Annotated in this window: 37 protein-coding genes, 3 tRNA genes, 2 pseudogenes and 1 riboswitch; of the genes and pseudogenes, 23 read left to right on the top strand and 19 right to left on the bottom strand. The window is 72.3% G+C overall.

Features of this window, described 5'->3' with window-relative positions:
* Positions 1 to 548: pseudogene (locus ACFXPL_RS30995) on the top strand (RNA helicase); the annotation flags it as partial.
* A 250-nt stretch (positions 549 to 798) separates the two neighbouring features.
* Positions 799 to 874: transfer RNA gene (locus tag ACFXPL_RS31000), tRNA-Lys, on the top strand.
* 738 nt (positions 875 to 1,612) lie between these two features.
* On the opposite strand, the gene ACFXPL_RS31005 is transcribed toward ACFXPL_RS31000, so the two are convergent.
* Positions 1,613 to 1,687, bottom strand: a tRNA-Ala gene (locus ACFXPL_RS31005).
* Positions 1,688 to 2,067: 380 nt separating this feature from the next.
* On the opposite strand from ACFXPL_RS31005, the gene ACFXPL_RS31010 reads away from it, so the two are divergent.
* Both ACFXPL_RS31010 and ACFXPL_RS31015 read left to right on the top strand, forming a co-directional pair.
* On the top strand, positions 2,068 to 2,940 hold the full coding sequence (locus ACFXPL_RS31010) for a 4-hydroxybenzoate octaprenyltransferase (protein ID WP_384925843.1): 873 nt from the start codon (positions 2,068 to 2,070) through the stop codon (positions 2,938 to 2,940).
* 24 nt (positions 2,941 to 2,964) lie between these two features.
* Complete coding sequence (locus ACFXPL_RS31015) at positions 2,965 to 3,858, top strand: oxygenase MpaB family protein (protein ID WP_384925845.1); 894 nt, start codon at positions 2,965 to 2,967, stop codon at positions 3,856 to 3,858.
* Between the two features lie 85 nt (positions 3,859 to 3,943).
* Here the strand turns inward: ACFXPL_RS31015 and ACFXPL_RS31020 are convergent, their stop codons facing one another.
* The 4 genes from ACFXPL_RS31020 to ACFXPL_RS31035 are packed head-to-tail and all read right to left on the bottom strand — an operon-like array spanning position 3,944 to position 7,537.
* Positions 3,944 to 4,549: a DNA-binding response regulator gene (locus ACFXPL_RS31020; RefSeq protein WP_384925847.1), complete on the bottom strand. Its 606-nt coding sequence runs from the start codon at positions 4,547 to 4,549 to the stop codon at positions 3,944 to 3,946.
* Positions 4,546 to 5,757 carry a sensor histidine kinase gene (locus ACFXPL_RS31025; RefSeq protein ID WP_384925849.1) on the bottom strand — a complete coding sequence of 404 codons (1,212 nt, stop codon included), beginning with the start codon at positions 5,755 to 5,757 and terminating at the stop codon, positions 4,546 to 4,548. Before ACFXPL_RS31025 ends, ACFXPL_RS31020 begins: the two co-directional genes overlap by 4 nt.
* A 44-nt stretch (positions 5,758 to 5,801) precedes the next feature.
* On the bottom strand, positions 5,802 to 6,614 hold the full coding sequence (locus ACFXPL_RS31030; protein WP_384925851.1) for an ABC transporter permease: 813 nt from the start codon (positions 6,612 to 6,614) through the stop codon (positions 5,802 to 5,804).
* Positions 6,611 to 7,537, bottom strand: coding sequence for an ABC transporter ATP-binding protein (locus ACFXPL_RS31035; RefSeq protein ID WP_384925853.1), 927 nt, complete (start codon positions 7,535 to 7,537; stop codon positions 6,611 to 6,613). Before ACFXPL_RS31035 ends, ACFXPL_RS31030 begins: the two co-directional genes overlap by 4 nt.
* A 156-nt stretch (positions 7,538 to 7,693) precedes the next feature.
* Here ACFXPL_RS31035 and ACFXPL_RS31040 point away from each other — a divergent pair, with 156 nt between their 5' ends.
* A complete protein-coding gene (locus ACFXPL_RS31040) occupies positions 7,694 to 8,002 on the top strand; it encodes a hypothetical protein (RefSeq protein ID WP_384925855.1) in 309 nt (102 codons plus the stop codon).
* A 65-nt stretch (positions 8,003 to 8,067) separates the two neighbouring features.
* On the opposite strand, the gene ACFXPL_RS31045 is transcribed toward ACFXPL_RS31040, so the two are convergent.
* Both ACFXPL_RS31045 and ACFXPL_RS31050 read right to left on the bottom strand, forming a co-directional pair.
* On the bottom strand, positions 8,068 to 8,979 hold the full coding sequence (locus ACFXPL_RS31045; RefSeq protein ID WP_384925857.1) for a serine hydrolase: 912 nt from the start codon (positions 8,977 to 8,979) through the stop codon (positions 8,068 to 8,070).
* Positions 8,969 to 9,958, bottom strand: a complete 990-nt coding sequence (locus ACFXPL_RS31050) for a LysR family transcriptional regulator (RefSeq protein ID WP_384925859.1) — start codon at positions 9,956 to 9,958, stop codon at positions 8,969 to 8,971. The genes ACFXPL_RS31045 and ACFXPL_RS31050 overlap by 11 nt, the downstream gene beginning before the upstream one ends.
* A 144-nt stretch (positions 9,959 to 10,102) precedes the next feature.
* Here ACFXPL_RS31050 and bla point away from each other — a divergent pair, with 144 nt between their 5' ends.
* The 3 genes from bla to ACFXPL_RS31065 all read left to right on the top strand — a co-directional run bounded on the left by bla (position 10,103) and on the right by ACFXPL_RS31065 (position 12,905).
* A complete protein-coding gene (bla, locus tag ACFXPL_RS31055) occupies positions 10,103 to 11,080 on the top strand; it encodes a class A beta-lactamase (protein WP_384925861.1) in 978 nt (325 codons plus the stop codon).
* A gap of 273 nt (positions 11,081 to 11,353) precedes the next feature.
* Entirely contained in the window at positions 11,354 to 12,229 is an 876-nt protein-coding gene (locus ACFXPL_RS31060; protein ID WP_384925863.1) for a phytanoyl-CoA dioxygenase family protein, read from the top strand.
* A gap of 19 nt (positions 12,230 to 12,248) precedes the next feature.
* Complete coding sequence (locus ACFXPL_RS31065) at positions 12,249 to 12,905, top strand: DUF6309 family protein (RefSeq protein ID WP_384925865.1); 657 nt, start codon at positions 12,249 to 12,251, stop codon at positions 12,903 to 12,905.
* Here the strand turns inward: ACFXPL_RS31065 and ACFXPL_RS31070 are convergent.
* Positions 12,834 to 13,604 (bottom strand): SDR family oxidoreductase, encoded by a 771-nt coding sequence (locus ACFXPL_RS31070; RefSeq protein ID WP_384925867.1) that lies wholly within the window; start codon positions 13,602 to 13,604, stop codon positions 12,834 to 12,836. The genes ACFXPL_RS31065 and ACFXPL_RS31070 overlap by 72 nt on opposite strands.
* A gap of 176 nt (positions 13,605 to 13,780) precedes the next feature.
* Between ACFXPL_RS31070 and ACFXPL_RS31075 the strand changes: the two genes are divergently transcribed.
* Together ACFXPL_RS31075 and ACFXPL_RS31080 are read left to right on the top strand one after the other, a co-directional pair.
* Complete coding sequence (locus tag ACFXPL_RS31075; protein WP_384925869.1) at positions 13,781 to 15,229, top strand: aspartate aminotransferase family protein; 1,449 nt, start codon at positions 13,781 to 13,783, stop codon at positions 15,227 to 15,229.
* 105 nt (positions 15,230 to 15,334) lie between these two features.
* Positions 15,335 to 15,550, top strand: a complete 216-nt coding sequence (locus ACFXPL_RS31080) for a hypothetical protein (protein WP_384925871.1) — start codon at positions 15,335 to 15,337, stop codon at positions 15,548 to 15,550.
* Between the two features lie 41 nt (positions 15,551 to 15,591).
* On the opposite strand, the gene ACFXPL_RS31085 is transcribed toward ACFXPL_RS31080, so the two are convergent.
* A complete protein-coding gene (locus tag ACFXPL_RS31085; protein WP_384925873.1) occupies positions 15,592 to 16,233 on the bottom strand; it encodes an HAD family hydrolase in 642 nt (213 codons plus the stop codon).
* Positions 16,234 to 16,295: 62 nt separating this feature from the next.
* Here ACFXPL_RS31085 and ACFXPL_RS31090 point away from each other — a divergent pair, with 62 nt between their 5' ends.
* The 5 genes from ACFXPL_RS31090 (at position 16,296) to ACFXPL_RS31110 (ending at position 20,600) form a co-directional block, all read left to right on the top strand.
* Positions 16,296 to 16,490, top strand: a complete 195-nt coding sequence (locus ACFXPL_RS31090) for a hypothetical protein (protein ID WP_384925875.1) — start codon at positions 16,296 to 16,298, stop codon at positions 16,488 to 16,490.
* A 120-nt stretch (positions 16,491 to 16,610) separates the two neighbouring features.
* Positions 16,611 to 16,684, top strand: a tRNA-Met gene (locus ACFXPL_RS31095).
* 169 nt (positions 16,685 to 16,853) lie between these two features.
* Positions 16,854 to 17,600 (top strand): MerR family transcriptional regulator, encoded by a 747-nt coding sequence (locus ACFXPL_RS31100; protein ID WP_384925877.1) that lies wholly within the window; start codon positions 16,854 to 16,856, stop codon positions 17,598 to 17,600.
* Between the two features lie 301 nt (positions 17,601 to 17,901).
* Positions 17,902 to 19,065: a PP2C family protein-serine/threonine phosphatase gene (locus ACFXPL_RS31105; protein WP_384925913.1), complete on the top strand. Its 1,164-nt coding sequence runs from the start codon at positions 17,902 to 17,904 to the stop codon at positions 19,063 to 19,065.
* Between the two features lie 319 nt (positions 19,066 to 19,384).
* Positions 19,385 to 19,539: riboswitch (cyclic di-AMP (ydaO/yuaA leader) on the top strand.
* An 11-nt stretch (positions 19,540 to 19,550) separates the two neighbouring features.
* On the top strand, positions 19,551 to 20,600 hold the full coding sequence (locus ACFXPL_RS31110; protein ID WP_384925879.1) for a M23 family metallopeptidase: 1,050 nt from the start codon (positions 19,551 to 19,553) through the stop codon (positions 20,598 to 20,600).
* 79 nt (positions 20,601 to 20,679) lie between these two features.
* On the opposite strand, the gene ACFXPL_RS31115 is transcribed toward ACFXPL_RS31110, so the two are convergent.
* The 4 genes from ACFXPL_RS31115 to ACFXPL_RS31130 all read right to left on the bottom strand — a co-directional run bounded on the left by ACFXPL_RS31115 (position 20,680) and on the right by ACFXPL_RS31130 (position 25,884).
* Complete coding sequence (locus ACFXPL_RS31115) at positions 20,680 to 22,023, bottom strand: PrsW family intramembrane metalloprotease (RefSeq protein WP_384925881.1); 1,344 nt, start codon at positions 22,021 to 22,023, stop codon at positions 20,680 to 20,682.
* A gap of 125 nt (positions 22,024 to 22,148) precedes the next feature.
* Entirely contained in the window at positions 22,149 to 22,919 is a 771-nt protein-coding gene (trmB, locus tag ACFXPL_RS31120) for a tRNA (guanosine(46)-N7)-methyltransferase TrmB (protein WP_384925883.1), read from the bottom strand.
* Between the two features lie 117 nt (positions 22,920 to 23,036).
* Positions 23,037 to 24,254: an L-2-hydroxyglutarate oxidase gene (gene lhgO, locus ACFXPL_RS31125; RefSeq protein ID WP_384925885.1), complete on the bottom strand. Its 1,218-nt coding sequence runs from the start codon at positions 24,252 to 24,254 to the stop codon at positions 23,037 to 23,039.
* 130 nt (positions 24,255 to 24,384) lie between these two features.
* Positions 24,385 to 25,884, bottom strand: a complete 1,500-nt coding sequence (locus tag ACFXPL_RS31130) for a sporulation protein (protein WP_384925887.1) — start codon at positions 25,882 to 25,884, stop codon at positions 24,385 to 24,387.
* Positions 25,885 to 26,592: 708 nt separating this feature from the next.
* Here ACFXPL_RS31130 and ACFXPL_RS31135 point away from each other — a divergent pair.
* Positions 26,593 to 28,704, top strand: coding sequence for an asparagine synthase-related protein (locus ACFXPL_RS31135; protein ID WP_384925889.1), 2,112 nt, complete (start codon positions 26,593 to 26,595; stop codon positions 28,702 to 28,704).
* Between the two features lie 45 nt (positions 28,705 to 28,749).
* Positions 28,750 to 28,917 (top strand): annotated as a pseudogene (locus tag ACFXPL_RS31140) (VOC family protein); the annotation flags it as partial.
* A 100-nt stretch (positions 28,918 to 29,017) separates the two neighbouring features.
* On the opposite strand, the gene ACFXPL_RS31145 reads toward ACFXPL_RS31140, so the two are convergent.
* Positions 29,018 to 29,437, bottom strand: coding sequence for an ATP-binding protein (locus tag ACFXPL_RS31145; protein ID WP_384925891.1), 420 nt, complete (start codon positions 29,435 to 29,437; stop codon positions 29,018 to 29,020).
* A gap of 370 nt (positions 29,438 to 29,807) precedes the next feature.
* Between ACFXPL_RS31145 and ACFXPL_RS31150 the strand changes: the two genes are divergently transcribed.
* A complete protein-coding gene (locus tag ACFXPL_RS31150) occupies positions 29,808 to 30,671 on the top strand; it encodes a helix-turn-helix domain-containing protein (protein WP_384925893.1) in 864 nt (287 codons plus the stop codon).
* 22 nt (positions 30,672 to 30,693) lie between these two features.
* Complete coding sequence (locus ACFXPL_RS31155; RefSeq protein ID WP_384925895.1) at positions 30,694 to 30,900, top strand: DUF397 domain-containing protein; 207 nt, start codon at positions 30,694 to 30,696, stop codon at positions 30,898 to 30,900.
* Between the two features lie 251 nt (positions 30,901 to 31,151).
* Here the strand turns inward: ACFXPL_RS31155 and ACFXPL_RS31160 are convergent, their stop codons facing one another.
* Positions 31,152 to 31,955, bottom strand: coding sequence for a hypothetical protein (locus ACFXPL_RS31160; RefSeq protein WP_384925897.1), 804 nt, complete (start codon positions 31,953 to 31,955; stop codon positions 31,152 to 31,154).
* An 11-nt stretch (positions 31,956 to 31,966) separates the two neighbouring features.
* A complete protein-coding gene (locus tag ACFXPL_RS31165; RefSeq protein ID WP_384925899.1) occupies positions 31,967 to 32,500 on the bottom strand; it encodes an RNA polymerase sigma factor in 534 nt (177 codons plus the stop codon).
* Between the two features lie 162 nt (positions 32,501 to 32,662).
* Between ACFXPL_RS31165 and ACFXPL_RS31170 the strand changes: the two genes are divergently transcribed.
* Complete coding sequence (locus ACFXPL_RS31170) at positions 32,663 to 33,460, top strand: DUF5984 family protein (RefSeq protein WP_384925901.1); 798 nt, start codon at positions 32,663 to 32,665, stop codon at positions 33,458 to 33,460.
* Here the strand turns inward: ACFXPL_RS31170 and ACFXPL_RS31175 are convergent.
* Together ACFXPL_RS31175 and ACFXPL_RS31180 are read right to left on the bottom strand one after the other, a co-directional pair.
* Positions 33,447 to 35,621, bottom strand: a complete 2,175-nt coding sequence (locus tag ACFXPL_RS31175) for a sigma-70 family RNA polymerase sigma factor (protein ID WP_384925903.1) — start codon at positions 35,619 to 35,621, stop codon at positions 33,447 to 33,449. The two genes, ACFXPL_RS31170 and ACFXPL_RS31175, sit on opposite strands and share 14 nt — an antisense overlap.
* 258 nt (positions 35,622 to 35,879) lie before the next feature.
* Positions 35,880 to 36,698, bottom strand: a complete 819-nt coding sequence (locus ACFXPL_RS31180) for a TetR/AcrR family transcriptional regulator (RefSeq protein ID WP_384925905.1) — start codon at positions 36,696 to 36,698, stop codon at positions 35,880 to 35,882.
* 460 nt (positions 36,699 to 37,158) lie between these two features.
* Between ACFXPL_RS31180 and ACFXPL_RS31185 the strand changes: the two genes are divergently transcribed.
* Together ACFXPL_RS31185 and ACFXPL_RS31190 are read left to right on the top strand one after the other, a co-directional pair.
* The gene (locus ACFXPL_RS31185) at positions 37,159 to 38,562 is read left to right on the top strand and encodes an NAD(P)/FAD-dependent oxidoreductase (RefSeq protein WP_384925914.1); all 1,404 of its coding nucleotides are present in this window, start codon (positions 37,159 to 37,161) and stop codon (positions 38,560 to 38,562) included.
* A 192-nt stretch (positions 38,563 to 38,754) separates the two neighbouring features.
* Positions 38,755 to 40,431 (top strand): SpoIIE family protein phosphatase, encoded by a 1,677-nt coding sequence (locus ACFXPL_RS31190; protein WP_384925907.1) that lies wholly within the window; start codon positions 38,755 to 38,757, stop codon positions 40,429 to 40,431.
* An 18-nt stretch (positions 40,432 to 40,449) separates the two neighbouring features.
* Here ACFXPL_RS31190 and ACFXPL_RS31195 read toward each other — a convergent pair whose 3' ends face one another.
* Complete coding sequence (locus tag ACFXPL_RS31195; protein WP_384925909.1) at positions 40,450 to 41,742, bottom strand: MFS transporter; 1,293 nt, start codon at positions 41,740 to 41,742, stop codon at positions 40,450 to 40,452.
* A 155-nt stretch (positions 41,743 to 41,897) separates the two neighbouring features.
* Here ACFXPL_RS31195 and ACFXPL_RS31200 point away from each other — a divergent pair, with 155 nt between their 5' ends.
* Positions 41,898 to 42,464, top strand: coding sequence for a MarR family winged helix-turn-helix transcriptional regulator (locus ACFXPL_RS31200; RefSeq protein WP_384925911.1), 567 nt, complete (start codon positions 41,898 to 41,900; stop codon positions 42,462 to 42,464).
* The last annotated feature ends 331 nt before the right edge of the window (positions 42,465 to 42,795 follow it).

Genomic DNA, 42,795 nt, shown 5'->3' on the forward strand with positions numbered 1-42,795 from the left:
GCCGGGACGACCGGGGCGTGCGCAGCGGCCGGGTCGGCGCGCGGGGCTACACGCCGCGCGACGACCGCGGTGGCGACCGTGGCGGCGACCGCGGTGGTTTCCAGCGCCGTGACGACCGTCCCGCGAGCGGCTTCCGCCGCGACGACCGCCGGGACGACCGCGGTGGCGACCGTGGCGGCGACCGCGGTGGTTTCCAGCGCCGTGACGACCGTCGTGACGACCGTGGCGGCTTCAACCGCGAGCGCGGCGGCGAGCAGCGGGGCGGCTTCAACCGCGACCGTGGCGCGGACCGTCGTGACGACCGTGGCGGCGACCGCCGTGACGACCGCGGCGCCCGTCCCGTCGAGCGCCGGGACCACCGGGGCGGCAGCGACCGCCCGTTCAACCGCGACCGCCGCGACGACCGCCCCTCCGGCGGCTTCCGCTCCGGCGGCGGCCACGACCGTCCGGCCACCCGCCGCGACGACCACCGCGGCGGCACGACGGGCACCGGCACCGGCTCCTTCGGGCGCCGCGACGACAAGCCCCGCTGGAAGCGCAACGGCTGACCGCCACCGCTCCTGACCGCCCGCCAGGGCCCGCGCCCCACCCTCACGGTGGCCGGCACGGGCCCTGGCGCGTACCCGGGCCCGTGCCCCGGTCCGCACCCGCGACCGGCGCGCGCCCTGTCGCGTACCGGCGCGGGGGCTCGGGTACCCACCCCGTACCGGCCCGCCCCGCGCCGTGCGACATCCCCACAGGGGGACACCCGATCGGCGCGCGCCCCCGGGCGGGCTATGCTCGTGTGTGTTGTGTCGAGGGCCGTTAGCTCAATTGGCAGAGCAGCGGACTTTTAATCCGTTGGTTGTGGGTTCGAGTCCCACACGGCCTACCACCTCAGCCCCAGGTCAGGATCCTTATCTGCCCTGGGGCTGTCTCGTGTTCGAGTTCATTTCGGACGCATGCTCCACCGATGCTCAATCGAAGTGCAAACGATCACGACGCGGAAGACCCCGGCCGCGCACGGCCGGGGGCCCGCGCTTACGTCTGTGTGGTGCCGCCGGGGCACGTCTCGCGGGACGGGTGTGGCTTCCGGTGTCCGGTGGTCGGCTGTCCGGGCGGGGAGCCGACCGTGTGCCCGCAGGACGGACAGGTGCCTTATCAGTCCTCCTTGGTGAGGCGGTGCTGACAGGTGGTGCGTTCCCGGTCTGTACCGGGAAGTCAGAGCTTCCGGCAAGCTGGCCGATGATCTGCCATCGCGTCTCACCGGACGAGGCCGTGACCGCAAGTCCGTAAGGGTGCTCGGTGTCGCCGGCCTCGGCGAGCGCCTGAACGCGGGTTACGTCACCGCTGTTCTTGATCAGGTCCAGGGCGAAGTCCTGGAATCACGCGGGTCGCATTTGTGATCATTTCCTTACCTCGGCGGGGCAGCCAGCAGTCCAGGGCGAGGCATCGTGATGCGGCTGGGGCTGACGGGTACTGCCTGGCCGTGGTCTCCCGTGCGCCGTGACACGCGCGGATCGGGGTCTGCCCTTCGGGGCCGGCGATCGTCGGCCCCGCCCTGGCGGGAAGCGAGGACCGACATGATGAAAGTGCCCCTCCGCCCGGGCCCGAAGGCTGGGGCGAAGGGGCGGGCGGGGCGGCCGGATTCGAACCGGCGTCCTCCTCCATGCTGTGTAGGCGCACTACCTCTGTGCTACGACCCCGCCGTGACGTGATCATAGCCACGGCTGGGTCGTCAGTCGATCGAGTAAGGGGGCAACTCCGGTCGGGGCGCTCCGTTGTTCGGGAGCGCTCGTGTGGGCGGTGCGAGGGTGACGGCTGCCTGGGCGGCCGGCACCTCACCGCCGCGGAACTGACCGCGGCCACCGCCCGGCCTGCACTTGTGGACCCTCTCTCCTGCCCATGAGGACGTCGTTTCCAGGGATTTCCCTGCGGAATCGGGTAACTCGCCCCAGCCGGGGCTAAGTTGGGCCGATCGACAGGCAAAATCCCCTTGGAAGGGACGTCATCGGTATGACCGTCTCCTCACAGGTCCCGGCCCAAGCCCCGGCTCACGTCCCGGCTCGCGGCCGTGCCGCTCGGTTGGTGGCGCGGGCCCCCGCCGGGGTGCGGCCGTATCTGGAGTTGCTGCGGCTGGACCGGCCGGTGGGGTCCTGGCTGCTGGTGGTGCCCGGATGGATCGCCCTGGGGGCGGTCGCCGGGCCCCGGGACGGGGGCCTGCTCGGGCTGCTGCTCCTGGTGTACGGGGTGCTGTCGAGAGGGGCAGCCAGCGGGCTCAACGATGTGCTGGACGCGCGGTTCGACGCACAGGTGCCGCGTACGGCGGGGCGGCCCGTCGCCTCCGGGCGGCTGGCGGCCGGGCGTGCCCTGGTGCTGTGTGTCGTGGTGGGGGCCGTCGCTCCGCTGGTGATGGGGTTCTGGAGTGTGGAGGCCGTGGTGTGGGCGGCGGCCGGGGCGCCCCTCGCGGCGGTGTATCCGTACATGAAGCGGATCACCCACTGGCCGCATGTGTGGCTGGGGATCACCATCAACTGGACGGTGCCGCTGGTGTACGGCCTGCTCTCCGGAGGGCTCGGGCTCGGGGGCTGGGTGCTGTACGGGGCGCTGATCTGCTGGGCCGTGGGGACGGACGTGATCTACGCCTGCCAGGACCGGGAGGCCGATGTGTGGGCCGGGGTGCGGTCGGCCGCCGTGCTGCTGGGGCGCCGTAGCCGGGTGCTGGTGGGCGGCGTGTACGCGGGGTGTGTGGTGCTGCTCGCCTGGTTCGGGGCCGTGGCCGGGCTCGGGCCGCTGTACTGGCCCGGACTGTGCGTGGTGGCGGGGCAGTTGGGATGGCAGGTGTGGCGGGCCGACCCCGCGGACGTCGGAGCCTGCGGGCGGGCGTTCGCCACCAACCCCCTGTGCGGACTGCTCATCCTCGTGGCCGTGCTCGCCGGGCGGCTCGGTACCCTCGGCTGAGGGACACGGATCCTGGAGGTGCTGGTGGGACTGCGGGAACGGATCGCGGCGGAGCTCACGGCGGTCACGCACGGCGGGGACCTCAAGCTGGAGCGGTACGCGGGGCCGCCCGGTGATCCCGGGCTGTTCGGGATCGCACCGGGTGACCCGGTCTGGCGGGTGCACGGGCAGGCCACCGGGATGCTCACCGGCGGGTTCGCCGCGCTCATGCTCCAGTCGCTGCATCCGCTGGCCATGGCGGGGGTCGACCAGCACTCCGACTTCCGTGCCGATCCGGTCGGGCGGCTGAACGGAATCGTACGGTTCATCACCACGACCACCTTCGGCTCCTCGGCCGCCTCCCACGAGGTGATCGGCCTCGTCCGGCGGATCCACACCCGGGTGCACGGCACCGCCCCCGACGGCCGGCCGTACCGCGCGGACGACCCCGACCTGCTCACCTGGGTACACACCGCCGAGGTACACAGCTTCCTCGCCGGACACCAGGCCTACGCGCCCCGGCGGCTCCGGCTGACCCCCGCCGAGTGCGACGCCTACTACCGCCAAGCCGCCCCCGTGGCCGAGGCGTTGGGCGCACGGAACGTACCGCGCACGTCCCTCGAAGTCGAGGGCTACCTGGCACGCCTCCGCCCCGAACTCCACCCCACCGCAGCCGCGTTGGACTCCGTACTGTTCCTCCGCCGCTTCGGACGCACCCGACGGGAGCGGCTGGTCGTGGGCCTGCTCACGAACGCCTCGGTCGGACTCCTCCCCGACTGGGCCCGCACCGAACTCGGCATCCACCGCCCGGCCCCCGTCCGCGCCGGCTGGGACAGGACCCTGGCGACGGCCGTCGGGCGCACCCTCCGGTGGGGGCTCGGGCCCTCCCGGATCCAGGCCGCCGCACGGGGGCGGCTGGCGGGGGCGCGGCAGGGGTGACACCGGGATCCTCGAACCGTCCGGCAGCGGCACGCTCCGCCGGAGGGCGGTAGGCGGCTGCCGTGGACGGGTCCCGCCGGACCGGTCAGAGCCATCCCTGTTCGCGGGCGATGCGGGCCGCGACGTGGCGGTTCTCCGCGCCGAGTTTCATCGCCGCGGAGGAGAGGTGGTTGCGGACGGTTCCGGTGGAGAGTGAGGCGCGCGTGGCGATGTCCGCGACCGGGGCTCCGGCCTCCGCGTACGACAGGAGTTCCGCCTCGCGGGGGGTCAGGGGGGATTCGCCCGCCGCGATGGCGTCGGCCGCGAGCTCCTGGTCGATGTAGCGGCTGCCCGTGTGGACGGTGCGGATGATCTGGGCCAGGTGGTGTGCGGACACCGTTTTGGTGACGAAGCCGCGTACGCCGACGCTCAGCGCGCGTTTCAGGGATCCGGCGCGGGCGTGGCTGGTGACGATCATCGAGGCGCAGTCGGGGACCGCGTCGCGCAGTCGTTCCGCGACCGTGACGCCGTCGAGGCCGGGCATCTGGAGGTCGAGGACGGCGACGTCGGGCCGGTGCCTCCTGGCCAGGGTCACGGCCTCGTCGCCCGTTCCGGCCTGGGCGACGACGGTGATGTCGTCCTCCAGGGTGAGGAGGGAGGCGAGGGCGCCCCGGATGAGGTGTTCGTCGTCCGCCAGCAGGACCGTGATCATGCGCCTTCCTCCCAGGGGACGCGTGCGGTGAGGCGGAAGATCCCGCCGGAGTGCTGTTCGGTGGTCAGCGTGCCGCTCAGCGCGGTCAGGCGCTCCCTCAGCCCGTTCAGGCCGGTGCCCGTGCCGGACGGGGGGTCGGGGGCACTGTCGTTCTCCATCACCAGCAGGGCCTCGGTCGGGCCGGCGGTGCGCAGGGACATGCTGCAGCGGGAGGCGCCCTGTGCGTGGCGGAGCACGTTCGTCGTTCCCTCGCGGACCACCCAGCCGAGGGCCGCCTGCACCTGGCCGGGCAGCCGGGCCGCCGGTCCGTACTCGATGCGGCAGGCTATGCCCGCCGCCTCCAGGACGGAGCGTGCTCCGGCGAGTTCGGTGTGCAGGTCGGCGGTGCGGTAGCCGCGTACCACCGACCGGATCTCCCGCTGGGAGTCCTGCGCGATGCGCTGCACCTCCAGCATCTGCTCCCTCGCCTCGGGGCGGTCGCGCAGCGCCAACTGCGCCGCGAGTTCGCTCTTGAGCGCCACGACGGCGAGGTTGCGGCCCAGGACGTCGTGCAGGTCGCGGCCGAAACGCAGGCGTTCCTCGGCGACGGCGAGCCGGGCCTGCGTCTGCCGTGCGGCGGCCAGTTCCTCGACCAGCCGGACGCCCCAGCCACTGATCCGGAACGCCAACGCCATGATCGGCGCCATGATGACGGTGCCCCCGATCACGAGCGCCAGCTCCGTCCCGGAGAGCCCTGCCGCCACGCTGCCCGCCCCGACGCAGACCGAGACCACCGCGACCAGCGTCGCCGCCGCGCGGCGCGACAGCGCCAGCGTGGGGGGACCGGCGAAGAGCATCAACAGCCAGAAGAGGTACGGAGACAGGCTCCGGGCGTCGATGCGGCCGGTGGCCAGCAGCGCGAACCCCAGGGCGGCCATGGCCACCGTCACGGCCGTGTACAGCGCGACCAGCGGGTAGGGCCGGCGGTGGGCGTCGACGTAGTGGGAGAGGGCGGCGCGGGAGAGCAGCACCTGGACGGTGGCGTGCGCCACGCCCAGTACGACGACGGAGACCAGCGTGGGCGCGCCGGCGTCCGACTGCACCACCCACAGCATCCACAGCCCGACTTCGAAGAGGGCGAAGTAGGCGAGGCTCACGAGGGTGTACCGGCGGTACCGGTCGAGGCCGTGCGGCGTACCGAGCCGTTCCACCCAGTCGTTCACGCTCATGGTGCCCCACTCCCTCGTCCTGCCGCTGGTGCCGCCGTACGCCCTCAACGGCGCGGGCTCCAGCGGAACCACTGCCGCACGCCGAACGCCACGACGCCTGTCCAGACCAGCGCGGCGAGCACCGCGCGGCCCTGGTCCAGGGCGCCGAGGTCGCCGGTCCAGCCGCCCTGGATGAGATCCATGACGGGCGAGAACGGCAGCCAGGCGCCGATGTCGGCGGCCACGCCGGGCAGCACCTGGCGCGGCATGAAGACCCCGGAGCCGGCCATGCTCACCAGCATGAACGGCAGGAACGTCAACTGCGCGCTCTCCGCCGTCCGGGTGAAGGCGGCCGTCAGCGCGGCTCCGGCCACGAGCAGCACGATACCGAGCAGCAGACCGAGGACCACCAGGTGCGGGGCCTCGGGCAGGGGCGCGTCCAGGACCACCGTCAGGCCGATCGCCAGCAGTACGGACTGCACCAGCGCCAGCACCACCGCGGGCAGCGCGCCCCCGGCCAGGATCTCCCCGTCGCGCACCTCACCCGTGCGCAGCCGCTTGAGCACCAGGCTCTCGCGGCGCGTGACGTACACGCCGACCAGGTTGGTGTAGATGGTGAAGAACAGGCCCATGGCCAGGGTGCCGGGCACGAGGACGGTCGCGATCGACAGCCCGGTGCCGGCCAGGTCGATGCCCTTGACCAGGCTGCGCGCCGACAGCGGCATGATGAGGGGCAGGACGAGCGCGGTGAACAGGGCCGCCCTGCTGCGCAGCAGCAGGGACATCTCGGCGCGGCCGAGGGCGGTCATACGGGCCAGGGAGCCGGGCCGTACGGGCGCCGCGGTGGCCACCGGTCGGGCAGGGGCGGTCGTGGTCATCGTGTCTCCTTCTTGTCCAGGTCCTTCGCGATCTCCATGAACGCCTCTTCCAGCGACGCGGACCGGGCGTCCAGGGCGCGCAGCGTGACCCCGGTCCGCTGGGCCCAGACGAGCAGTTCGGTGGCGGTGCGCTGCAGGTCCCGGGTCTCCAGGTGGACGGTCCTGCCCACGGTCTCGTGCCGGGTCACCCCCATCGGCGCGAGCGGCGGCAGTTCACCGAGGAAGCGGTCCTGGGGCAGCTCGAAGCTGATCCGGGAGGGCCGTTCGGCCACCACGTCGGCCACCCGCCCGGTGGTGGCGATCAGCCCCTGGTGCATGATCGCCAGCCGGTCGGCCAGTTGCTCCGCCTCCTCCAGGTAGTGGGTCGTGAGCACCACGGTCGTGCCCTGGGTCTTCAGCTCGCGGATCAGTTCCCAGGTGTCGTGGCGGGACTGCGCGTCGAGGCCGGTCGTCGGTTCGTCGAGGAAGAGCACCTCGGGGCGTCCGAGCAGGGCGAGCGCGAGGTCGAGGCGGCGGCGTTCACCGCCGGAGAGCTGCTTGACCCGTACCGCGCGGCGGTGGTTCAGGCGGGTCAGTTCCAGGGCCTCCTCCGCGGGGCGGGCGTCGGTGGTGCAGCCCGCCCACATCCGTACGGTCTCCAGGGCGGTCAGCTCCGAGGGGAAGCCGCCTTCCTGGAGCATCACCCCGATGCGGGGCCGTACCGCGGCCCGGTCGCGGTACGGGTCCCGGCCGAGCACCCGGACGGTTCCGCCGGTGGGGGTGGCCTGGCCCTCCAGGATTTCGAGTGTCGAGGTCTTGCCGGCTCCGTTGGTCCCCAGCAGGGCGAAGAGTTCTCCGCGGGCGACCGTGAAGTCGATGCCGCGTACGGCGTCGAACCCCTGGTAGCTCCGCCTCAGTCCGACGGTTTCGATGACTGCGTTCATGGACTCCACACTCCCGGCGGTACGGGGGCGGCGGCAGTGCGGTCTGTCACCGGTTCACCTGACAGACGTCACCTGAACCCATGACAGACCACACGGGGGACGTCTCCCGCCGGGGCATGTGTCCCTCCGGCCGCCGCGTCGTGGAACACTCCAGGCGTGCCCACCTGGATAACTCCGCGCCGATTAGGCGCCACCGCCGCCCTGTACGCCGTCTTCGTCAGCGGCTGGTACGTCGGCCAGCCTCTTCCCGGCGTCGGCTGCCGGTCCCTCGAACCGGCGATCGCGGTCGAGCCTCCTGACAGGTTCAGAGAGCCCGGCGACGTCTCCGCGGACCTCATCCGGACGTACCGGTCCGTGGGGAAGCTCGTCACCACCCAGGTCGTCGACACCGCCTCGGTCCTGCCGTGCGACCCGGTGACGCCCCGCCCCCGCCTGGTGGCCTGGGTGACCGGCGACTGGCGCTGAGGGACGGCCGGGGGCGTCCGGCGTCCTGCGGACGGTGGTTGCCGGCCGGGCCCCGGCCGTACGGGTCAGTACGCCTGGAGCTGGCGGAGGTGGTCGCGGAGCCTGCGGGCGACCTGTGCCATGAGGGCGTCCGCGCCGGGCTGGGTGCTCGCGGGTACGCGGGACTCGGTGAGTACGGCGACGGCGAAGCACTGGCCGTCCGCGTGCTCCACGACGCCGATCTCGTGGCGGAGGTTCATGAAGGTGCCCGTCTTGGACGACCAGGCCGAGGCGTCCGAGCTGAAGTCCGGGGCGAGCCGCTGCCGCATCAGGTTCTCCCCCATCAGGGTGCGCAGGCGCGCGGCCACTTCAGGATGGACGGCCGACGGTGTCCACAGGAGCTGGAGCAGTTCGACGAAGGCCCGGGCCGTGCCCGAGTTCGCGCGGGTGACGTCGAGCTGTGGCACGCGGTGCCCGCGACCGCCCGTACCCGACTCGATCGCCAGGGCGTGGGCCAGGTGCACATCGGCGGCGGTGAAGCGCTTGACGGGGGTGTCGGCGAGCGTGTTCATCGTGTGCCGGACGAAGATGCCGCGCAGCCCGAGGCCGCCGAGCATCTCCGCCACGTCGGGCGGCGGGGTGAGCGCGAACAGGGCGTCGGCCGCCACGTTGTCGCTCACCGCCATGCTGAGGTAGAGGAGGTCGTCGAGGGCGATACGGGCGGGGTGCCGGAACCGGCTCAGCCCCGTGGGCCCGAGGTCGGTCGTCCGCTCCGGGATCACGTCGACCGTGTACGCCCCGTCCAGCTCGCCGCGGCGGATGCGGTCGAGGGTGGCGAGCGCGAGCGGCACCTTGATCAGGGAGGCGGCGGGGAGCTCCAGGTCCGGGTCGATGCCCAGCTCCTCGCCGGTGTGCAGGTTCCGTACGAGCAGCGACACGGTCAGGCCGCCGTCGTGCAGCTCCCGCCGGAGCGCGCCGATCAGTCGTTCAGGCTTCATGAGGGGGGCCGTCCTCCGTTCCCGTTCCCGTTCCGGTAACGGTGTCGGTCTCTGTTCCGGTTCCGGTTCCGGTCGTGGTCCCTGTTCCTGATCCTGATCCGGCGGTTCCTGTCCGCGCGTCGAGGCAGCGGGCGATGTGTGCGCCGAGCCGCTGCCGGATACGGTCGGACTCCCCGCCCGTGTCCGCGACGACGGTGAAGCCCCGGACGAGTCCGACCTCCCCGACGGGCCGCCAGTCGAGGCGCAGATCGGTAGCCTCGGCGCGGGAACACAGCAGCAGGTCGTCCGAGCAGAGCGCCTCCGCCGCGCCGGCGGCGAGTCCGGTCGCCATGAGGTGCTGCGAGGGCCGCAGGCCGACCGCGTCGCAGAGCCGCTTCAGGGGGTCGCGGATGTGCGGTACGTCGTCCTCGGGCTGGATCCAGATACGGCGGTACGGGGCGGTGTCCGCCCGTCCTGGCCGCAGGGTCTCCACGTAGACGCGCTCCACCCCGAGGTCGCGCGCGCCGGCGAGTCCGAGGGGCACCTGCCAGGTCGCCTCGGCCGGCGGCAGGGCGATCAGGGCCGCCCGTACCTCCCGGGAGTGGAGGAGTTCGGCGCGCCGTGACGGGGTGGCGAGACAGAGTTCGAGGGAGATGCCGTCGCGGCGGCCACCGGCGACGAGGCGGGCCAGGCGCCCCGCCGAGCAGGTGTCGGGGACGGCGAGCCGCAGCCGCCTCCCCTTGGCGGTCTCCGCCTCGTCCTCCAGGGCGTCGGCGGCCCGCAGCAGGCGCCGCGCCGCCGGGAGCACGTCCTGGCCGAACGGGGTGAGCGCGACCCGGCGCCCGTTCCTCTCCAGCAGGGTTTCGCCGAGGTGCTGCTCCAGCGCGGCGACCCGGCGGCTGGCGACCGACTGGGACATCCGCGCCGCCGCCGCGCCGATCGTGAAGCTGCCGCGTTCGCTCACATGGACGAACGCGAGACAGGCCCTGACCAGATCCATGGCGCGTCATCTTATGCGGAAACAGCATCGCACCGCCCATTTCTGGCTTGGACCGCATAGCCGCACCGCCGTCAGGATGCTTCCAGATCACCGGCCCGCACTCCGGCGGGCCGGTGCGCCATGTGCCAACGGAGGTTGAAACCCATGCGTGACGTTCCTGCTCGCCGTATCGCCCTGGGCACCCTCGTCCTCACGCTTCTGCCGCTCACCGCGTGCGGCGGGGCGGAGAGCGCCGCCGGAGCGCGGGAGGAGCGGACCCGTACCGTCGCGTCCGTCTCCGACCTGAGCGGCGCCGACGTGTCCGGCTCCCGTGCCTCCTCCGGCTCTCACGCCTCCGGCCTGTACGACAGCCGGTTCAAGAAGCTGGAGAGCAAGTTCGACGCGCGTCTGGGCGTCTATGCCCTGGACACCGGCACCAACCGCGAACTGGCCTTCCGGGCCGACGAGCGGTTCGCCTACTGCTCCACGTTCAAGGCGCTCCAGGCGGGCGCCGTCCTGAAGAAGCACAAGCTGGCGGGCATGGGCCAGAGGATCAACTACACCGAGGACGACGTGGTCTCGGACTCGCCGGTGACCCAGAACCACGTCGACACCGGCATGACCGTGGGCGAACTCGCCGACGCCTCCGTCCGCCACAGCGACAACACGGCGGCCAACCTGCTGTTCGACACGATCGGCGGACCTCCCGGCCTCGGCGCCTTCCTGAAGACCATCGGCGACGACGTCACCCAGGTCGACCGCTACGAACCGGACCTCAACGAGGCCACTCCCGGGGACACGCGCGACACGAGCACGCCCCGGGCGCTCGCGAAGAACCTTCGCTCGCTCGTCCTGGGCGACGTCCTCGGCAAGAAGGAGAAGGCGCTGCTGACGAAGTGGCTGACGACCAACGTGACGGGCGCGAACCTCATCGCCGCCGGAATGCCCGACGGCTGGACCGTGGGCGACAAGAGCGGCGGCGGGAAGTACGGCACCCGTAACGACATCGCCGTCGTGTGGCCCGACAAGGGCGCGCCCATCGTCGTCGCGGTGCTGTCGACCCGTGACGAGCCGAACGCCACGCGCGACGACGCGCTCGTCGCCGAGGCCGCCTCCGTGGTCGCGGACGCCATGGACCGCTGAGCGGCGGTCCGCAGGTCCGTTCTCCGGCCGGCTGCACGTGTGGACGGGCGACGTTCCGCTATTCGCGTATTTCTTGCCATGAGGGCACGCTTCGGCCATTGTCTTCCGCTCCGGGTATGACCGGATGAATTATTGGCTACCTTTGGGCGCTGTTCCGGAGCATTCCGGAACAGCGCAGCCATCTGGGGTTCCTCGGCGCGCGCGTGCCGCGCATATGCCGTGAACGGTTGCCGACGAAATTCAGTGGAGAGCGGAAGAGAGGGGTGTCGCACCATGCGCGAAAAAATCTCCCCGGAACCGGAGCTCGACGGGGGTCTGCTGGAACAATTCGAGGAACGGGGGTATCTCGTTCTTCCCGGATTTATTCCGTCCGCTTCGCTGGATCAGCTGGAGCGGGAAGTGGATCTCTGGGTGGACAGCGGTCTGCGGCAGAAGTCGATCGACGCGTGCAGGGAGCCCCAGGCGTACGGGATACCCGAGGTGGTGGAGATACAGCTCGAAGCACATGGCGAACTGGCCGTGCACGCGCCGCTGATGGCCCTGCTCTCCGGGGTGATGGGGCCCTCGTTCGTCTTTCACCACATGCACTGCGACCGGCGTGCGCCCGGTGCTCCCGGCAAGGGGTGGCATCACGACTACGAGCAGGTCCCGCAGCGTGGCCGGGACCGGATCATGGTGCACGCGCTGCACTACATCCGCGGTCTGCGCCCGGAGCTGGGCGGGCTCGCGGTGCTGCCCGGGTCGCACCGGGAGATCGCCGAGAAGACCGCCCGGGCCCATCTCGGGACCCGGAAGCTGCCCTCCGAGACCGTCATCGACGACCTGCCCGCCGGGTCGACGGTGGTGATCCACTCCGCGCTGTTCCACGCCCGCCGCTCCGCCCCCGGCGCCACGGGCGGGCCCCGGTACATGATCGACGCCTCCTACTGCCAGACCGGCACGCGCTGGCCGCCCGTCAAGCCGTACTGGCGTCATGTGCTCGCCACCGCGCGCGGGCTGGGGCTCGACCGGGGGAGGTGGCCCGATCTGTTCGACGAGCGCCACTTCACCGAGTACGGGGCGACGGACGCCGGGGCGACGGACGCCGGGGCGACGGGCGCCGGGGCGACCGAGGACGAGGAAGGCACGAGAGGGGCGCGCGAGAGGTGAAAGGGGTGTGGTCCGCCGTATGAAAGTGGTCGCTTCCGTTCCGTTCGAGACCGTCCAGCACCGTTTCGCGCGGGCGCATCCGCTCGAACTCGCCCACGAGGCGAACACGAACGACGAGGCCGAGGAGCACATCCGGCAGGCCCAGCGCACGCTGGGGGCGTGGCAGCGCGTGCTGCTCGACCGGGACGATCTCCTCGGGATCGTGCTGCCGTGGCACCTCGGCGAGGGCGGCGAGCGTGAACTCGTCCCCGCGTCGGGTCTGACCGTCGCCGAAGCGGTCCACCGGTTACGGGAGCTGGGCGACACGTACGCCCGTACGAACCCGGTCTGCGCCCGCAAACTCGAACGGATGACCACCGTGCCCTTCACCCCGCTCTTCCTCAGCGCCCACGCGGTGCCCGGGGTCGACTACGAGGGGCTGGTGGTGCGGGAGGGGCTGATCCATCTCGACGGGCTGCACCGCGCGCTCGCGTGGGAGCGCGCGGGCCGGCTCACGCCGGGCACCCGGATCGAGGCCTTCCTCGCGCACGCCACCCCGGCCGGACCGGAACCGGGGCAGGGCCTATCCGGGCCGGGGCAGGGCCTACACGTGCCCGGGCAGGGCCTACCCCCGCCCCACGTACGGCATCGCGCTGGGCATGACGGCGACGGACTGGATGTTCACGCCCCTCGGTAGGTTCGCCATGACCAGCACCATCTCCACCACATGGCGGATGTCCATCGTCGGCTCCACGCGCAGCGTCCCGTCCGCCTGCCGGACCGCCGGCTGCTCCCGGCCCACCGGGGTCACGTTGCCGATGTCGATCTGGCCGCACGAGATGTCGTAACGGCGGCCGTCCAGCGACAGCGAGCGCGTCAGCCCCGCGACGGCGTGCTTCGCCGCGGTGAAAGCGATCGAATCCGGTCGCGGGACCTGGGCGGAGGGGGCGCCGTTGTTGATGATCCGGCCACCGCGCGGCGTCTGGTCCTTCATCATCCGGTACGCGGCCCGCGAGCAGAGGAAGGTGCCGGTGGCGATGGAGTCCATGACGCGGTGCCAGTCCCCGGCGGAGACGTCCTCCGTCGGGGTGTACGGCATGGTGTCCGCCGCGTTGTTGAACAGCAGGTCCAGCCGGCCGAATCGCGCGCCCACCTCGTCGAACAGCCGGGTCACGGCGTCCGCGTCCGTGATGTCCGCGGGCACCGGAAGCGCACGCTCCGCCGCCGGGCCCGCGAGCGCCGCGGTCTCCTTCAGCGCGTCCTCGCGCCGCCCGGCCAGTACCACCGTCCAGCCGTCCGCCAGCAGTCCCAGCGCACAGGCGCGCCCGATACCGCTGCCGGCACCGGTGACGACGGCGATCGCGGTCTTTTCGGCCAATTCGACGGGTTCGGGCATGCCCGACTTCCTTTCGCCGCATTCTGGATCTCCGTGAGGACGGAGACGGGTCGACGAGTCTGGGGATTGACCGTGATGCCCGTCAAGACCGCGTGAAACGTGAATCCCGTCGAGTTCACCCACCTCTTTTCGAGTTCACCCACCTCTTTCGAACACATTCCCGGGCAGGAGTGATCATGACCTCGATGAATCCATCCGGCGTACCTGTTTCCGGCGTTCCCGGCGTTCCCGGTGAGCCCGGCGCTTTCGGTGTTCCCGGATTCCCCGGTGTTCCCGCCCTCGGCGGAACCGCGAACAGCAGCGCCCTGTTCGAGCGCGCCAAGAAATCCCTCGCCGGCGGAATCAGCTCCTCCTCCCGGCTCACCTCCACCGGGCCGCATCCGTATCCCCTCTACATCACCAGTGGCTCCGGCGCCCGCATTCGTGACGCGGACGGAAACGAGTACGTCGACTACCTCGCCGCGTACGGCAGCGCCGTACTCGGCCACGCGCCCCCCGCGCTCACCGGCGCCCTCACCGCGGTCCTCGCCGGCGGGACCATGTTCGGCACCTGCAACGTGCCCGAGGTCGAACTCGCCGAACTCATCCGCGCGATGGTCCCCTGCGCCGACCTCGTCCGCTTCGCCAACTCCGGCTCGGAGGCCGTCCAGGGGGCGATACGGGCCGCCCGCGGCCACAGTGGGCTGTCCAAGGTCCTCAAGTTCGAGGGCCACTACCACGGTTGGACGGACACCCTCGCGATCTCCAACCGCCCCCCGGAGGCGGCGGCGGGCCCCTACGAAGCCCCGCACTCCGTGCCGCACTCCCCGGGCATCCCGGCCGGCGTCAGCGGCGATGTCGTCGTCTGCCCGTGGAACGACCCGGACGCCCTCGTCGCCGTACTCGACGCCCACCGCGGCGAACTCGCCGCCGTCATCTGCGAACCCATCGTCGCCAACAACGCCTGCACGATGCCCGCCCCCGGCTATCTGCGCTTCCTGCGCGACGAGTGCACGGCGCGCGGCATCCTCCTCGTCTTCGACGAGGTCTGTACGGGCTTCCGCACCGGACCCGGCGGCGCGCAGGCCCTGTACGACGTCGTGCCCGACCTGGCCGTCTACTCCAAGGCCCTCGGCGGCGGGCTGCCCATCGCCGCCTTCGCGGGCCGCCGCGAGGTGATGGCGGCGCTCGCCAACGGCCGGGTCAAGCACGGCGGTACGTACAACGCCTCACCGCTCTGCGCGACGGCCGCCCTCGTCACGCTCACCGCGCTCGCCGACCCCGCCGTCGTCAAGAAGATCGACGACACCGGACAGCGGATCATGGAGACCATCCGCAGGGCCGCCGCCGACCACCGCGTGGAGTGCGCGGTGCAGGGCGTCGGCGCGATGTTCCAGGTCGTGTTCTCGCCGGGCGGCGCCCCCACCCGCAACTACCGCGACACCCTCCACCTGGATCAGCGGCGGTACGACGTCTTCCGCCACGAGCTGCTGCGCCGCGGCATCCACACCAACGCGCACGGACTGGCCTGCTGGTTCGTGTCGGCCGCGGTGACGGAGGACGACACGGACCGGACCTGCGCGGCGATCGGCGAGGTCTTCGCCGTCCTGGGCGGCGGGAGCGGGGGAGGCGGCGGGGCGGGGTGAAAGCCGGGGGCGGAGGGGCGAATGTGACGCACGCTACTGCCCGGTCCTGAAGATGGCGGGCCCGAGATGCTGCGGACGGGGCGAGATCGTCGCACTCTTGGCCGTATGAGTGATGCACCGATCGTCGTCCACCGGGCGTCCGGGACAGGCGGACGGCGGGTCACGGTCCGCGGGCGGATCATGGGACTCGCCCATTCCGACGACCACCTGGTCGAATTCCTGCGGCTGGCCGGCCTGCCCGACGCCTGGGAACTGCTCGACGACCCCGCCTGGGTGGAGTGGCAGGGCGGCCCCGCGCACGAGTACGGCGTGGTGGTGTGAGGGCCCGCCGCCCGGCCCGGCCTCCGGCCCTCGGCGTGTGATCAGTCCGCGACGATCGCGGCGAGCTGCGTCAGGGCGTCGATCCGCCAGTCCGCCGCCTTGACCACGGCCGGGTCGTCCGCCCACAGATACCCCCACGGCCCGCGCCGCAGATGGGCCGTGCGCAGGCCCGCCTCCTTCGCGGGGAACAGGTCGTACGCCGGGTGGTCGCCCACGTACACCGTCCGGTCGGGCGCCGCCCCCGCCGCCTCGGTCACCCGCGCGAAGAACTCCGGGGACGGCTTCGCGACGCCCCACTCGCCCGAGGTGGCGACGAGATCGGCCGGCAGGTCCAGGCCGCGCAGCAGCTCGCCGGCCCTGACGGTCTGGTTGCCCGCGAGGACGACCCGGACGCCGAGCTTCCTGAGGCCCGCGAGGGCCGGGCGTACGTCGGGATAGAGGTCGGACTCGTCGAGATGCTGGCCGCGCCCGGCGGCCTCCCTCGCGCGGTACGCCTCGGCGACGTCCATGCCGGGCCGGATCAGGCGCAGCGCGTCCGTGTCGTCCCTGTCCTGGACGGTGGCGGCGCCGACCAGTGCGGAGACGGTGTGGCGCGGGATGCCGAGCCAGTCGGCCCAGGAGGCCCAGTGCCGGTCGTCGCGCACAAGGGTCTCGCCTACGTCGAACACCATGGTTTCGATCATCGGTCCCAGCGTAGAGGGATACGCTCCGCCGATTGTCAGTGGCTGGCCGTAGCCTTGCTCCTATGTTCGCTTCTTCTTCCTCCTCGAAGTCCGCGTCCCCGTACCCGGTCAGATCCGCCGCTGTGGTGAACGCGGACATCCGCGCGCTGTGGGGGCGTGCGGGCGGTGCGCTGTCGTCGGCCGAGCAGGAGCGCTACCAGCGGCTGCTGGTGGAGTGGGCCGCCGCCGTACGGGCGGACGTGGTCGAAGCCGCGTGACGCGGCGCCCCTTCCGGCGCCTTTCCGGGCGGTTCCACCGCCGGTTTCACGGGAAACGGGCGGCTCCACGGGAAAGTGGTCAGGACCGTGCTCCGGATGGCGTAGAGTTGCATTCAACGGCGCGGGGTGGAGCAGCTCGGTAGCTCGCTGGGCTCATAACCCAGAGGTCGCAGGTTCAAATCCTGTCCCCGCTACTGGAAGAAAACGAAGGCCCGGATTCCTGGTGAATCCGGGCCTTCGTCGTGCCCGGAACCGTTCTCGCGCGGGGAGCCCTTCCCGCGCGGGAGCCGTTCCCGCGCTCGGGTCCGCGGCTCGGATCGAGGGCTTGACCTTTACGTAACGTCAACTTCTACCGTGAACGTCATGGAGTGGTCGATCCAGGACATCGCGAAGAAGGCCGGCACGACGAGCCGTACGCTCCGGCACTACGGCGAGCTGGGACTGCTGGAGCCCAGCAGGACCGGCGCCAACGGATACCGGTACTACGGCCAGGAGGCCCTGGTCCGGCTCCAGCGGATCCTGCTGCTGCGGGAGCTGGGGCTCGGGCTGCCGGACATCGCCCGGATACTCGACGGCCAGCAGGACACGGCCGCCGCCCTGCGCGGCCATCTGGCGCTGCTGGAGCAGGAGCGCGAGCGCATCGGACGGCTGATCTCGTCCGTGCGGACCACTCTCCACAAGACCGGGAACGGAGAGGATCTCATGGCAGAAGAAGTGTTCGACGGTTTCGCGCACACGCGGTACGAGCAGGAGGTCACCGAGAGGTGGGGCCGTCCCGCCTACGAGAAGAGCGACCGCTGGTGGCGCTCGCTGAGCGAGGAGGAGCGCCGGGCGTTCGGGGAGCGGCACGAGTCGATCGCCCGCGACTGGGGGCGTACGGCGGCGGCCGGGCACGGCGCTTCGAGCGACGAGGCGCAGGCGGTCGCCCGGCGTCACTGCGGCTGGCTTTCGGTGACCATGGAGCCCACCAGGTCCTATGTCATCGGCGTGACGGCCATGTACGTCGATGATCGACGTTTCACCGCGACGTATGACCAGTACGGTGAAGGTACGGCTGTGCTCGTGCGGGACGCCATGAAGGTGTACGCCGAGCGCCACCTGACCGACTGAGCGTCTTCCCATCGGGGCTCCGTGGTCCAAGTACCGGTCCCCTACCGGCCTCCGTAGCCCAGTCGGCCGAGGGCGGGTCGCTGCCCGGCGCGGCAGCGGCCAGCCTGGGTGGAGCGCGGTACCGTCCGCAGCCGTCGGCGGACCGGGCAGGAGACGACTGGTGGGGAAGCTCAGGAAGATCGGAGAGCGCCTCGGCGGCAGGAGCAGGCAGGACGCCGACGGCGCCGGCGTCCTGGGTGCGGACGGCGCGGGCTTCTGGACGACGAGCGGGCGCGACCACCGCCGGGACCCCGCCCAGAACCTGGCCCAGGTGGGCGACGCGGCGCCGTACGGACCGCACGGCCCGCACGGGCGGCGCCTCGCCGGGCGCAGGCTCGTCCGGTTCCTGCCCGCGTTGGTGATCATCGGCGGGGTGGTCCTGGATCTGGCGACCCCGGCGCGGGTGACCGGGGCGCCGCTCTTCGCGGCCGCACCGCTGATCGCGGCGCCCTTCTACCCGTTGCTGGGCACCCTGCTGACGGGTCTGGCCTCACTCGTCGCCGAGGCGGCGCTGCGCATCCACACGGACACGCTCTTCTCGGTGGTGTCGTACAGCGAACTGCTGACCGTGCTGCTCGTCTCCGTCCTCGCGCTCTACATCAACGGGGTCGTCAGACGCAGCGGCGAACGGCTGGCCTCCGCACGCATCATCGCCGAGACCGCCCAGCGCGCCGTGCTGCCCAGACCGGCGGAGCGGATCGGCGGGCTGCGGATCGCGGCGCGGTACGAGGCGGCGCAGGAGGGCGCGTTCATCGGCGGCGACCTGTTCGCGGTGCAGGACACGCCGTACGGGGTAAGGCTGGTGGTCGGCGACGTACGGGGGAAGGGGCTGGAGGCGGTCGAGGCGGTCGCCGTGATCATCGGGTCGTTCCGGGAGGCGGCGGAGCAGGAGAGCTCGCTGGAGGGCGTCGCGCAGCGGCTGGAGCGCTCGCTCCTGCGCGAGGGGACGCGGCGGGACGGGCTCGATGTCTTCGAGGGGTTCACCACGGCCGTACTGGCGGAGATCCCGCACGGCGAGGACGTCGTACGGCTCGTCAACCGGGGCCATCCCGAGCCGCTGCTGATGTGCCACGACGGAGCCGTGACGATGCTGGCGGCGCAGGACCCCGCGCTGCCCCTCGGCATGAGTGAGCTGGGCGCGTGGCCGGACCGGGCGGAGCAGTCCGTGTACCCGGACGGCGCGACGCTGCTCTTCTACACGGACGGGCTCACCGAGGCGCGCGACACCCAGGGGGTCTTCTACGTTCCGCGCGAGCGGCTCGACGGGCGGATCTTCCAGGGGCCCGACGAGATGCTCCAGGCGCTGATCGACGACGTACGGCGGCACACGGGCGGCGGCAGTCAGGACGACATGGCGCTGCTGGCGGTCAGCCGGCCCGGGGAGGGGGAGCCGGAGCGGCGCAGGACGATGCCGATCGTCACCTGACGGGCTCCACGGCCTCACCGGTTCGCGGCTTCACGACTTCGAGGCTCCGGCTCCGCGGCTCCGCGGCTTCACGATCGCCGGTCACGAACGGTAATCGGTGCGTCTCCCTCCGCATAACATATGACATACCGTCAGGTATGTGTAGTGGATCGATATGCCGGGGGCATCGGTCAACTCGCCCCGATGTGCGTCCTTGTGTCCCGGTACATCCGATGCGAAGTCGTTAACGATCACTGGGAACAGCTTGGAATAACGCCCTGGTCTCTATTAACGTTCGATAACGCAGCGCGGTCGTCCCAGCCGTCGTCAGAGATGGCACCGTGCGTGTGCGCCGAATTCCGCGAGGGAACCGGGGAACCACCAATTGGGGTGAATCGGGAGCTACTTGCCGCCTTGTGCGGCGGGGGGCACCCGTAGGAGACCTTCCTGCTCCGAACCCGTCAGCTAACCCGGTAGGCGAGAAGGAAGGAAAGGAGCACGCCTCAGTGGCGTCCAACCAGCCTGCCCCCACGGCAACGGCGACCTACGCACCCCACTCCTTCGGCAGCGGCGGTGAGAACGAGGCGCCCGGGACCTGGGGGGAGTGGAACCCCACCGAGGAGTCCGTCCGCCCCGTACGCGGCAAGCACCGCGTCGCCAAGCAGCGCAACGGGCTCGCGCGCAGCTCCACCGTCCTCGGCGTCGGCGTCATCGCCGCCGTCGGCGCGGGCGGCATCGCCACCGCCCAGGACAAGCCCGCGGTCTCCATATCCCTGCCCGATGCCATCGCGGACAATCTTCCCGACGCCAAGTCCCTGCCGGGGATGAGCTATCTCAGCTCGGACGACTCCGACTCCGACGTGCTGGCCGGTGAGCCGCTGACCACCGCCGGGCTGACGGCCTCGGACGCGGAACAGGGCGCCACCGACGCCGGCGAGGCGCTGCGCGCCCGCATCCTCCAGCAGGCCGAGCGGCAGCAGACCGAGGCCGACGCGACGCAGCGGGCCGCGGTGCAGGACGCGGCGGCCGAGAAGGCCGCGGCCCAGGCCAAGGCGCGTCAGACGGACGCGCAGGAGAAGATCGAGGCGGCCGAGAAGAAGGCCAAGGCGGAGGCCGAGGCCAAGGCCGAGAAGGAGCGTCTCGCCAAGCTGGCGGCCAGCTACTCGCTCCCCACCTCCTCGTACACCCTCACCTCCTCCTTCGGCCAGTCCGGCTCCCTCTGGTCCTCCGGCTACCACACCGGCCTGGACTTCGCGGCGCCGACGGGCACCCCGATCAAGGCCGTGCACAGCGGCACCGTCAAGTCGGCCGGCTGGTCGGGCTCGTACGGCTACCGCACGGTCCTGGAGCTGGATGACGGTACGGAGATCTGGTACGCGCACCAGTCCTCCCTCTCCGTCAGCGCCGGTCAGAAGGTCTCCACCGGCGAGGTCATCGGCCGCGTCGGCGCGACCGGCAACGTGACCGGGCCGCACCTCCACCTGGAGGTCCACACGTCGGGCGGCACGGGCATCGACCCGATGGCCTGGCTGAACGGCAAGGGCATCAACCCCTGACGCACGTCACCGCCCCCGCCAGGCTTCGCGATTCCGCCCGACCCGTGCCCCCTGTCCAGGCCCCCGTCACCCCGGGAGGTCAGTACTGGCGGTACGGGTTGTAGCCGTCGTAGTCGATGTACGGCGGCGGCACCCGCACCCGGCCGGTGGCCCGCGCCGCGTACGTCAGCGCGGGCCCGGCTATCTCCTTGCGCTCCCACAGGTGGTGCAGCAGCTCCTGCTCGCGCTCCACGAAGTCCGGGCCGACCGGGTCGCGTCCGGCCCGGTGGCGCAGGAACGCCAGGGACGTCGCGAAGGCCTCGTACTCCCCGACCGCCCGCGCCGCGGCGGGTCCGTGGCTGCGGCTCGCGAACCCCCGCGCCATGGTGCGGGCCCGCATCGAGGAGAGCGCGAGGGGCGCGGCCGGGGCCAGCCAGCCCGCGGCGGCGTAGGCGGGCAGCTCGGCCGCGAGCGTCCGCAGCTCGCGCTGGCGGCTCCAGATCGCCAGCCAGGTCAGCAGCCCGAAGACCGGCATCATGAACGCCCCGTACACGGCGTAGAAGCCGAAGGGCCCGAACAGCGACGCCGAGCCGTTCCACAGCGCGTGCATGCCCATCGCGAGGGCCAGCCCGAGCAGCGGGAGGACCACGCGGCGGATCCTCTGGCGCCGGGCCGCCACCGCCGCCAGGCCGAAGCCGATGCCCGTCGCCGCCGTGAAGAGCGGGTGGGCGAACGGCGACATCACGACGCGTACGAAGAAGGTCGCCGCCGTGACCGAGTTCAGCCCGGAGTGCCCCTGGGTCTGGTCCTCGCCGAAGGCGTTGCCCAGATAGAGGATGTTCTCCGTGAAGGCGAAGCCGGTCGCGCTGAAGCCCGCGATCACGACCCCGTCGACCAGCCCCGTGAAGCTCCTCCGGCGGAAGAGGAAGATCAGCAGGATCGCCGTCGCCTTCGCGCTCTCCTCGACGACCGGCGCTATCACCGTGGCGCCCAGGGACTCCGCGCCGGCCGGGTCCGCGGTGGCGGTGGCTATCCACTCCGTCGCGAAGGAGTTCGCGATGATCGCGACGAGCGCCGCCGCGAAGGCGCCCCAGGCGAAGGCGAACAGCAGATTCGTCCACGGGCCCGGCTCGACCCGGTCCAGCCAGCGGAAGGCGGCGGCCAGCAGCGGTACGGGCAGAACCGCCAGCCCGAGGCCCACCAGGAAACCCTGGGGCCCGGTCTGCTCCCGGACGAGCGCGAGGATCACCAGCGCGCAGAGCGCGAGCACCGTGATCAACGCCCCGGCCCTGACCGCCCTGTTGCGCCAGAACGCGCGCGTCGGCCGGTAGCGCCTGCGGGCGGGCTCGGGCACGGCGCTCCACAGGTCGCCCAGTTGCTCCTGCTGCTCGTAGACGGGGATGGCCGGATGCGGGTCGAGGCGCTGCGGGGACGGTTCTGACACCTGATGACCCTAACGAGGGGCACTGACACCTGGCGATCACCCCGGGTGATCCCAGGCCCTGACTTCCGGTCCGGGAGACTTCCGTACGACGGCCTTCCGTACGACGGCCCCCAGGTACGGCAGCTTCAGGTGCGGCGGAACAGCAGGTCGTGCACCACATGCCCCTTGTCGAGCCCCTGGCCCTCGAACCGGGTCAGCGGCCGGAACGCGGGCCGCGGCGCGTAGCCGCCGTCCCGCGCCGTGTTCGCGAAGTCCGGATGGGCCGTCAGCTCGGCGAGCATCTGCTCGGCGTACGGCTCCCAGTCGGTCGCGCAGTGCAGTACGGCACCGGGCTTCAGCCGGGCCGCGGCCAGGTCCAGGAACTCCGGCTGGATCAGCCGGCGCTTGTGGTGCCGCTTCTTGGGCCAGGGGTCGGGGAAGTAGACGCGTACCCCGTCGAGCGACGCGGCCGGCAGCATCTCCCGGAGCAGGATGATCGCGTCGCCGTTGGCCACCCGTATGTTGGACAGCCCGTTCTCCTCGGCGAGCCGGAGCAGATTGCCCTGGCCCGGGGTGTGCACGTCGACGGCGAGGATGCCGGTGCCGGGGTCGTCGGCGGCCATCCGTGCCGTCGCCTCGCCCATCCCGAAGCCGATCTCCAGGACGACCGGCAGCCCGTCGAGGAGCGCGCCCGGGTCGAGCACCCGCTGACCGTCGATGTCCAGGCCCCAGACCGGCCACAGCCGCCGCAGCGCGTCGGCCTGCCCGGTGGTCACCCGGCTGCGGCGCGGCTGGAAGCTGCGGATGCGCCGCTCGAAGTGCGACCCGGCGGGGTCGGCCGCGGGGCCCGAGCCGTCGGGGAACATCCGGCTCGCGGGACGGCTCACGCTGCGGCTCACTGTGGGGTTCTCGGTCATCTCGGCAATCCGGGCTGGTGGGAGTGGTTGGTGGGGGCGGCTGGTGGTGTGCGGGGGCGGCCGGGACCCGGCCGCGATGCCCCAATTCTACGGACCTCGGCGGACCGCTCCCGGGCCCTACTCGTCCGCCAGCGCCGAGAGCGCCCGGCGGGCCACCTCCCGGCCGATGGGCAGCGAGGCGGTCGCGGCCGGGGACGGCGCGTTGAGGACGTGGACCGTGCGTCCCGCCCGCCGGATCAGGAAGTCGTCCGCCAGGGTGCCGTCCCGCAGGACCGCCTGGGCCCGTACACCCGCCGCCGCCGGGCGCAGGTCGGCGTCCCTGACCGCCGGCAGCAGCCGCCGTACGGCCGCCGCGAAGGCCCGCTTCGAGAGCGAGCGGCGCAGCTCACCCGCGCCGTACCGCCAGTGGTCGCGCGCCGTGCGCCACGCCCCGGGCCAGGCCAGCGTCGCGGCCAGCTCGGCGGGGCGTACGGCGGTCCAGGTGTACCCCTCGCGGGCCAGCGCGGGGACCGCGTTCGGGCCGACGTGGACGCTGCCGTCGACCGAGCGGGTCAGATGCACCCCGAGGAACGGGAACGCCGGGTCCGGCACCGGATAGACCAGCCCCCGGACCAGCTCCGGCCTGGCCAGCTCGTAGTACTCGCCCCGGAACGGCACGATCCGCATCCCCGGTTCGTCGCCCGCGAGCCGGGCCACCCGGTCGCAGTGCAGCCCCGCGCAGTTGACCAGGGCGCGCGCCCTGACCACCGCCCCGGACGCGGTACGGACCGCGACGCCCCAGGGGCGCCGGTCGACGGCGGTGACCTCCGCTCCGTACCGTACGGACGCGCCCGCGGCCTCCGCCGACGCGGCGAGCTGCCGGGCGACCGCCGCGAAGTCGCAGACGCCCGTCGTGCCGACCTGGATCGCCGCGACGCCGCGCACCTGCGGCTCGTACTCCATGATCTGCGCCGGGCCCAGCTCCCGCACCGGCAGGCCGTTCTCCCGGCCGCGCTGGACCAGGGCGTGCAGCCGGGGCAGCTCGTCGCGGCGGGTGGCGACGATCAGCTTGCCCGTGACCCGGTGCGCGATGCCGTACTCCGAACAGAACTTGACCATCTCGGCGGCGCCGCGCACCGCGTACCGCGCCTTGAGCGATCCCGGGCGGTAGTAGACCCCGCTGTGGATCACCCCGCTGTTGTGGCCCGTCTGGTGGCGCGCGGGTCCCGGCTCCTTCTCCAGCACGACGACACGGGTGCCGGGGGCCCCGCGCGTGATCGCGTACGCCGTCGACAGGCCGACGATCCCGCCGCCGATCACCAGTACCTCGCAGTCGAACCCCACACGTGTGCCCATCGCGCGCGTCACCTCCCACCCCGATAGTGCACTGGCCCGGGGACGGCGTGCTCAAACCCGCGCGCGGACACCAACACGGCCGGGGCCTTCCCTGCCCCGCCGGCGGACCTCCCCGTACCGCCGGTGGGGCCTACGCGGGCGCCACCAGCAGCGGCCGGGCCCGCTCCCGCAGCTCGACCACCCGGGGCTCGTCCCCGTACGGCTCCAGCCGGTGCAGCAGATCCCGTACGTACTCGGTCGTACGGGCCGACGAGATCCGTCCGGCGACCTCCACCGCCCGCGTACCGGCCGCGCACGCCGCGTCCAGATTGCCCGACTCCAGCTCGGCGACCGCGCTCACCACCAGCCGCAGACCGTGTGAGCGTACGAACTCCTCCGTCGGCCGGGACAGCGCCTGCTCCGTGAACTGCCGTACCTGACGCGGCGCCTTCAGATCCCGGTAGCACTCGGCGGCGTCCGCCGCGAACCGGTCGTACGAGTAGAAACCCAGCCACCCCGGATCCGCGTCACCGTCCCGGGAGCGCTCCAGCCACCCCTCGGCGGCCTTCAGCGACGCCCCGGCCGCGACCGCGTCGCCCGCCTTCGCGTGCGCGCGCGCCTCCACCAGCCGGAAGAAGCTCATCGTGCGGGCCGTGGCCAGCCCCCGGTTGCGCTCCAGCGCCGCCTGGGCGAGGTCGACGCCCTCGTCGGCGAAGCCGCGGTAGGTCGCCTGGAGCGACATGGACGCCAGCACGTAACCGCCCAGCGGTACGTCGGCCGCCGCGCGCGCCAGCCGCAGCGCCTGGATGTAGTAGCGCTGCGCAGCCTCCTGCTGACCGGTGTCGAAGGCCATCCACCCGGCCAGCCTGGTCAGTTCGGCCGTGGCACCGAAGAGCCCCCGGCCGACCTCGTCGCTGTACGCCCCGAGGAGCAGCGGCGCCGCGTCGACCCGCAGGCACTCCGGGACCATCGACGAACGCCAGTCGCCGCCCCCGTACTTGGAGTCCCAGCGGCGCGCGTCGGACGCGGCCTCGCGCAGCTTGGCGACATCGCTGTGGCCCACGCGCAGCGGGGACAGCTCGCCGGAACCCCCGGCGGGACCGCTCCCGTCGGCTCCCTGCGCGCCGGATCCGCCCCCGCCGTGCGCTCCCTGCGCCGCCTCCGCGACCGCCGGATCACGGGCGACCGAGGAGTCGGCGGGTGTTATCAGCCACCGGGAGGCGGGCGTCGCGTAAGCGCTCACTGCGAAAGATCCGGCCAGCGACTGCCAGATGCCCCCGCTGCCCGCGCGCCGGCCCGCCAGGTCCAGCCGGTACAGCTCCGTCGCCGTGCGCACCGCCTCCCCGACGTCACGCGGGAAGGCGAGCCCGACCTCGGGGGCCGGGTCCGCGTCCGCGAGCCCTATCTCGTGGAGTGGGACAGGACGTCCCAGTTTCGCTCCGATGGCTGCGGCGATGAGATGGGGCGCCGCACCCTGCGGAACCATCCCCTTGGACACCCATCGCGCCACGGAGGTCTTGTCGTAGCGAAGTGTCAGACCGCGCTGCGCCCCGAGGTCGTTGACCCGCCGGGCGAGGCCGGCGTTGCTGATTCCCGCGAGGGCGAGAACGGTGCCGAGCTTCTCGTTCGGCCCGCGTAGGTCCCTGGACATGCGTCACCCCTCGACACACAGACGGCCGCCGCTTTGCGGCATAGGCGCGCGGCATTCGTAAACCCAGCGTAGTTCGCCACATCCCGACCGTTAAGGGGCGGACTTCCGGATGGCGGGATTGTTGTCCGTCCCGAGGCCGCAGAACGGGCCCCGGAGAGACGCCCCGTGCTCCGGGTGTGTAGCGTGCGCCCGGCCGTGCGCTCTTGGCCCCGCGGGAGCGCGAGCGCTTCCATGAGACCTGCGTGGGTCGGCCCACTGCGTACTGGAACGAGTGGGCTGGGGGATACCGCCGCCCCAATCCCCGCGGGCGGTGGACCGGTCCGGGAGGCGAATCCCGCCTCCCGGACCGAACGTTCGCCGGCGCCGGAGCCCGCTCGGGGCCCGCCTGAGGCCCGCTTGGGGGGCCGGGCGCCGCGCCGCGCCGCGTTCGGAGATTGGCTGAATGCTGCCCATCGGTTGTCGGTCGGGAGAGCGCCGTTTCTCCGCCACATGGCCAATGCCAGGGGCGCATTCCCCTTCGCGCGCACGCTTCCGTAGGCCCTCCCGTGCGCTGTTGTCATGGCAGCATGGTCCCGAACGGCTTCGGTTCGAGCTTCTCAGCTTGAGCTTCGACGCGGGATCATGGGCCAGGGACCGCACGATCCCGGTTCCAGGGGGCCCCGGTCCGGGCCCGATTGATCCACAGGCTGTGGAAGCGTGGAGGCGTCGATGCGGTGGTTGGTGGGATGGAGCAGTATCGCCGCCCGCTTCGGCACGGCCGGGGCGGTCGGCCCCGTCGGCGACTCCGAGAGCGGCAGCGTCCACCCGGTCGGCTCCCAACTCCTGTGGGGCGACCCGGATCCCCTGTGGGCCGTAGGCGACTGGCGCCCCGACGAGATCAGGGTCGTCACCGTGGACCCCTTCACCCGGCTCGCCGTACTCGGCTGCTGCGGAGCCACCGACGAGGAACTGCGCGTCGGCCTGTTCGCCGCGCGCGGCGGCGCGCTGCGCCATCTCACCGCCTGGTCCGGGAGTTACACCGCAGTCGCCCAGATCGGCCGCCGCGTCACCATCGCAGGCGACCTGGCCGGGGCGCGCCCCGTCTTCTACACCCCCTGGGCGAGCGGCACGGCGTACGCCACCGCCGCCCTGCCGCTCGCCGACCTCATCGAGGCCCAGCTCGACATCGGCCACCTCGCCGCGCTCCTCGCCTGCCCCGAGACCCCGGAGGCGCTGCGCGACTCCACCCCGTACGAAGGCGTCAAGCGCATCCCGCCGGGGCACGCGCTCGTCCTGCGCGAGGGGTCGCGCGAGATCACCGGGTACGAACCGGTCGCCTCCCTCGCCGTCGCCGGCCCCCAGCGCGACCCGGACCTGGCCGTCGAAGGCGTACGGGACGCCCTCGTCGACTCCGTACGCGCCCGCCTCCTGGCACCGCGCCACGCCCCCGAGACCCTGCCGCAGGACCCCGGGCCCGTCCCCGGCATGGGCCCCGCCGACCGGCGCGCCGCACGCGGGGGCGCCGGACCCGTCCCCGGCATCGGCGCCGACCTCTCCGGCGGCAGCGCCTCCGGCACCCTCGCGCTGCTCGCCGCCGGACTGCCCGGCGCGCCCGGCACGATCCTCGGGCACGGCACCGGCGCGGGGGAGCGGCTGCTCGCCGTCACCTTCAACGACCTGTCCACGGCGGGCCGCGACGAGGCCGAACTGGAACGGGCCAGAGCCATCGCCGCCAACCCCCGGCTGCACCACGTGGTCGTCGCGGCGGGCGAGGAGGCCCTGCCCTACGCCGAGCTGGAGGGCCCGCTCACCGACGAGCCGGGCCCCTCCCTGGTCGCGGCCGAACGCCACCGGCGGCGCCTCGCCGCGGGCAGCGCGGACCACTTCACCGGGGCGGGCGCCCGCGAGGTCCTCGACGCGCACCCGGCGCGCCTGGCCGATCTGCTCCTGGACCGCCGCAGACGCCACCTCCTGGCCCCGGTCACCGCACTGGCCAAGGCCGAAGGCCCGTCGCCCGCCTCGCTGTTCATCCCGGTGACCGTCTACCGGGCGGCGCGCAGACTGGCCCGTACGCCCTACCGCACCGGCCTCGAAGAGGCCGCCGCCCGGCTCCCCGAGGCGAACCGGGCGCTCCTGTCCGCCGCGTCGAACAGCCCGCTCGGCGCCTCGCTCGCCGCGCTCACCTGGTCACGGCCGGGGCCCGCCGCCCGCTGGCTGACCGGGGAGGCGCTGGCCGAAGTATCGGTTCGCCTGCTGTCCGGCGCGACCCGCCCCACCTCCGTCCAGCGCCCCGGCGAGGCCCGCGCCCGCGCCGCCCTCGCCCGCTTCGCCGCCGACCACCGGGTCTTCGAGCAGGCGGGCGAGATCCGCAGCCAGCGGCTGCACGCGCCCTTCCTCGACAACCAGGTCGTACGGGCCTGCCGCGAACTCCCCGAAGCGCTAAGGGTCCAGCCGGGCGCCCGCGCCGAGATCCTCCGTACGGTTCTGGCCGGCACGGGCATCCACGACCTCCCCCCGGGCTGGGGCGCCACCTCCCGCGCGGGCTCGGCGGCGGCCACCCGGGTCGGCCTGCGCGCCTCCATCGGCGACCTGATCACCCTCTTCGACGCCCCCCTCCTCGCCGACGCGGGCCTGGTCGAGGCCCGCGTCGTCCGCAAGGCCCTGCGCGCGGCGGCCGAGGGCGAACCGGTCCCGCTGGACGGCATAGCGGACCTGGTCTCCACGGAACTCTGGCTGCGCCGGCTCCTCTCCCGCCGGGGCACCTGCTGGACGGGCACGGCGGCCCCGCGCCAGCGCGCGGTCGCGGGCGGCGTGGTCCCGCGCCCGACGCTGCGGTCGTAGCGGCCTCACGGACTGAGCCCCGCGTCCGCACTCTCCGGGGGAGACATGGCCAGTAGGTTCACCGAGTTGGTCGTCGACTGCCACGATCCGGAGCGGCTCGCGGCCTTCTGGTGCGCGGTCCTGGACTTCACGGTGATCGACCGGAGCGAGGGCAAGGCCGAGATCGGTTCCTGGGAGCCGACCGTCGAGGAGGTCCTGGCAGCACCGGTCCCGAGGCGCGGTGACCGTGGGCGGGCGGTCAGCCCGGAGAGTGACGGCCGGCCGCCCTGACGGAGCCTCACGGGCCACGGCCCGCGAGGCTCCGTCACCGCCCTCAGCCCGAGAGGGTGGCCCAGACGACCTTGCCCACCCCGCCTTCCCGCTCGCTGACGCCCCACTGATCGGCGAGCGCCTCCACGATGACGAGACCCCGCCCCTCGCACGCGTCCAGCTCGGGCGCTTGCGGCCTGGGCTGCTCGCGCGAGGCGTCATGCACCTCGATGCGCAGCCCGTGCGGCCCGGTGAGGTACCGGGTCTCGATCTCCCGCCCCGGCGAGACACGGGCATGCCGCGCCGCGTTGGTGAGCAGTTCGGAGAGGATCAGCAGGGCCGAGTCCTCCAGCCTGCTCAACCCCCAACCGGCCAGCGCCTTACGCAACTCCAGCCGCGCCAGCCCGACGGACGACGGATGCCGGTTCCACCGCAACACCACGGCGTCACTGCTGTGATCGCGTACGTGCGGTACGTGAGCCATCAGCCCGGCCCCCTCACCGTGAGGGCCGGGCCGAAGCCCTCGATCCCGCCTTCGGGAAGCCGGGGCCGCGACAGCGGCCTGAAGAGACGGACGATAAAGTCCATGCGTTGACGCTCCTTCGAAGTGTTGACCATGCCCTCGGACCGGTCGCGTCGGTCGCGAGGGTTTCTTCGTCAGGTGGCAGCGCAGCCCACCCCGGATCATCTCACTGTCACCGATGGTCGACAGTGTGTGATCGCGCTCAGCTTGCCCTCGCCGACTCGAAGAATGCAAGGGTTGCGAATCACTTCCAGGCGTTCGAGTGACTTGAATGGTTACACAGTGAACGTGCACACTCACGGAACGCACTGGAAGGCGAAGGAGTGTCACCGTGCCGGAGAAGCGACCCAATCCGCCCACCGTCAGGCTGCGCCGTCTGGCAGCCGAACTGCGCCGCCTGCGTACGGCGACGGCGCTGACGCGGGAGGAGGTGACGGCGAGGACCAACATCAACGCGGCCACCCTGTACCGCATCGAGAAGGCCAGGGCGCGACCTCAAAAGCGCACGCTGCTGGCCCTGTTGGACCTGTACGGGGCGACCGAGGCGCAGCGGGCCGACCTCTTGGCGGTCCAGAGCGGCTCGAACGACCAGGGCTGGTTGCGCCCGTACCACTCGGAGCTGCCCGAGGAGTACACCGCGTACATCGGCTTCGAGACGGAGGCTCGTACGGTCCGCAACTACGAGTCGCTGTTCGTGCCGGGCCTTGCACAGACGGAGCCCTACGCTCAAGCGGTCATCAGAGGTGTACTGCCCACGGCCAGTCAGAAAGAAGTGGCGCAGCGCGTCCAAGCTCGCGTGGAGCGACAGGTGTTGCTCACGAAGGAGCACCCGCTGCGGCTCTGGTCTATCGTTGATGAGGCTGCTCTTCGGCGGGTGGTCGGAGGGCGCGACGTGATGCGAGGGCAAGCGAAACACCTGCTCCAACTCATGGAGGAGCCCCACGTCACCTTCCAGGTGATCCCTTTTGAGAAGGGCGCTCATGCGGCGATGACCGGTAGCTTCGTTCACATGGACTTCCCGGATCCGGCAGATCCGGAACTGGTTTATGTGGACACCCCAGCCGGAGACTTGTTCCTTGAGTCGGAGGCGGAGATGCGCCGCTACAAGTCGATGTTCGAGCATCTGCAAGCGGTGGCCGTCGGGCCGGATGACAGCGCGGCCCTGTTGACCGAGATCGCGGCGGCGAGAGACTGAAGAAGAGAAGAGGGGGCTGGAAATGCAGTACGAAGCCACTGAGTCCGTATGGCGCAGGAGCAGCTACAGCAGTGGGAACGGCCAGTGCGTAGAGGTGCGCGACAACGCCCCTGGCGCCGTCCCCGTACGCGACAGCAAAAACCCGGGTGGCCCCCGCCTGGCCTTCGGCTCGGGCGCTTGGACGTCGTTCGTCGCGGCGCTCAGGGCCGACGACGGTTCCGAGGTCTGATCCTCGCCGGTCGGTCGGAGAGTACGGGTCGGCGGAACCCCGGTCTGAAGCGGCTCGTCGAGGACATCGGGCCACGCCGGAGGAGCCGCTCCGAGACGGAGCGGCAGCGACCCTCCACGCGGGCCGGACGCGTCAGGTCCCGGGAACGGCTCCTGCGGTTCGGCCGGATCGCTCCGGGGCCGGCGCGGTCGCCCCGCATGTCACCGCGAGCGACCCCGCCGCCGCGACGGCGGCGGAGCCGGCCGCCCGGATCACTCGGGTCGCTGGGCCATCAGCTCGTCGCCCGTGACCGTCCGGTCCGTACCGTCCGTGAGGGTGAGCGTGACGGTGCCGGTGATCAGGCCGTCCGGGTCGCCCTCCGGCCACCAGGCGGTCCACCGGCCGTCCTGCACCGTGGCGTGCACGGTCTTCCCGGAGTCGCGCACGGTGACGTCCTTGACGTCGGTGCCCACCGAGCCGAGCGCGTAGTTGAACTGGCCGTCGTCGCTGCCGCGGGCGCCCAGCGTGTCCAGGGTGACGGCCTCGGCGCCGACCTCGGCGGTCGGGTCGATGGCCATCGAGATGCCGGTGCCGTCCGAGGCGGCCAGGCAGTACGACGCGTCCTCGTCCCCCCACATGACGATCATGGAGGCGACCTTGCCGCGCACGTCGGCGTTGGCGATCGTGGGCGCGGGGCCGCCGGGGCGCTCCCCCGCCACCTCCAGGCACGCCTTCTCGGCGGCGGAGCCCTTGCCGGCGGAGATGTCCAGGGCGTTCGGGGTGGGCGTCCAGCTCGCCAGTTCCGACGACGGCAGCGGTCCGGAGCCGCCGAGGCCGGGCAGGCCGCCTGTCACCGCCACGAAGGCCACGCCCGCGGCGAGTCCGCCGGCCAGGGTGAACACCGTGCGCCGTACGAGCGGGCGGCGGAAGGCCGCGCCGGCCGACCGGGTGGGCTGCTCGGTGTCGCTCAGCACGGAGCGCAGCAGGGTCTCCTCGCGGTCGATCTCGGCGGCGGAGGGCTCGGTGCGGGGGGCGGCGTCCAGCTTGGCCAGACGGGAGAGAAGGTCGTTGGTCATGGTGTCTCCAGTCAGCGGGTCAGGGCGAGGGCGGGCGAAAGGGCGGTGTCTGCGGTGAGGCGCGCGGCCAGACGGCGCTTGGCGCGGGTGAGCCGCATGGCGTAGGCGGCACGGGTGCAGCCGAGGACCTTCGCCGCGTCCCGGGCGGAGAGTTCCTCCCAGACGTGCAGGGCGAGCACTTCCTGGTCCGTCGGGGTGAGTTCCTGCCAGGCGGCGCCGAGTTCGAGCCGGCTGTCCACCTGGTCCGACACATCGGGCGTGACCCGCGAAGCCGCGGTGTCGGGCGACTGCTGGATGTGCACTTCGAGCGCGGACCGGCGGCGCATGCCGCGCTGCGCGTTCAGCATGGCGTTGCGTGCGGTACGGAACAGCCAGGGGCGCGGATCCTCGGGCAGTTCGCTCCGGCGGCGCCACGCGGTGAGGAACGTTTCTCCGACGATGTCGTCGACGTTCATCGGGTGGGCGCGACGGCGTACGAAGCGCGACAGGTCCTCGTAGTGGGCCCGGTACACCTCGGTGAACTGGGCTTCGGTCTGGATGGGCATGGCGTCCTTTCCTCGCGTCTGCCCTTACGTGTCCACCACCCATGAAAGTGCAACAGGGCCCGGTCACCTTCGTATCGGCACCGTTCGGCCCCGGTCCGCGTCGACCGTCGTCGCTCGTCCCGGTGGCCGACGACGGGTGCGTACGGCTGGGAAACTGGACCGGTGAACCCCGTCGACCCCGTCGTCCTGCGCGTCCGCTTCGGCCTGACCCCGCTGGAGAGGATCAGGCCGTGGAGCGCCGAGCGTCCCGTGCCGCACTGGTTCGGACTGACCGACGGCTGGTACTGCCTCGACCTCGGCGGCCACGAGCTGCTGCGCTACTCCGAGCGCACGGTGGGGGAGTTGCGGGGCGGGAGCGAGGGCGGGCCGCCGCACCCGTACGTGGACTACTACGTCGTCCGCCTGTGGGAGGACCTGCTCGCGCTCGTGTCGGGCGCGCTGGAACCGGTGCCGCAGGACCTGGTGGCCGTGGCCGCCACCCTCTCGCCGGCGTGGGAGTGGCGCGACACCCCGGAGGCCGAGGTCGCTCTCGACTGGCACGGCGCGGGCCACCTGTACACCGGCTATCTGCGCGTCGCCCCGGACATCCGCTGCTGGCGCACCGTCGTCGGTACGGACGACACCGTCACCATGGCCTGGGAACACCAGCGGGACCCGGAGGGCGTCATCGAGTTCGCCGGCCCGCCGAAGGGCCGGGTGACCCTGCCCACGGGCGAGTTCCTCGCGGCGGTGACCGAACTGGACCGGGCGCTGCTGGCCGCGATGGACCGGCGCATCGACGCGCTGGAGGAGTCGGGTCCCGGGCACGGCGCCGAGACGGACGTGGCGGCGCTGCGCCGCGAACACCGGGACCGGGCCACCTGGTTGCGGCGGGCGCGCGAGCACGAGCGGCGTACCGACTGGGACGCCGTACGGACCGGTGTACGCCAGCTCCTCACCCCCGGGCTCAGCGACAACTGATCCGGGACCGCGCCCAGTCCGCGAGGGCGACGGCGCCGAAGGGCGTGTGCGGTTCCACGACCAGGCGGATGGTGCGCTGTCCGGAGATGCCCACCTGTACGGGAACCGCCGCGTCGCCGCCGTTCAGTACGGGGGAGCGCCAGAGGCGGGCGCCGTCGCCGTACAGGGAGAAGCGCACGGAGCCCTGGCCGAGCGTCATGTCGTCCACGCCGACCAGTGCCGCGTAGGTGGAGCAGCTCCGGTTGAGGTCGATGGTCACCGAGGACGCGGCGTGCATGGTGACGCCGTGGGCGTAGCGCGTGCCGCCGATGGACACGCTCGACCGCTGCCAGAGCCAGCCGCTCTCCGCGAGCCGCACCTCGGGCTCCTCGCCGTCGCCGAGGATGCCGTACGACAACTCGTTGACCTGGTAGTCGGCCGGTGCGGGCGGCGGTGGTGGCGGCTTCGGGCGGGAGGTCGGCTCCGGCGGGGGAGGCGGCGTGGGCGAGGGTTCGGGGGTCGTACGGCTCGGGCTCGGCGCGGGCTTCGTGGAGGGCGGGGGCGGCGTCGGGGTGGGCTTCTTCGCAATCGGAGCCGGAGTCAGGGCCGGAGCCGGGGCGGACGAGGCCGGGGGAGGCTCCGGGGGTGCGGGCGGCGCGGCCGGGGCGGACGACGGGACCGGCACCTGCGGTACGAGTGGCTGTGCGACCGGCGGTTTCTCCTGGGGCTTGGCGTCGGGCTGCGGGCTGCTGCCCGTCAGCGCGTACACCAGGCCGGCGGCGGCGGCGACCACCAGCAGCCCGGCGATCCCCGCCTTCACCGGGGCGCCCAGCCCCTCGGACGCGGCGCCCGCACCGCCGGCACCCGCACCCGCCGATCCGCCGGAGGCCCCACCCGCGGCTCCGCCCGCCGCCGCGGCTGCGCCCGCGCCCGCCGCTCCCGCGGCTCCGCCCGCCACGATGCCGGCCGCCTTGAGCGAGTACCCCGTCGCGAACCAGCCGATCACCGCGACCGGTAGCACCGCTGCCGGGATCACCGCGTTGACCTGCGCCAACTCACCGGCCGCGAGGCGGCACTTCGCGCACTCCTCCAGGTGCTTGCGCAGCCCGCGCTCGGCGCGCATGCGCAGGCCGCCCCGGGCATACGCGCCGAGCCGGTCGGCGTACCGCGAGCAGTCGCCCTCCGAGGTCAGCGCCGAGCTGACATGCGCCTGGAGATACGCCTGCTTGAGGCCCTCGCGCGCCCGACTGGCCAGTACGGCCGTGGCGTTGGCGGTCAGCCCGAAGAGCGGCGCGATCTTGCTCGGCGACTCCTCCTCGACCGTGGTGTGCCACAGGACGGCCTGCCAGCGCTCCGGCAGGCTGCGGAACGCCTGCATGGCCATGGACTGCTCGGCCTCGTGCATCGCCAGGACGTCCGCGCCCAGATCGAGGGTGTCCTCGGCCGAGACCTCGGAGGTACGGGTGGCCTGCGCGGCGAACAGGGCGAAATCGTCGACCAGTTGCTCGCGCTTCGCGGACTTCGTCCAGGACGCCGCCACTCGCCGTACGGTCGTCAGCAGATAGGCGCGCACCGCCTGCTCGGGCCCGGCCCCGCCCCGTACCGCCTGGAGCGTACGGGCGAACACCTCGGCCGTCAGGTCGTCCGCAGTGTGCGCGTCGCGGCAGCAGGTACGCGCGTACCTGCGCACCGGATCCGAGTGGCGGCGGAACAACTCCTCGTACGCGCTGTCGTCGCCGTCCCGCATCCGCCGGATCAGATCGGCGTCCGAGGGAGGCGGCCCGCCCCGGCCCGGTTCCCCCGGCGCCGCCGGCCGCCCGGGCGTCGGTGGTCCGGGGACGGACGGTCCGGGGAGCGGCGACCCGCCGGCGCGCTCGCGCTGGGTGGGGACGCTGCCGTCCGGCTCGCCGGACCGGTCCTGGGCACCCGGCCCCACCGCACCGGTCGCGGGATGCGGGACGACCGGCCCGGGATACCCCGAGGGCCCCACGGGACCCACCGGCCCGCCTTGCCCCGGAACACCCGGAACACCAGAAGGCTCTTTCGGCCCGCCCTGGTTCGGCACGTGGCGAGGAGACGCCACATCGTCGGATCCCGTGCCGTCACCGGAGCCACCGGCGGTACGGTCGGCACCGTCGGCGGCACTGCCGTCCAGCGGCTCGTCCCGTCCGTCACCGCTCATCGCGGAAACCCCCGCACGTGCCCCGTACGCACCGCCTCTGACCCAAACACCGGGCCAGCGTGCCACAGCGCGCCACGCCGGACCCAGGGCTTCGATCCCCGCGCCACTCGTCCGGGGGGCTTTCACCGATGGCGGCTTTAACCTTCACCCTTTCGGGGAAAGATCAACGCCGCACATCGGCAAGCCAGTTCGAAAGAGCCGGTGCGCCGGTGCGCACCGGCCCCCGCCGCGCGAGCGTGAGCATCACGCGGCACCGAACTACACGGGCCGGGACCGCAGCCCCTCCAGCAGGATGTCCAGCAGTCGCGCCGAAGCCGCCGCCTGCTGCACCGCGTCCGGCAGCGTGGGCGCCGCCGTCGCGATCACCAGCAGGACGTCCGCCACGGTCACATCACCGCGCAGCTCACCGGCCGCCCGTGCCCGCTCCACCAACTGCCCCACGACACCGAGCAGTTCGACGACGCCAGGGTCGTCCAGATCGCCCGCCGGGGCTGAGACCGAAGCCGACGGCGATGACGGGACCCGCGAACCGACGACCCGAAGATCGGGCTGACCCGCCTGCCGCTGCTGCGGCACCCGCGCCTCGTCCGCCGCCACGCCCCGCCCGGCCACCGCGCCGTCCGCGCCGTCCGCGTCCGCCCCGACACGCAGCACCTGCGGAGGCAGCAGCCGCCCCGCGCCCGACGCCACCGAAGTGCGCAGGAAGCGGGAGAGCGCGGACCACGGCTCTTCCTCCTGGCCCAGCGCCGTACGCGCCTGGTCGGTCAGCCGGGAGGTCTCCTCCTCGGCTATTCGCCTGACCAGCACGTCCTTGCTGGGGAAGCGCCGGTAGACCGTACCGACCCCGACCCGGGCGCGCCGCGCCACGTCCTCCATGGGAGCCCCGTACCCCAACTCGCCGAACACCTCACGAGCCGCGCGCAGTACGTGCTCCAGATTGCGCTGTGCGTCCACGCGAAGGGGTGCGGCACGCCCTGCTCCGCCGCCCCCCACCGCACCCAGTCGTCGCTCGTCGGCCACCCGTCCGTCACCCTCCGTGACGACGCCGGCCTGCCAATGAGAATCCTGAATGTGCATAAGCGTTCCCCCGGTAATGATGTCTCCCCCCGGAGACTCCCCGCCTGGCTGCCGGGTTCCCGGTCCGGTCACCGGCCGGACACCCCGACGAGGTACGAACATAGTTGAGCCCGGGGCAATTCAGAAGAGGGTAGTTCCGCACGGAGCGCCCCCCGATCGGAGCAAGGACCGGAACATGCCTGATTCGTCCCCCGCCCTTCCCCCGTGCCGCCCCCGCTGACCTGCGCGCCTCCGCCCGTCACCGCGCCGTCGCCCGCCCGCGACCGGCCGAGCCCGCCGACGATCTCCGGTCATACAATGCGTCGCGCCTGTGGACAAACAACGGCGCCGGGTGCGTCATGGGAAGGTGACGGCTGAGATCTCCCGGGGAACGACCCCCGCACCCGCGTCCGAGGCACCGCCGCCCGAGGCATGTCCGCCCAAGGTCCGCGTCCTGGTGGTCGGCGGCGGCTACGTCGGGATGTACACCGCCCTGCGGCTCCAGCGGAAGCTCAAGCAGCGGCTGAAGAGCGGTGAGGCCGAGATCGTCGTGGTGTCGCCCGATCCGTACATGACGTATCAGCCGTTCCTCCCCGAGGCCGCCGCCGGCAACATCTCGCCCCGCCACGTCGTGGTCCCGCTCCGCCGCGTGCTCGACCAGTGCCAGATCCTCATCGGCGAGGCCACCGCCATCGACCACGCCAAGCGCACCGCGACCCTGCGCACCCTCGCCTCCGAGGAGGAGCGCACCGGCACCGTCGACCTCACGTACGACGAACTCGTCCTCGCCCCGGGCTCCATCTCCCGGACCCTCCCCGTTCCCGGACTCGCCGAGCACGGCATCGGTTTCAAGACCGTCGAGGAGTCCATCGGCCTGCGCAACCACGTCATCGAACAGATGGACATCGCCTCCTCCACCCGCGACCCCGCGATCCGCGACGCCGCCCTCACCTTCGTCTTCGTCGGCGGCGGCTACGCGGGCGTCGAGGCGCTCGCCGAGCTGGAGGACATGGCCCGCTACGCCTCGCGGTACTACCACAACATCAAGGCCGACGACATGAAGTGGATCCTCGTCGAGGCCACCGGCCGGATCCTCCCCGAGGTCGGCGACGTGATGGGCAAGTACGCGGTACGGGAGCTGCGCGCCCGCAACATCGACGTACGGCTCGACACCCGCCTGGACTCCTGCGAGGACCGCGTCGCCGTCCTCAGCGACGGCGCCCGCTTCCCCACCCGTACGGTCGTGTGGACCGCGGGCGTCAAGCCGCACCCCGTCCTCGCCGCCACCGACCTGCCGCTCGACGGCCGCGGCCGGCTCCGCTGCACCGCGCAACTCGCCGTCGAGGGCACCGAACACGCCTGGGCGGCCGGCGACGCCGCCGGCGTACCCGATCTGACCTCGGACGAACCCGGGAAGGAGTGCGCGCCCAACGCGCAGCACGCCGTACGGCAGGCCAGAGTTCTCGCCGAGAACATCCTCGCTTCCCTGCGCGGCGCACCGCTCCAGGACTACCGTCACGCCTACGCGGGATCGGTCGCGTCGCTCGGTCTCCACAAGGGCGTGGCGCACGTCTACGGCCGGAAGCTCAAGGGCTATCCGGCCTGGCTGATGCACCGCGTGTACCACCTCAGCCGTGTTCCCACCTTCAACAGGAAGGCCCGCGTCCTCGCGGAATGGACCCTGTCCGGGCTCTTCAAACGGGAGATCGTCTCCCTCGGCTCACTGGAACACCCGCGCGCCGAATTCGAATGGGCCGCAGGCGGCGAACGATCCCGTGGCGCCGACCGTTCCCAGGGAAGCGGCCGTTCCCAAGGGACCGACCGTCCCCGGGGAACCGACCGTTCGGAGAGGACCGAGGGTTCACCAGGACCCGAGGAGGCGTGAGGCAGGAGGACCCGGCGACCCGGACGACCTCCGGCCCCCCGCATCCCCCCGCGTCCCTGTCAGTGCGGTCGGTCACACTGGACGTGTGACCATAGGTGGGCCCACATCTGCACAGAGTGATCCGGCCCGACAGCCCCGCCGCCCGGCCATGACCAACAGCACGACACACGACACCATGAGGCCAGAGAATCCGTGAACTTCACGCGTTGGAGCGCCCGGCTCCCCGGTACACAGCGCCGCGCCGCCGCGCGGACGGACCGCGGTTCCGTGCCGGCGGCCCGTGGTGAGTACGAACAGAAGCCCGAGCCTGCGGCGGACATTCCCGCGCTCCCCTCCATCCCGTCGCTCGACGAGCTGTCCGTGCGGGAGATCCTCGGCGAACTGCCCGCCCTGGTCGCCCTGGTGTACGGCGCCGACCACCGCGTGGCGTACGTGAACGACGCGTACGCGTCGACGTTCGGCCCGCGCCCCCTGGGCGCCACCGCGGCCGAGAGCTGCCCCGAGCTGGCGGAGCTGGGCCTGCTCCCGCTGCTCGACCAGGTCCGGCGCAGCGGCACGTCACGCACCGTCAAGTCCCGCAAGGCACAGAGCCACCGGGACCGCACGGCCCGTACGGACCGCCCCGACCGTACGGAGGGCTCCTACACGGTCACCTGCTCCCCCGTCACCTGCCAGGGCACCGCGGGCATCCTCGTCCACGCCGCCGACGTCACCGACCACGCCGAGGCTGCCGAGCGGCTGCGCACCAGCGAGCAGCGCCACCGCCGTACGGTCGTCACCCTCCAGCGCTCGCTGCTCCCGCAGGAGCTGGAGCAGCCCGACGACCTGCGCGTCGCCGCCACCTACCGGCCCGGCGGCGTGGACGCGGCGGTCGGCGGCGACTGGTACGACGTGATCACCCTCGGCGCCGGCCGTACGGCCCTGGTCATCGGCGACGTCATGGGCCGCGGCGTGCGCGCCGCCGCCGTCATGGGGCAGTTGCGCACCGCCGTCCGCGCCTACGCCCGGCTCGACCTGCCGCCGCACGAAGTGCTCCAGCTCCTCGACGGACTCGCCGCGGAGATCGACGCCAGCCAGATCGCCACCTGCGTCTACGCCGTCCACGACCCCAACGAGGGCCGTCTCGTCTACGCCTCGGCCGGCCATCTGCCCATCCTGGTCCGCGCGGAGGACGGCTCCGTCGAGCGCGCCGAGGATCCGACGGGCCCGCCGCTCGGCACCGGCGGCTGGCTCCACACCTCGGGCTCGATCGGCCTCCCGCCCGGCTCCACGGCCGTCCTCTACACGGACGGCCTGGTCGAGCGCCGCAGCGAGGACATCGACGAGGGCGTCGCCTCCCTGGAGCGCGCGCTGTCCGGCGCCCAGGGGTCTCCCCAGGTCGTCTGCGACCGGCTGATCCGCTCCCTCGGCGTGACCGACGACCACGACGACGACGTCGCGGTGCTCGTCCTCCAGCACCCTGCTCGTACGGGCGCGGACGCGGAGCTGTTCCACAACGCGGCGCTGGATCTGCTCGGCGGCGTCGAAGCCGCCCCGCGCGCCCGCGCCTTCGCGACGGGCGTGCTCTCCTCCTGGCGCTTCCCGGTCGAACTGCGCGATCTGGGGGTGCTCGCCACCAGCGAACTGGTCGCGAACTCCCTCCAGCACGGCACCCCGCCCATGCGCCTCAGACTCCGCCGCACGGACCGCCGGCTGATCATCGAGGTGACGGACGGGGACGACCACCTGCCCCGGCGGCGCCGCGCCGAACCGGCGGACGAGGCGGGCCGCGGCATCTCCATCATCGCGACGATCGCCTCGTCCTGGGGCTCACGCCGTACCCCCGGTGGCGGCAAGGCCGTCTGGTGCGAGTTCGCGCTGCCGCAGTGACGCAGTCCGCCCGTCCGTTCAGCGCACGGGCACACTCACGGCCACGGGGGTCGCGGGCTCGGGCATCCCCTGCGCCACGACCCGCGAGCCCGCCGCGAGCGACGGCTGGTCCTGTACGGGCGTGAGCTGCCGCCCCAGCCGCAGGGCGAGGACGGTGATACCGAGCGAGAAGAGCACGAACGTCACGATGTACGGGCCGTGCAGCGCGGCGCCCATCGGCCCGCCCACTGCCGGTCCCACCGCCAGCGCGACCTGCTTGACCAGCGCGAACGCCGAGTTGTACTGACCGACGGACTCGGCGGGCGCGAGATCGGCGACCAGCGGGGCGACCGTCGGCGACAGCATCGCCTCGCCGAGCCCGAACAGCGCGTACGTCGAGACGAACGCGGCCGTCGCCACCGTCTGGCCACCGTGCCCGAGCCCCGAGAACCCGGCGACGATCCAGGCGAGCGCCCAGATCACCCCGACCGCGGCGATCACCCGGCTGCGCCTGCGCCGCTCGACCAGCCGCAGGACGACGAACTGCGCGACCACGATCACCGCCGTGTTGGCGGCCAGCGCGATCCCGAGCGTCGAGGGATCGATCCCGGCCGCCTCGGTGCCGTACGCCGCCAGGCCCGACTCGAACTGCCCGTAACAGGCGAAGAAGAGCACGAAGCCCAGCAGGCACAGGTGCACCATGGCCCGGTGGCTCAGCAGGGCGCGCATCCCCTTCTTCGGGGCACCGGGCAGAGACGGGAGGGCGGCGGGGCGGGGCAGCCGGACGGTGCCGGCGATGGCCGCCAGGACGAGGAACATCACGGCTTCGACGGAGAAGAGCAGGACGAAGCTGCCGGGATCGCTCTCGTCGACGAGCTGCCCGCCGATCAGCCCGCCGACGCCGAGCCCGAGATTGGCCAGGAAGAACTGGGTGGCGAAGGCCCTGGTACGGGTCGACGGCGACGAGGACCAGACGATCATCGTGGCCAGCGCGGGCTGCATGACAGCGGTCCCGGCGCCGAGCAGCCCGGCGGCGGCCACGGCGGCCGGCACGCTGGCGGAGAGCCCCATGGCGAGCGCCCCGACGGCGGCGACGAGAGCGCCGCCCACCAGGACGGGCAGCGGACCGCGCCGGTCGATCACCCGCCCGATGAAGGGCAGCACCACCAGCGCGGCCAGCGCGAAGACCGCCAGGACGGCACCGGCCGTACTCGCGCCCAGCTCCCGCACCTGAGCCACGTACACATAGAGATACGGAACCGTGAATCCGAGGCCGAACGCGCTCAGCGCGTTCCCCGTCTGGATCCGGCGCATCGCCGAAGATGCGCCCATCGCCCTGGTCACACTCACCTACCTCAAAGGATCAAAGGGTCGAAGGATCAAGGGGTCGAAGACTCAACCTTGAAGACTTCAAAGCTAAACTTAGAAGCTAAACAGTACACAGAGAAGGACTTCAACGCCAACAGAGGCCGTGGCATACTGCCCCGATGTCCGACACCCCCGAGAAACCCGGCCCGCCGGATCTCCAGGAGCCGAGCCTCGACGAGCAGATCACCGCCTACCAGCGTGAGTTCCGCGATCTCGACCCCCAGGTGGAGCAGATCGTCTCGGCACTCGGCCGGCTGAACCGCCGTATGAACGTCGCGTACGGCAGACAGGTCGCCGACCTCGGCATCAGCAACGCCGAGTGGGAAGTCCTCAAGACCCTGGTCGTCGCGGGAGCCCCCTACCGTCTGGGCCCCGGCGAACTCGCCAAGCGACTCGGCCTCACCCCGGCCGCGATGACGCACCGCATCGACCGCATGGCGGGCGAGGGCCTGGTGACGCGCGACCGCGACGAGACGAACCGCGTCCGCGTGATCGTGGAGCTGACCGACGAAGGCCGTACGAAGTGGCTCGCGGCGATGCGCATGGCCTCGGACTTCGAGGAGGACTTGCTGCAGGACCTCACGGGTGACGAACGCGGAGTGCTCGGAGAGATGCTGATCCGCCTCCTCCGCCGCGTGGAACACGCCCAGCCGGACGCGGGCGGACGCCTGACCGACCTGGAGTGACGGGGCGTCGGCGGAGGGATGGCGGAGGGAGCGACAGCGGTTTGACACGCCCCCGGCCGGTCCGTAAGGTTCTTCGAGTTGTCACGGGGCCGGTACGGTTCCGCGACAGCCACTCCGCCGCAGTAGCGGCACCCAAAACACAGCATGATCCCCTGGCAGGGACGAATTTCGGCATGCCGAAATTCATTTCGAAGACTCGATTATGAGTCACCTGCGGAATCGGCTAAGGTTTGGAACGTCGGAACGGCCGCAGGGCCGGGAGGACAAGCCCCGCTGACTGGGAATCAGGCCCGAAAGGATCTGATAGAGTCGGACTCGCCGGAAAGGGAAA

The organism is Streptomyces sp. NPDC059092, assembly GCF_042756365.1.
Classification (GTDB): Bacteria; Actinomycetota; Actinomycetes; order Streptomycetales; family Streptomycetaceae; genus Streptomyces.

Coding starts and splice junctions, on each gene's coding strand:
- ACFXPL_RS31185 (WP_384925914.1), top strand. CDS start 37,159: ATGTACACCGCCCTGCGGCTCCAGCGGAAGCTCAAGCAGCGGCTGAAG.
- ACFXPL_RS31100 (WP_384925877.1), top strand. CDS start 16,854: ATGGAGTGGTCGATCCAGGACATCGCGAAGAAGGCCGGCACGACGAGC.
- trmB (WP_384925883.1), bottom strand. CDS start 22,919: ATGACCGAGAACCCCACAGTGAGCCGCAGCGTGAGCCGTCCCGCGAGC.
- ACFXPL_RS31035 (WP_384925853.1), bottom strand. CDS start 7,537: ATGAACGCAGTCATCGAAACCGTCGGACTGAGGCGGAGCTACCAGGGG.
- ACFXPL_RS31050 (WP_384925859.1), bottom strand. CDS start 9,958: ATGGATCTGGTCAGGGCCTGTCTCGCGTTCGTCCATGTGAGCGAACGC.
- ACFXPL_RS31030 (WP_384925851.1), bottom strand. CDS start 6,614: ATGACCACGACCGCCCCTGCCCGACCGGTGGCCACCGCGGCGCCCGTA.
- ACFXPL_RS31160 (WP_384925897.1), bottom strand. CDS start 31,955: ATGACCAACGACCTTCTCTCCCGTCTGGCCAAGCTGGACGCCGCCCCC.
- ACFXPL_RS31080 (WP_384925871.1), top strand. CDS start 15,335: ATGAGTGATGCACCGATCGTCGTCCACCGGGCGTCCGGGACAGGCGGA.
- ACFXPL_RS31180 (WP_384925905.1), bottom strand. CDS start 36,698: ATGCACATTCAGGATTCTCATTGGCAGGCCGGCGTCGTCACGGAGGGT.
- ACFXPL_RS31165 (WP_384925899.1), bottom strand. CDS start 32,500: ATGCCCATCCAGACCGAAGCCCAGTTCACCGAGGTGTACCGGGCCCAC.
- ACFXPL_RS31130 (WP_384925887.1), bottom strand. CDS start 25,884: ATGTCCAGGGACCTACGCGGGCCGAACGAGAAGCTCGGCACCGTTCTC.
- ACFXPL_RS31145 (WP_384925891.1), bottom strand. CDS start 29,437: ATGGCTCACGTACCGCACGTACGCGATCACAGCAGTGACGCCGTGGTG.
- ACFXPL_RS31070 (WP_384925867.1), bottom strand. CDS start 13,604: ATGCCCGAACCCGTCGAATTGGCCGAAAAGACCGCGATCGCCGTCGTC.
- ACFXPL_RS31065 (WP_384925865.1), top strand. CDS start 12,249: ATGAAAGTGGTCGCTTCCGTTCCGTTCGAGACCGTCCAGCACCGTTTC.
- ACFXPL_RS31075 (WP_384925869.1), top strand. CDS start 13,781: ATGACCTCGATGAATCCATCCGGCGTACCTGTTTCCGGCGTTCCCGGC.
- ACFXPL_RS31090 (WP_384925875.1), top strand. CDS start 16,296: ATGTTCGCTTCTTCTTCCTCCTCGAAGTCCGCGTCCCCGTACCCGGTC.
- ACFXPL_RS31085 (WP_384925873.1), bottom strand. CDS start 16,233: ATGATCGAAACCATGGTGTTCGACGTAGGCGAGACCCTTGTGCGCGAC.
- ACFXPL_RS31060 (WP_384925863.1), top strand. CDS start 11,354: ATGCGCGAAAAAATCTCCCCGGAACCGGAGCTCGACGGGGGTCTGCTG.
- bla (WP_384925861.1), top strand. CDS start 10,103: ATGCGTGACGTTCCTGCTCGCCGTATCGCCCTGGGCACCCTCGTCCTC.
- ACFXPL_RS31155 (WP_384925895.1), top strand. CDS start 30,694: ATGCAGTACGAAGCCACTGAGTCCGTATGGCGCAGGAGCAGCTACAGC.
- ACFXPL_RS31020 (WP_384925847.1), bottom strand. CDS start 4,549: ATGATCACGGTCCTGCTGGCGGACGACGAACACCTCATCCGGGGCGCC.
- ACFXPL_RS31175 (WP_384925903.1), bottom strand. CDS start 35,621: ATGAGCGGTGACGGACGGGACGAGCCGCTGGACGGCAGTGCCGCCGAC.
- ACFXPL_RS31135 (WP_384925889.1), top strand. CDS start 26,593: ATGCGGTGGTTGGTGGGATGGAGCAGTATCGCCGCCCGCTTCGGCACG.
- ACFXPL_RS31025 (WP_384925849.1), bottom strand. CDS start 5,757: ATGAGCGTGAACGACTGGGTGGAACGGCTCGGTACGCCGCACGGCCTC.
- ACFXPL_RS31195 (WP_384925909.1), bottom strand. CDS start 41,742: ATGGGCGCATCTTCGGCGATGCGCCGGATCCAGACGGGGAACGCGCTG.
- lhgO (WP_384925885.1), bottom strand. CDS start 24,254: ATGGGCACACGTGTGGGGTTCGACTGCGAGGTACTGGTGATCGGCGGC.
- ACFXPL_RS31045 (WP_384925857.1), bottom strand. CDS start 8,979: ATGAAGCCTGAACGACTGATCGGCGCGCTCCGGCGGGAGCTGCACGAC.
- ACFXPL_RS31200 (WP_384925911.1), top strand. CDS start 41,898: ATGTCCGACACCCCCGAGAAACCCGGCCCGCCGGATCTCCAGGAGCCG.